The organism is Devosia sp., assembly GCF_028290435.1.
Classification (GTDB): domain Bacteria; phylum Pseudomonadota; class Alphaproteobacteria; order Rhizobiales; family Devosiaceae; genus Devosia.
In genome coordinates this window covers 1-50,398 of sequence record NZ_JAQGJV010000091.1, presented here as the reverse complement: position 1 = coordinate 50,398, position 50,398 = coordinate 1, and the positions used below count along the sequence as shown (strand labels likewise).

The following is a 50,398-nucleotide window of genomic DNA, read 5'->3' as shown; positions in this document are numbered from 1 at the left end:
ACCTCTGAACCCACGCGCTATACCATCGCTCCACAAAGTGGCGACGCCGACACGTCCGGACTTCTGCAACTCCAGCTCACCCTGCCCGCAGGCACCGCCGCGACACAGTTCTTCTCGGCCAATTGGACCTGTTCCACCGCGACCCTGATCTGCACCAGCGTAACCCCGATCCCTGCCGACACGGATAGCAGCGAAATCCTGGTTGATGTCACCATGACCGGTGTTACCGCCACCAGCATTACGCCCAGCGTCACACTGTCGGGCGGTGGCGCCATTGCTCCCATCACGGCGACCGATCCCACCGATGTGGTGCAAGTTGTGATGAATTCCATCCCCACCTTGGTTGTCGGCTTGCCCGCCCGGTTCACCCCATTGGCCGGGTCCGGTGGCAGCCCGCCATACTTTTACGCCTTCTACGGCCTCGGCCTGGGCTATAACACGGCATTGGGAGAGTTTAGCGGCACGCCCACTCAGGCTGGCATATTTACCGTGACCGGCTCCGTCGCGGACCGCACGCTCGGCAGCCGAAAATCCTCCACAGACTTTCTGGTCACCATTATCAACCCGCCGGCCATCACCGGGCTCGATATCGCTGCCGGACGACCGGCTGGCGGCACGTCCGTGGTGATTTCCGGTACCGATTTCGATCCGGTCGCCGCCAATAATACCGTCAGCTTCGGCGGCAGTCAGGCAACCGTCACCAATGCCTCAACCACCAGCCTGACGGTGACCACGCCCGCCCATGCGGCAGGCATCGTCGACGTCACCGTGAGTGTCGGCCCCGCCACCAGTGCGACCAGCGCCGCCAGCAAATTCGAGTATCGCGACGCGCCCGTGTTGACCTTCGCGACGCCCGGCAGCGCCAGCGTACTGTTCGGCGGGACGCTGACCAATGCGGCCACTTCGACCATCGCGGTGCCGGGTGCCGGCGCCATCAGCTATGCCAGTTCCGATCCTGGCGTTGCCGCCGTCGATGCCGCCGGCGCCATCACCACCATCAGTGCCGGCACCGCTACCATCACCGCCACCCAGGCCGCCGCAGCCGGGATCAACGAACTGGCAACGGCAACTTACGCACTGACGGTAACGTCGCCGACGCTGGGCCTCCTCTCGTCCGCATCAAGCGGCAACACGGTCGGTATCGCCTTCAGTCAGCTCAACTCCGCTTCGGGCGGGCAGGCAACTTATGTCTATACATTGGCCTCGGGTGTCTTGCCCCCAGGCACTGGTATCGACACCTCGACCGGTACGGTGGCCGGAACGCCAACCGCCGGTGGTCCATTCAGCTACAGCGTCAGCGTCACCGATGATCTCGGCGCCTCCATGGCGAACGCGGTCTCGGGCACCATCGCTGCCGCGGCCATCGTCTTCAACACAGCCACCTTGCCCGATGCCCATCCGGGACAGGCCTATGGGGCTATATCGCTCCCGGCGCCCACTGGCGGCACGGCGCCCTATAGCTTTGCCGACGGCGGCGGGTTGCCAGCCGGTATCAGCCTGAGTCCGCTCGGCGTATTGTCCGGCACTCCGAGCGCCGCCGGTCCTTACAGTTTCACAGTGTCCGTTGCCGACAGCAGCACTGGCACCGGGCCTTACAGCGCCGTTCAATCGTTCCAGATCGTGGTCCAGCCGCCAGCGCAGCAGCCGCCCGTGGCGACGGGCGATGCTTACCAGATCAACCAGGACAGCGTCCTGACCGTGGCCGCGCCTGGTCTGCTCGGCAACGACACCGATGCGAATGGCGACAGCCTGACGGCGATCCTGGTGACCGGTTCGGCAGGCGGCGCGCTGATACTCAATGCGAATGGGGCGTTCGTTTTCACGCCCAATGCGGGGTTCAGTGGCTCGACCAGTTTCACCTACAAGGCCAATGACGGCAATGCCGACTCCAATGTGGTGACAGTGAATATCGATGTCGGGGCGGTGGCGCCCGTCGCTGGGCCGGCCGCTCTCACCGTGCCGTTCGGTAGTGCAAGCGCGCAGGTGACGCTGACCCTGATGGGGCCCGTGACCGGCGTCGGCATCGTCACGCCTCCGGCCAATGGCGTCGCCACGGTGAACGGGTTGACCATCAGCTATCAGCCGGACGCGAACTTTGCCGGTGCCGACAGCTTTACCTACGAGGCCGTCAATGGGGTGCTGGCCTCCGCTCCGGCGACGGTTACCATCACCGTCGCGCCTCCGGCGTCGGTGGTCCTGCCGGCGACTGTCTTGCCAGCGGCAGTTGCCGGCACTGCCTATTCCGCCACGGTCGACCCAGCCTCGGGCGGCAATGGCAATTTCAGCTATCAGGTCATCGGCGCGCTGCCGGGCTGGCTGAGCTTTGACCCGGCGCTGCGCCAGTTCAACGGCGTGCCGCCGACAGCCGGTGCCTTCGATGTCGTGCTGCGTGCGGTCGATGGCAGCACCGGTCTCGGGCCGTTCAGCGCCGACCAGACCTACCACCTGAGCGTTGTCGGCAGCCAGGGCAGCATCGCCATCGCGGTCAGCACGGACGGTACCGACGGGCAGTTCGGCTTTTCCTCGGCGACATTGGCGCTTAATCTGGTCGTGGCTACATCAGGCGGCTTGGGACAGAGTCCCGCGGTGGACTTGCCGGCAGCGCGCTACAGCATCCGGGCGCAGGATATGCGGCAGGCGGGTCTGGCCCTGACCGACATTGCCTGTACCGATCCGGGCGTTGCGGTGGACGTATCGCGGGGCCAGGTCGATGTCGATCTGAGGGCTGGCCAGAGCGTGCTCTGTACCTTTCAGACCACCGCCGCGCGCGAACACACCACGGCGCTGATCGACGACTTCATCGCCAATCGCGCCAACTTGATCATGACCAACCAGCCCGACGGGCAGCGCCGCATCGACCGACTGAATGGTGTGTTGCCGGCTGGCGGTAATCCGGTTTCGGCGCTGATGGGCTATCTGCCCGGGATCATCGAAAGCCAGCCGCTGGCTGCGGCGATCAGCCTTGCGGCAATCGATCAGATGACCGGCAACCAGGCGACCAATCCGCTCGATATCTGGATGGAGAGTACGTTTGCGCTGTTGGATCGATCCGATAGCGCCGCCAAATCGGCGCTTGTAGCTATCGGCGCGGACTATCTGGCCAATCCCAATCTGCTCATCGGTGGCTTCGTACAGGGCGATTTCATGACCCAGTCCTCCCGCGTGGATGCTGGATGGATCGAGGGCAAGGGCTGGCTCGCAGGTCCCTACGTCACGGCAAGATTGTCGGACCATCTCTATCTCGACCTGCTGGCTGCCGCCGGGCGCTCCAGCAACGAAATCAGCCCTTATGGCAGCTATACCGACAGTTTCGGCGCCACCCGCTGGCTCGCCAGCGCGGCACTGCAGGGGCAGTGGGACTATGGCGATTTCACCTTCAGTCCGGCCGCGCGGCTAAGCTATTTCGAGGAAACCAGCGACGCCTATATCGATAGCCTCGGCGTGCCGATCCCCTCGGTCACCAGCGGCACCGGCCAGCTCGCCATCGGCCCCGGCATCTCCTGGCATCTGCAGACCGACTCTCAGGTGATGGTGGACACCCACTTCAAATTCGAGGGCATTCTGGCCATCGCCAATTCCACCGCTGGCCTGCAATGGCAGGACCCACGCGGCCGCATCGAGGCGGGCATCGACCTGCGTCTGCCTGGCGCCGCCAATATCGGGCTGACGCTGGGCTATGACGGTATCGGCACGCCAGACAGCACAGGCACAAATGCAAAGGTGCAACTCAGCGCGCCGCTATAGTTGGAAGGAACCCGGAACCTAGGGGCGCCGGCTAGATAGTATTTGGCGAGCCGCTCGGTGAATCTGGATACGCATATACGCGGTTCGGAACGCGTCGCTTTTACGCGCCCGCGGAGGTAATCAGTGACGCTCCATCACCGACAAAACCAACGGATCGGTGGGGCCAAAAATAGCCCTGTTGGAGCGAAAGCTCAGTTGTGCGCGGAAACTCTGGTCCTGACCATCTGCCATGGTCGCCTCTTGGCCAAAGGCAGATAAACCGCTGCCGGCTCCGATACTGCCGGCCGTCGACGTCTGCTTTCCCGACCTCGTAGCTGAAAGCGGACAGGCCGTTTTCCACCCGTTTCGGCCATCGTTGACCGACTCATTGGCGCCGCTTGGCGAGTAATCGCGATAATGGAGAGGACTGGGTGCAACGCGGTTGCATCACAGCTGCCCGGTCACTTCAGGGCATACCCTGCCGCTGCGTCACTATCTCGATGCCAGCGCGATGACATCAGGGGCAAACGGCGGGAGAAGTCACACCAACGCACTGGCCCTAAAACCTGACGTGACAGCATCCGCCTAACTCGTACCCGCGGCCTTTGACCTCAGAGTTTTGCGACGGCCCGCAAATGCAGTCAGGCTCGTGCTGGCTGGTGACCGCTTCCGACCCCATTTCGGTCATTCTGGGCTGCTGCGCGCAGCCTCAAAAGCCGCCATTCATCTTCGCTTCAAACGGCGGCAACGCGACCGTCATCCAGAGCGATAGCTTGGCTATCGGCCGTATTAGATCAGGTCGCGAGCGGAAGTAGCCGCAATCTGATTGGCCGCGCGCAGTGGTTCCGCGATCATTGCATCACTATCGATACCATAGGTCATGTCGGGCTTTGGATGGGGCCGCGAGAACAGGAAGCCCTGAAGATCGGTGCATCCTGCCGCTGTGAGGAAGTCGCGCTGGCCTGGCGTTTCAACACCCTCGGCAGTGGTGGCAAGACCGAGGCTCTGGCTCAAGGCAACAATCGCCGAGACGATTGCGGCGCCGTCGGCCCTCGTGCCGAGAAGGCGTACGAACGATCGATCGATCTTGAGCCGGTCGATCCCGAACTGGATGAGATGGCTCAGCGAAGAATATCCCGTTCCGAAGTCGTCGAGAGCGATCTGGACCCCGCGCTCACGCAGCTGCGCAAGCGCAGTCTTGACGATCGCCTCATCGCCGCCCATCAGCGCAGTCTCCGTGACCTCAAGTTCGAGGCGCGATGGCGGAAGGCCGCTGCGCTGGAGAATCTGAACCACCTCACCCGCGAAGCCGGGTATGCGTAATTGCGTCGGTGAGACGTTGACGGATAACAGAGCGCCGTTGAGCCAGGAAGCCGCGGCGGTACATGCCTTCATCAGAACGAATATACCCAATCGATGGATGAGGCCGCTGTCCTCGGCGAGCGAAATGAATTTGTCGGGTGTCAGCAATCCCATTGTCTCGTGCCGCCACCGGACAAGGGCTTCAGCGCCTGAAATCCGGTCGGCGTCGTCGGCGCGATGAATCGTTTGATAGAACACTTCGAGACCAAAGGCAGGGATTACGGCCGGCCGGTTGGGGGACTCAACCTCGATTGTGTCGACACCATCAAGGAAGTCCCGGAGGTCGCGTTTCAGCCCTTCGCGAAGCTTTGCGCTTGCATCCATGTTATCGGCATATTCGACACAGCGGCCTCGCCCAGATGACTTGGCCTCGTAGAGTGCGACATCCGCTGCATGCAAGACCCCGCTTGCCGTCTGGGATGACGCCGAAATGATGGTGATGCCGATCGAGCAGCCGATATGTGCACTGGCGCGCCCGCCCTGCAGCGAAAATGGTTGGCTGATTTCGTCCACGATCCGATTGCACAGCTCAAGATAGGACGCGTTTCTTTCGGGCATATGGGGGAGCAGCAATGCGAATTCGTCGCCGCCAAGACGGGCCAGCGTGTCTACCCCGCCCACTAGAATACTTATTCGGCTCGCAACCGACTTGATCAGTTCATCTCCGGCTGCATGCCCAAGAGTGTCATTAACAGCCTTGAACTTGTCCAGATCAATCAGCGCCACGATGGCAGGAGGAGCGCCGGTATCATGTTGAGAGATTGTGTCCTCTAGCCGCTGGGCGAACAATGCCCGATTGGGCAGATCGGTCAGGATGTCGTGCAGTGACTGGTGCCGTGCCTTTTGTTCGCTGTCCTGCAGCTCGGCCAGCGTCTTGCGCAGTAAGAAGACCAGCCCACCGAGCAGGATCGAAATGATCAGCGCCGAGATCGTCAGCGCCGGCATCATGCTGACGACGACCTTGGATCCGGGGAGCTCAGGCGTCCAGATGATAAAACCGATCGGCTCATTGGTCGCTGTTGCTTCGATCTGAAACGTGACTTCGTTGGCTTCCGGATCAGAGCTTCGAGCGAAGCGGACGCCGTTGAGCCCTTGATCGCGGCTCAGCGCATCCAATGCGGACCCATCGAGATAGCGGTAGGCGATCAGGAAAAGAGGCCGCCCTCGCACTGACTGGCCGACATTGTGGATCGGTACTATTCCGGCGATCGATGGCCGCCCCTGCAGTCGCATGAGTTCGACGGAGTCCGATGTTTTGGTACTGCCATCTTTTGGAGTTGCCAAAGCCTCGGCTTGAACCGAGCGCTGCAACATTGGCATGAGCAGTGGCTTGATCCATTCGTAGCGGTTCGCGGTTTCACTATCGCTCTTGATCGCTATTTCGCCATCGGACCAGACGACGAACGCCTCGTCGTACTTGAAAACCGAGGTCATGATGTCTCCGAACGCCATGCTATCGAAAGCGTCGAGGTCTCCCGAGCTGGACACGCCATTGATAGTGATTGCATACCCGTTGGCCATCAGCCCGAGTTCGTAGGCGACACTTTGAATCTGGCTGTCCAAACGACCATTGACCAACTGCCGCTGACGATCTAGCGCTGCCAGGTCGCTCTCTCGGCTTGCCCACACCGCTGACGCCAGCACGAGGCCAATCGTGATCAAGCCACCTACGGCGATGAGGGACGTTAGTGTGCCGGAAGAGGTCCAAATAGACTTGTGGCGGGGCAATGGGGTAATTGGCCATGGGCAGGATGTGGCAGCAACGATCCACTAAAACAATTACCAATCCATTGTTACAAAGAGGCGCAAGTTAACCGGCCGCGTAAGGGCAAAATTCTGCTTTTCGTGTTTCCCTACATCGTTGCAGCCAGTGTCTGCAGTCGGACTACTCGGTCATGGGAGATGCAATTGACAGGCCCTCGTTTTCTTATCACGGTCATGCTAACTATTGCCACGGCTACGATCGGCTTCGGGGCGCAGGATGCACAAGCCGAAGGTCGAACTATTAAGATTGCGGTCGAAGGCAAGTTCCCGCCGTTCAACTACCTGGACTCCAACGGTGAACTGCAGGGCTTCGACGTGGAGATTGCAAGGGCATTGTGCGATGCCATGCACTCGCCCTGCGAATTGGTCGTCCACGCTTGGGACGATATGATCCCCGGCCTGCTCAACAGCCAATACGACGCGATAGTCTCCTCGATGTCCATGAGCGCCGAGCGCCGCGAAAAGGTGGCCTTCACTGCGAGGTACTATGAAAGTCCCACCATATTCATCACAGGCAAGACTTCGCCTATCCAGGCGTTCGCCCCACAGGACCTAAGCGGCCAACGCTTGGGCGTGACCCTGGCGACCGCGCAGGAAGCCTTTGCGCAGCACTTTTACGGCGATGCTTCCATCGTGGTTTTCGGCTCGTCACCCGAACTCTATCAAGGCCTTGCCGACGGGAAGGTCGACGTCATTCTTGAAGACAAGCTTGCGGCGTATGACTGGCTGACCAATACGAAAGCCGGTGATTGCTGCGAGTTCCGGGGAGCCGATATCAAGGACCCCACCTATTTCGGAGACGGCGCCGGCATCGCCTTGAGGAAAGACGATGTCATCTTACTAGGCGAGTTCAATGGCGCATTGGACGTAATTGGCCAAGACGGCACATATAACATGATCAATGCAAAGTACTTTCCGTTCCCCATTCGCTAACAGAATATACTCAGCGGCGAGACTCGGTTTGAACACTGTTCGGCACTGCTGCATGCCTCCGAGTGTGGCCCTACCTGGCGGGGGTACCCGTAGCTTGCCCTTCATCGAGCGTGCTCCTACTACCGGCGCTGACCCTGCTTCCATGTGCCGAGCTAGCAATCAACCCCATGATCTTCGACGTGGAGGCCGTCGTCGTGCTCGAATCGAGGGTTGGGGGTCTAATCGCTGAACATGCAAGTTAGAGAAAAGGTTGGGCGGCGGCTTCTGGCGAAACCACGCCCGAAAGCCCGCCCTTCCGCTTCCCGCCCCGTTTCCGCCATTGCAGATTTGATCGCCAACGACAGGGTAGGGGCCGTTAGCCGAATGACAGTTATAGAGGAGCGCTGCCAATAGCGGACGTTCGGGCCCGCGAGGCGGCAATGGACGGTGTGGGGTCAGAAGCGGCAAGGCCACTTTCGGGTGGTGGGTTCAACCGCTCACTGTAACACCTTATGCAGCCTATCGGCCGGCGCTTCGAAGTCCAGGGTTTTTCGCGGTCTCTGGTTGAGCCGCAAAGCGACATCGTCGAGTTGGGCCTGGGAGACCTGGGAGAAATTTGTTGCGCTCGGGAAATACTACCTGAGCAGGCCGTTGGTGTTTTCGTTGGTGCCGCGTTGCCAGGGACTGCGCGGATCGCAGAAGTAGACCTGCAGGTCGGTTGCGATGGTGAAGCTCCTATGGCGAGCCATCTCCTTACCTTGGTCCCATTTCAACGAGCGCGGCAACTCTTCGGGGAATGTGCCGATCCTCTCGGCGAGAGCGGCCACCACGGTCGCCGAGTCCCTTCTCGCCAGCTTCACAAGCATCGTGAACCGGCAGTGTCGCTCGACAAAGGTGACGATGTTGGTGTCGTTGGCACCGGCGAGCAGATCACCTTCCCAATGGCCTGGAATGGCGCGATCCTCTGCCTCGGCGGGTCGCTCGCGGATGGAGATCATATCAAGAATTTGTCCTAGCCCGGTTCGGCTCCACGCCTCCTTGGCGAGACGCATTTGCCGTCTGGTGCAGATGGCCTGTCAGTTCCTTCCTGAGCACACCGCGCGACTGGATGAACAGACTGCGATAGATCGCTTCATGAGATATCCGCGTGCATGGATCGCCTGGGTATTCTCGCCTCAGCCAGCCCGCTACCTGCTCCGGCGACCATTGCAGCGCCAGCTTTTGCGCCACCAGCCATCGCAGCCGCCCAGAGCATGCCAGGCGACATCGCTTCGGCCGCCGCGCGCGCTCCCAAGCCTGCTTGTCATCACGAGTTGCACGATACGCCTGTGCACCGCCGTTGCGCGCGATCTCCCAAAATATCGTCGATTGGGATCGCCCGAGATTTCGAGCAATTGCGCGGGATGGCAAGACCTGCCGCAATCCCGCGAGAGATCTCCTCGCGCTCCCCAACTCGAGCGTCCAAGCCGCTCTAAGCCTGGCTGACGGAGCAATGCCGCCATGGACAGATACGATCCGCTGAACACCGCCTTTGGTCCTGCGCTCCAGCGCTTGCGAGATCGACGAAATGCTCTGACCCTGCTTCCATCGCTTCCATCGCTTCCATCGCTTCCATCGCTCAGCCTCTGTTCGGCGGTAAACAGACCCGTGACGTGACCATCCGGAACCTCTCATCCTCTCAAATTAAAGGTGTTGCGACGATCGGTTGAACCCACCGAGTCATTGCTGCAAGAGCTGCCCCTCGGTGGTTACGTGTTATTCTTCGAGGGCTTGGCGATGAAGGATGAGGGCAAGCGGTCGTTCTATTACGACGGCGGTTTGGGCTCGATACGGAGGTCGGCGTAGATTGCGTTGCGTACAGCTTTTGGGAATGGTCCGCTGCAACATTCGTTGGCGGTGTTGCTCATCATGACCACGGACAATTTGTTGATGGGATCCACGAACCAGCGGTGGCCATAGATGCCGCCCCATTCATAGGTGCCTGGCGGTTGCGGGGTATCGGCCGCTTTCGGATCGGTGACGAGCGCCGCGACAAAGCAGAAGGCGCTGCCGGGTTCGCGCACCACGGAGCCGATCTGGTTTTGGGTGGCCATCGCCATGGTCGCTGGCGACAGGATGCTGCCACCGCCCGTGCGCAGGGTTTCGAGGAAAGCCATGAAGTCGGCGGCAGTGCCCACACCGCCGGACCCGCCGGATTGGAACGATCGCGGATTGAAGACGCGGTCGGGGAAAAACGTCACGCCGCCGCTGCCGCCGCGGCCGGGTACGAAGGTCGAGCCCGTCATGCGCGTCGGTGCGCCGCCCGGGTTGTCGGCGTAGGCCGGGCCAAGGCGGCTCGCATCGGATACGAAAAACCCGGTATCCGACAGACCAAGCGGGCCCGTTACATAATGGCAGACGGCGTCGTCGAGCGAACCGCCATGGATGGAGGCCAGCACACCACCCATCACGTCCATGCCCTTGCCGTAGACCCATCCTTCACCGGGGGTGTGTACGAGCGGCACGGTCGCGAGGCGGCGCAAGTTGTCGTGGAGGGAAAGGTCGGTATCGCTCATGCCGCCTGAGACGCCGGCCTTGTCGAAGGCCGGGCCGCCCGCGCCGATCCCGCCGGTATGGGTCAATAGATGCGCCATGGTGATCATCGGCCGTGATCCGTCCGTCAGCGCCGGCGTGAAATAGTCCAGGACATCAGTGACCGGCTGATCCAGGCGCAACAGGCCTTTCTCGATCATCGCCAGGGCAGTGGCGGCAACCAGGGGTTTGGTGAATGAGGCAAGGCGAAAAATTGCGTCGTCCCGCATTGCGATACCCGCCTCGCGGTCATGCAATCCGGCTGTGTTGGCGTAGACGAGCTGCCCATCCTTGCAGATACGGATGACGCTGCCGACGATGCGGTGTTCGGCAATCGCCATTGCGACGACGCCATCCAGTCCTGTCCAGTCCGCCATGGCGCCTGTCTCCCGATACGGTGCCTACCAGGGCACCACCTGGCAATCGTAGCCGTAATGCAGCCCGCTCGTGGTTGGCGTCAGGCTGGCGATCACTTCGCGCATGCCGCTCACCGACTGTTCCGGCGTCAGGTCTCCGGCAAACCCGCTCATGCGCGTCTGAACGCGCCCCGGCCGCAGGGCAACCGTCATGCAGCCCCAGTCGCGCCAGTCGATCGAAAGATTGCGCAGCACCTGGTTGAGGGCGGCCTTGGAGGCACGATAGGCGAATTGCCGCGGCAGCTTGTACAAGGTCGCCGAAGCCGCGAGGCTTGATATGGCGGCGAGCACCTTGCCGTCGCCCGCACGCAGATTGGGCTCGAGCAGGCTCGCCAGGTGAAGCGGCGCAAAGGTGTTGGTCAGCATGATCTTTTGCCAATGCTCGGGCGTGATCGCCTCGGGCGGCAAATCCTCGTCAGGGCTGATGCCGGCATTGATGATGACCACATCGATCGGCCGTCCACCGAGCCGGCCAGCCATGGCGGCAGCGCTCTTGTCATCCATGGCGTCATAGCGGAACTCGACGATATCGTAGCCCAGGCTGGCAAAGTCCTTCGGCGCGAAGGGTGTGCGGTTGGCGGCGATGACCTGCCAGCCGGCGGCGGTATATTGGCGGGCAAACTCCAGCCCGATACCCCGATTGGCGCCGGTAATCAAAACACTTGGCATCTTGGATCCCCTAAACCGTCACCACGGCACATCGGTGCCGTCATAGCCAATGATGCGGCCCGCATCGGCCGGCGTCAGCTGCTCGACCACGCCCTTCATCCCGGCAACGCTGTCGCGGACGTCGATACCTTTGAAATCGGTCATCTGCGTCGCGACCATGCCGGGCCGCAGCAATGCGCAGGTGATGCCCAGCGGCGCCCATTCCAGCGCCAACGCCGACCACACCGCGTTCAGCCCGGTCTTGGAAGCGCGGTACGTGTATTGCGTGGCCCAATCATTGGCGCTGATGGAGCTCATCAGGCTCGACATCGCCGTGGCAATCCGCATCTGTCCGGCCAGCAGGTTGGGTTTGATCGCGGCAGCCAGCGCCAGCGGCGCGAAGGTATTGGTCGCGACAACCTTGAGGAAGTCTGCCCGCGTCACCTCCGCCGGCTTGGCAGCCAGATTGATGGCAATCCCTGCATTGGCGATCAGCACGTCAATGGGTTCGTTCGCAAGAGTCTGGGCAAGCGCGTCAATCGATGTCTGCTCGGTCACTTGCAGCGGCAGCACCGAGGCGCCGAGCGCCTTGAGGTCGCCGGCTCCGTCGGGGTCACGCGCTGTGCCCAACACTTTCCAGCCGTCCGCAGCGAACTGCCGCGCCAGCTCCAGACCGATGCCGCGATTGGCGCCCGAGATCAAAATTGTTGGCATTGGCGAGAAATCCGAGTGCGTTGCCAGGATCGGTGTATCGTTGGTATACCGTTGACCGTAAGGCATGCAAGCTGTTCCAGATCAGTTTTTAGGAAATCTGCTCAAGTTCTGCTTTTACTCGCGAACGATGCAAACGCCTTGGCAAGTTCGGTCTACATTTGGTATACCAAAAAAGATGCTCCACTCGTGGAGCGTATCAGTTCAAGTCGATACGAGGCGCCATCCAATGCTCGCAGTTCCCGAAATGCCGAACGCTGCGCTTGCCGCCACCGCATCAGCAGCGGAGCAGAAGCCGCTGATCGAACTGGCCCATGTCGGCGTGACTTTCCAAACAAAGCGTGGTGACCCAGTGGTCGCGGTTGACGACTTCAACCTGACTATCAACAAGGAAGAAATCTTCTCCCTGTGCGGGCCGTCCGGCTGCGGCAAGTCGACCGTAGTGCGCATGCTGGCCGGATTGCTCAAGCCCACAAGCGGCGACATCTGGATCGGTGGCGGTGCCAGGGCGCGCGGGTTTTCCGAGGTGGCGATCGTATTCCAGCGCCCGACGCTGCTGCCGTGGTCGAGCGTAATCAACAATGTTCTCTATCCCGTAAGGGTGCTGCGTCGAGTGACGGCCGCCGACCGGACCCGCGCCATGGAACTGCTTGACCTCGTCGGTCTGGCCGACATGGCTGAAAGCATGCCCAATGAATTGTCGGGCGGCATGCAGCAGCGCGCCGCTATCGCCCGCAGCCTCATTCTCGATCCCAAGATATTGCTGATGGACGAACCGTTTGGAGCGCTCGACGCGTTGACGCGAGAGGATTTGCAGCTTGACCTGCTCGATATTCATGCCAGCACCAGAAAAACCATCCTGCTGGTCACCCATTCGATCAGCGAGGCCGTGCTGCTGTCAGATCGGGTAGCGGTCATGTCGGCCCGCCCGGGTCGATTGCAGGACTTGATCGATATCGACATTGCCAAGCCACGCTCACACGAAACCGCCGCGGTGCCTGCGTTCCTCGACTATTCCAAGCGTATCCGCGACGACATCTTTGGACCCCGCGCCAAAAGGGAGATCACCCGATGACCGCCACGCAGCGCCGCATCGTCCTGCCCCTCGTCGCTTTCATCCTGTTCCTGGCGCTGTGGCAGATCGCGAGCTGGGTCTTCGCCATCCCCGTCTATCTGATGCCCTCGCCCCTCGAGATCGTCAGAGGCGGCGCTCGGCTCGGTCCGGCCCTGTTCTCCAATACGCTGGAAACGCTGACCACGATCCTGATCGGCTTCGCCCTGTCCTGCCTTGTCGGCATTCCGCTTGGCGTCCTAGTTTCGGTCAATCGTTTGACGTCGGAAGCAATCTATCCGTTGATCGTGTTCCTCAACGCCATTCCCATCGTGGCCATTGCCCCAATTCTCGTCGTGGTCTTCGGGACCGACATGACCGCACGGCTAATCATCGTCACGTTGATCGCGTTCTTCCCGATCATGGTGGCGACCGCCACCGGTATCCTCGATACACCCGAGGAAATGCTGGACCTAGCCCGCGTCGCCGGCGCTTCGCCGCTGGCCGAGATCATCACCGTGCGGCTGCCCCACGCCGTGACCTTTATTTTCGGCGGGCTGCGCATCGGCGTTACGGTGGCGGTTGTCGGCGCCGTGGTGGCCGAGTTCGTCAATGCCAATAAGGGCCTCGGCTTCCTCGTCACCTCATCGACGGCCCAATTCGCCATTCCCACTGCCATGGCCTGCGTGGTCATGCTCGCCATCATCAGCGTGCTGCTCTATGAGGGCATCAACCTACTGCATCGTATGGTTTTTCCCTGGTCCATCCGGCGGGTCGCCGGTCACTGACCCGCGCGGCAAACAAAAAAAGGCGGGTCGCTGGACCCGCTTTTTTCGTCTGATGGGTTTTGTCGTCAGGCCGGCTGGTTGAGTTCCTCGTTGACGATCGAGATCCAGTAGGCCGACCCAAAGGGGATGGCTTCGTCATTGAAATCGTAGCCGGGCATGTGGTTGTTTTTCCACTGCGGTCCGTCGCCATTGCCCATCATCACATTGCAGCCGGGGCGCTCGCGCAACATGTAGGCAAAGTCGTCGGCAGCGTTGATCGGCGGATTGTCGCCGTCGACATTCTCGATGCCCACGACTGCGGCGGCAGCGGCGATCGCCTTGTCGGTCTCGGCCCGCGTGTTGATCAGCGGCGGGTAGCCGCGCTGGTAGTCGATCACGACGGTGCAGTGGCTCATCGCGGCGGCACCCTGGGCAATTTCGGTGAGGCGCTTTTCCAGCAGGTCGCGAATTTCCGGCTTGTGGCAGCGCGTAGTGCCGGTGACGACGATCTCGCTCGGCATGACGTTAAAGCTGAGCCCGCCATGGACCGTGCCGATGCTGAGCACCGCCGATTCGAGCGCGGGCACGTTGCGCGCGATAATGGTCTGGATGCCTAGGATGAACTGCGCCAAGGGGATCGTTGTATCGGTCGACTTTTCCGGCGCGCCGCCATGCCCGCCCGTGCCCTGGAACGTCACGGTCCAGCTATCGGCGCAGGCCAGTTGAGGGCCTGAACGGGTGACGAACTTGCCAACGGGGATGCCTGGCTTGTTGTGTAGCGAATAGACGCTGTCGCAGGGGAAGCGCTGGAACAGACCTTCTTCGATCATGCGCAGCCCGCCAGCGCCGCCTTCCTCGGCCGGTTGGAAAAAGCAGTTCACCGTGCCGGCAAAATCGGGGTTGTTCTTGAGATAGCGGGCCGCGCCCAGCAGCATGGTGGTGTGCCCGTCATGGCCGCAGCCATGCATCTTGTTCGGGTAGGTCGACCGGTGCGCGAAGGTATTGGACTCAACCATGTTGAGCGCGTCCATATCGGCTCGCAGTCCAATAGCGCGGTTGCCGGGACGACTGCCTCGGATCACCGCGACGATACCGGTGCCGGCAATGCCGGTGGTGGCTTCGATGCCCCATTCGTTCAGTTTTTCCAGTACCTTGGCTGCAGTGCGGTGCTCCTCGTAACAGGTCTCAGGGTGCATGTGCAGATCATGGCGGAAGGCCACCATCTCGGGCCCATGCCGACGCAGTGCAGCCAGAATTTTTTCCATCTCCATTGGCGGTTCCTTTTCTTACTTGGCCCATCTGAGGAATAAACGGGCGATAATGCGGCTCGCCCATACGATAGGCGCTGGACGACACACCCACGGTATTCTATTGGTATGCCACTTGCAAACAAGCAATGTTGGACAGGAAGGGAACTACCATGATGGCGAAGCCGCTGGGCGCGCTTGCCGCGCTGGCTCTGGTTCTGCAGGCTGGGACCGCCTTTGCCGCAGATGATGTTGCGTTTCAGCTGGACTGGACGCCGGGCGGCACTTCGGCGGCCTATTATTATGGGGTCGAGAAGGGATGCTTCACCGACCAGGACATCAACGTCACCATTTCGCGCGGCTATGGCGCGGCCGACGCCGTCACCAAGGTTTCCAGCGGCGCGGCCGACTTCTCGGTGACAGATCTTGGCGTCATCATCGGCGCGATCGCCGAGAGCCAGGCGCCGATCAAGGCCATCGTGCCGATCGTTGCGGTTTCTCCCATGGCCCTGGCAGTGCTCGACGACAGCCCGATCAAGACCCTTAAGGATCTCGTAGGCCATTCGGTCGGCTCGTCCGTGGGGAACTCCGCCATGCAGTTCCTGCCGCTGGGCGTGGAACTGGACGGCGGCGACTATTCCAAGGTCGAACAGATCACCGCGGAAGGCTCGGCGCTGAACGGGCTGTTACTGCAGCACCAGATCGATTCCCTGGCCAGCACAATCACGTCTGCGGTCCAGCTCAACTCCATCGCCAGCGCTGCCGGCATGTCGGTTCGCTCGATCCTTTATGGCGACAAACTCGACATCTACAACGCCTCGGTGTTCACTTCGGACGCGATGATCGCCAAGAACCCGGGGCTCGTCGCGCGCTTCGCCAAGGCCGTCGAGTGCTCATACGACGCCGCGCGGGCCAATCCCGAAGCCACCATCGACGCCATCACCGACCAGGTCGAAGGCATGGTGCGAGATACCCAGGTGGCAGCGGTTCCGTTCGCCATGGATTTCGCCTTCAACAACGACGTGTTCAAGAAAAACGGCTACGTCTGGGATATGGCGCGCGTCGACCACAACATCGAAATCGTCAACAAGTCCAATGGCAAGACCAACGACCTGAAGGCTGCAGACATCGTCTACGTTCCCGCGGCCCAGTAACACATTTCGGCGCCGCCGGTTTTTTCCTGCGGCGGCGCCCTCCTTTTGATTCATCGGATTTGCCATGCCCCTTATCACCGCCGACAGCGATGGCGTCTTCGTCATCGCAGTGACCCCTTTCACCGAAACCGGCGCCATCGACACGGCCAGCATCGACAGCGTCACCGATTTCTATTTCGAGAGCGGCGCCGACGGCCTGACCATTCTGGGCATGATGGGTGAAGCGCCCAAGCTGACCCAGGCGGAAGCCATGGAGGTGACGCGTCTGACCCTGAAACGCGCTGGCGACAGACCTGTCGTCGTTGGTGTTTCTGCGGTGGGGCTGGCCGCCATTGGCGAGCTGAGCAACGCCGCTATGGACATGGGCGCCGCCGGCGTCATGGTGGCGCCGCCGCCGACGCTGCGCACCAACGAGCAGATCATCACCTATTATGCCCAGGTCGTCACCACGATCGGCGCCGACGTGCCGATCGTGCTACAGGATTTTCCGCTATCGACCGGCGTGCAGATCAGCACCGTCGCATTGGGCCAGACCATCGAAGCCAATCCCAGCATTGTCATGCTCAAGCACGAAGATTGGCCGGGGCTGGCCAAGATCAGCGCACTGCGGGAGGCCGAGGCCAAGGGTCGCCGTCGGATTTCCATCCTCTGCGGCAACGGTGGCATTTTCCTGCCCGAGGAGATGGCGCGTGGCGCCGATGGGGCGATGACGGGCTTCGGCTACCCCGAGATGATGGTGGATGTCTGCCGGCTGATGGCATCAGGCGAGCATGACCGGGCCCAGGATATCTTCGAGGCCTATCTGCCGCTGGTGCGGTACGAGCAGCAGCCCGGCATTGGCCTGGCTGTGCGCAAGCACGTGCTGGTCAAGCGCGGAGCCATCAAAAGCGCCACCCAGCGAATGCCTGGGCTCATTCTTGCGCCGACAGCCATTGCCGAAGTCGAACGCATGATCTCTCGCCAGCGAAAGCGGCTGGCCGAACTAGCGTGATCAGCCCTTTTTCACGTAGCCTTCGAGGGCGCGCGATGGCAGGCAGGACAGTGCCAATCCGCAGATGCTGAGCAGTCCGGCCGCGACAACCGATATTGTCCACATTGGGGCCCGCGATCGGTCCAAACACGCTAGCCACCGCATAAATGGTGGAAATGTAGGCGCTGTAGCTCGCCCGGCGGTACATTGGCACGCGGTCGGAAATCACGACGAAGGACAGGGTGGTCAAGCCGCCCGCGCCAGCGCCCTGCACCAGACGCGCAGCCACCAGCATGGTGAGGTTTGTGGGCCAGCGTCGAGCCCATCAGGAACAGCCCCACGCGGATCAGCAGCGCCGTCTTGCGGCCGCGCAGATCGGCGATGGCGCCAAGAATCGGGGACGAAGCCGTCGCGGCCAGCAGGTATGCTGTGGGGACCAGGCCAGCATCTCGCCGCCGCCAAGTGCCCCGGAGATATCCCCATGGCCGGCCCGACGATGGTCTCCTCCAGGGCCGCCATGAATAGCGCCAGCAATACCGAGTAGATTACCAGCTTTTCGTTGCGTGCATCGAGTGACGCCGTATCAGCGGAGCCCATTGTGGTCATGTTGGGCCTCGCGATCAAGAGCGGCGTCGGCCCAGAATGAAATCGATGATGGCGTCGCGCACGTGATCGAGATGCTCGCCCATGAGGCGTCGCGACAGTTCGGGATCGCTTCCCGCGACAGCGTTCAGAAGGTCCATGTGTTCGGACGCACCAGACAGCAGCCGATGGGGAATGCGCGATGTGTTGAACAAGTGGGTACGGCGCCGCAAGTCGCGGATGGTTGCAACCACCAAGGGATTTCCGGCCGCCTCGGCGATGGTGCCATGCACCATTTCATCGACCGCCCAGTGATGGGCCGCCGTGATCTCGCTGACATGCACCAGATCATCGATGGCCTTCATGACTGCCTGCGCCGTGTCGGCCGAAAGCCGGCCCGTGGCGCGGGCTGCGGCCTCTACCTCGAGAATGCGTCTCATATCGAGCAGGTTGACATAACTTTCGACACTGACGTCGGCGACCACAAGCATGCGGCCATGTCGGCGAGAGACCAGCGACTCGGCTTCCAGGCGGCCGAGCGCTTCACGCACCGGGGTTCGCGAGATCGAAAGCATCTCCGCCAGCTTGCGCTCCTGCAGCACCGCGCCGGCCTGTAACCGCCCCGAGAGCAGAAGCTCGAGAATTTGCTTGTAGGCAAAGTCACTGAGGCTGACATCGCCAGTAACGCTTATCGCGCGGTCCGGGACCACGACTTCCATTGTGACGTTCAAGACCTTGGTCCTCGCTTCCTCCTGCCGGTAGACCATCGATATACCAAATGTCAACAGCGCAGCGATATAATATGATTATTATAATCATATTTATTAGCCATAATGACCAGCTTGACCGTCGCGTGCCATTGGTATTCCATTGGAACACCAATTATTGCAATCGCCCACTTAGCGGAGACCGACATGGCCATCACCCCCTGGCGCGCCACATGCATCCAGATCGACAGCAAAGTGGCGAGCAACGCCACGACCAAGGCCGAGACATGGGCGATCATCGAGGCCAACCTGGTCAATGCCATCGCCAAGATCGATGAGGCCTGCTCTGGCCCGACGCCACCAAAGCTGGTTGTCCTGCCTGAATTTGCTTTCCAGGGTCCGCCCCGCGCCGCCCCGGTCAGCGAATGGATCGAGCGTGCCTGCGCCAGCATTCCCGGTCCGATCACCGATCGGCTGGCCAACATCGCGCGGAAATTCAAAATCTATATCGCGGGCAACCACTTCGAGGTCGATCCGAAGTGGCCGGACCGGTATTTCAACTCGTCCTTCCTGCTCGGCCCGAAAGGCGAGGTGATCCTGCGCTACCGCCGTATCAACACCGCGAGCTGGACCTCTCCTCATGATATCCTCGACCAATACCGCGAGGCTTATGGCGAGGACGGCATTTTCCCGGTGGTCGATACCGAGCTGGGCCGCATGGCGATCTTCCCCTGCGGCGAAGTGGCGGTACCGGAACTGTCGCGTGTGTTCATGCTCCGCGGCGCTGAAATTCTGCTCCACCCGTCCAACGAGCCCGCCAATGCTCGTGCTGACGCTGCCAAGATTTGCCGTGCCGCTGAAAACATGTGCTACCTGATCAGCACAAATATTTCCGGCAGCATCGGCTTCTCGGACACCGAGCGCGGCGGCCATTCCCAGATCGTGGACTACAACGGCAATTACGTAGCATTTGAGCACGGCGACAAGGAAAGCATTGCCTGCAGCGCCGTAATCGACGTGGACGCCCTGCAGCGGGCGCGTCGCGATACCGGCATGGGCAATGGCCTGCTGCGAACACGCATGGCGATGTACAAATCGTACTTCGAGGCGGCGGAACTCTACCCCGCCAACGCCCTTGCCGACCAGCCGATCGAAACCGCTGCCGACCTGGTGCCGGTCCATAACCAGGCGCTTGCCAACGCCACCAAGGCCGGCATCCTGCGCCCGCAATGATCGCTTCAGGGGCATTGGGGACGCCCGCCGGGCGATCCCTCGTCCGCGGTCGCCACCTGCTGCTGCGGGCGATCGACGACGACAGTGTCGAAACCCTGAACGACGGCGCCATCCTGCAAGTGGATGGCCGGATTGCCGAGATCGGCCCCTTTGCTGAACTCTCGGCGCGCCATGGCGATGTCGAGGTTGTCGGTTCGCCCGACAGCCTGGTCATTCCGGGGCTGGTCGACGGTCACCATCATATCGGCATGACGCCGATCCAGATGGGTAGTCCGGATTTGCCCCTGGAACTCTGGCTGACCCACCAGATGCGCCATCGCACCGTCGATCCCTACCTCGATACGCTGTATTCGGCGTTCGAGCACATCGCCTCGGGCGTAACGGCGGTCCAGCATCTGGGTCGCATGCGTCCCGCGCCCGTAAGCGCCTGGCCCGACGAAGCACGTGCAGTGCTCGCCGCCTATCGCGATATCGGCCTGCGCGTCAGCTACGCATTCTGCAATCGCGACCAGCACCGGCTGGTCTATGCAGAAGACGATATCTTCATTGCCACGCTGCCGCCAGACCTCGCAGCCGACGCGCGGGCGGCCATGGCGCGGCATCATTTTCGTCTGGAAGATTTCGAAACCGACTACCTGGTGCCCATGCTCGAGCAATTCGGCGGCAAAGCCGATCCGCTGGTGCGCCTATGGCTCGCGCCGATCAACCTGGAGCGTGCATCGGACCGCTTGCTGACGCTCACCAGCGAGTGGGCCAACAAATATGGCATGGGCGTCCACTTGCACCTGTCGGAGACGCTATACCAGAAGGAGTTCTCGCGCCGGCGCTTCGGCAAGTCATCGGTGGCCCATCTGGCCGATATCGGCTTTCTCGGGTCGCACCTGACCCTGGGGCACGGCACTTGGGTCAGCGAGGGCGACCTCGACCTGATCCACCGCCACGGCGTTTGCATCTGCCACAATGCCAGCTCCAATTTGCGTTTGCGCAGCGGCATCGCGCCGGTCACGGAATTTGTCCGGCGCGGCATTCCGGTGTCGCTGGGGATCGACGAAGCCGGTCTCAATGATGACCGCGACATGCTGCAGGAAATGCGACTGGTCAAGCATCTGCACGCGGTGCCCGGGCTGTACGAAAAGCCGCTGACGCCAGCGCAGATCTTCCGCATGGCCACGGAGAACGGCGCGCGATCGATCGGCTTCGGCGACGAAATCGGCAGCCTCGCAGTCGGCAAGCGAGCCGATCTCGTCGTTCTGGATTACCGCAAGATGACGGCGCCCTTTACTTCCACTGACACCTCGCCTTTGCAGGTCCTGATTCACCGGGCCAAGAGCGAGCACGTAACGGCCACCATGATCGATGGGCGTATCGTCTATCGCGAAGGCAAGTTCACCTTTGTCGACCGCGACGAGACCATGGCCAGGCTCGCCGCCGACCTCAACCGGCCAGCGCGTCCGGACGAGTTGGCTCGTGCCAGTTTGTCGCGCCGCCTACTGCCGCATCTAGAAAACTTTTACCGCGACTGGACGCTTGAGCCGACGGAGCCCTGGTACAAACTGAACGGGCGATAACTGCGACAAATTTGTTAGTCAGCAATTTCAAAGGGTTATAAAATACGTCACCGTGATGCCCTTGCCATTGTGCCCATTTTTTGACCACCATTTTTGACATGCCCAGCAATACGACAAGTCAATTGACTTCTGATATTCCCTTGGCATACCGTCAGAATGCCAGACAAGAAATGGCCATTACGGGGAAACAAATGAAACACAGTTTGATGCGCGCTTTTGTGCCGCTCTTGAGTGTCGCGCTGCTCAGCGCAACGAGCCTGTCGCAAGCTGCCGCACAGAATCTCGAAAAGGTTAGCCTGCGCCTTGCCTGGATCGCTGGTGGCGTCGACGTGCCCCTGTTCGTTGCGGCGTCCAAGGGGTATTTCAAGGATGCGGGGCTCGACGTCGAGATCGTCGACGGCAATGGCTCGACGGGTACGATCTCTGCAATCGGTTCTGGCGACTTCCAGATCGGCATTGCGGGACTCGGGGCTTTGGCCCAGGCCCAGCAGGCGGCGGGCGCCGACACCATCATTGCCGTTGCGGGCTTGCTGCAGAAAGACCCCAGCTCGATCATTGCGCTCGAGACTTCAGGCATCAAGGCGCCCAAGGATATCGAAGGCAAGCGCCTCGGCATCGACGCCGGCGGGTTCGAAGACTCGATGATCAAGGCCTTTGCGGAAGCCACGGACGTGGACCTGAGTAAGGTCGAAATCATCACCATTGGCGGCGGCGGCGATCGGGTTGCATTGCTCAAGGGCGACGTCGACTTCATTAGCGGCTGGGCCAATCCGGATGGCGACAAGATCGCTGCGATGGCGCCGATCAATCCGCCAATCGTGTTTGCCGACTATGGCGTGAACGTGCTGGGTTCGAGCGTCATTCTGCGTAAGGATTACTTGGCCAGCCACGAAGCGCAGGTGAAGGGTTTCCTCGCGGCGCTTGAAAAAGGCAAGGCTGATACCGCGGCCGATCCGGCCGGTGCGCTGGCGATCTTCATGGAAGCGCGTCCCGACTCCAGTGAAGACGGCATCAAGGCCGAGATGGCCGTGATGCCCAAATACGAGCACACCGCCGCTTCAGAGGGTAAGCCCTATGGCTGGGTTGCACCCGCCGACGTGGCGCTAACCATCTCGCTGCTGGAAAAGTACAGTGGCATGAAGCCGGGCCTGACGCCAGACTCGATCTACAACGGCAGCTATCTGCCAACCGAGTAAGTCCAAATGGGTCGGGTGGTGCCGGCCGGCACCACCCGACCGTCTTTCAGCCTATTTAGGAACGACCAATGGATTTGGGACTAGCCGACAAGCATGCATTGGTTCTGGGCGCCAGCCAGGGGCTGGGTCTCGCCACCGCCCGCGCCCTGCTTGCCGAGGGCGCATGCGTGACGCTGAGCGCCCGCTCGCCGGAGCGGTTGAGCGCGGCTCGCGACGCCCTGCCGGCTGAGCACCGCATCCGTTGCTTTCTGGCGCCGGCCGATCTGGCCGATGCCGATGCGCCGCGCCGGATCATCGATGCGGCGCTGCTCAATGGTCCGGTCGATATCCTGGTCAATAATACCGGCGGCCCGCCGCCCGGCCTGCCCTCCGTCACCAGCGCTGACGATGTCGCCATTCAGTTCGACCGCATGGTCAAGCCGGTGCTGGCGCTGACGATCGAGCTGGTCAAGGGCATGCGCGAGCGCCAGTGGGGCCGTATCCTGACCATCGCGTCCAGCGGCGTGGTCCAACCCATTCCCCATCTGCCTGTGTCCAATGCCCTGCGTTCGACGCTGGTCGGGTTCATGAAGACGCTGGCTGGTGAAGTCGCGCCGGATGGCGTCACTGTCAATGTGCTGTTGCCCGGGCGGATCGCCACTGCGCGCACCGAGACTCTCGATGCCGCGGCAGCACAGCGCAGCGGGCGAAGTGTTGCGGACATCGGCCGTGAATCAGCGGCGACAATCCCGGCCGGCCGCTATGGCACGGTGGAGGAATTTGGCGCGGTTGCGGCCTTCTTGGCCGGGGTGCCGGCCGGCTATGTCACGGGCAGCCTTGTGCGTGTCGACGGCGGCGCCATCCGTTCGGTCTGAGCGGCATTACATTTGCCTTCGGGCACCAGGGAGATGAGCCGAAAGGCACTCAGCAGCACATGAACGTTATGGCAGCACCAGAGACCATCAGAAGCGCCTCGCGACCTCACATTTCCATTTCGGGCGTGTCCAAGACATTTCAGGGTCGCCAAGGCCCGGTCCAGGCCTTGCAGGATATCAACCTGAGCATCGAGAAGGGCGAGTTCGTCTCGATCCTGGGGCCGAGCGGTTGTGGCAAGAGCACGCTGCTGATGCTGCTGTCGGGCCTTTTGCCCGTCACCAAGGGCCGCATCGACGTCGACAAGAAGCACATCGATGGCCCCAATGCCGATGCCGGCATCGTCTTCCAGCAGGATGTGCTGCTCGAGTGGCGCAGCGCCCTGCAGAACATCATGATCCAGGCGGAAATCCGCAAATCCAACATTCCCGAAGCCCGCGAGCGCGCCCGCCAATTGCTCAAGATGGTGTCGCTCACCGATTTCGAGAATTCCTATCCCAAGGAGCTGTCCGGTGGCATGCGCCAGCGCGTCTCGATCTGCCGCGCCTTGCTGCACAGGCCACCATTGCTGCTGATGGACGAGCCCTTTGGCGCGCTGGACGCCATGACGCGCGATCAGTTGCAGATCGACCTGCTGCGGCTGTGCTCGGATAATGACATGACGGTGTTCTTCATCACCCACTCGATCACCGAGGCGATCTTCCTCAGCGATCGCGTCGTGGTCATGTCGCCGCGCCCCGGCCGCATCGAGCGGATCATCGATATCGACCTGCCCCGGCCGCGCCGCCTGTCGATGCGCGAGGATGCCAAGTTCATCGACTACACCCGCGAACTGACCGGCATCTTCAAGAGCCTCGGCGTCTTCCGTGAGGAGTATTGAGCCATGACCACGACCATCGCTGAAACCACCGACGATACCGTGATCGTGCCCAAGCCCAATATGCTGCTGCGCGCACTGATGGCCGTGCCACCGGCACTCTGGACCTTGCTCGTGCTGATCTCGATCTGGGAATTGTCGGTGCAAATCGGCAAGGTGCCAGCCTATATACTGCCCGCGCCGAGCGCCATTGGCGCCGTCTTCTTCAACTATTGGCATCGGCTGCTCCCCAATGCCCTGGTGACGCTGAGCGAAGTGCTGATCGGCTTTATCGGAGCTGTCGTTGTCGGCGTGCCGCTGGCGGTGATGATCGTTTATTCGCGCGCCATGGAGAAAGCCGTCTATCCGCTGATCGTGGCCAGCCAGACTGTTCCCAAGGTGGCGATCGCGCCGTTGCTGCTGACCTGGTTCGGCTATGGCATGACGCCAAAGATCGTCATCGTCATCCTCCTGGCTTTCTTTCCGATCGTGATCAATTCGGTGATGGGCCTCAAATCCTCGTCGCGCGAGATGATCTATCTGGCGCGCTCGATGGGGGCTTCGGGGCTGCAGACATTCTGGAAGTTCCGCCTGCCGCAGGCACTGCCGAGCATTTTCGCGGGGCTGAAGCTGGCCACCGTGCTGTCGGTCATCGGTGCCGTGGTTGCCGAGTTCATCGGCGCCGACAAGGGGCTTGGCTATCTGATCCTGATCGCGGGCGCCAATTTCGACATTACCCGCCAGTTCGCCTCCATCATCCTGATCACGCTGATCGGCGTTCTGTTTTTTGTGACGCTGGAGCAGATGGAGCGGTTCTTTATCCCCTGGAAGGCACGCAGCAATATTGCCGGGGAGGGCTAACCGCCCTCACACACACGCTGACAAAAGGCTCCGGACCAAGGTCCGGGGCCTTTTTGTTTGACGGCAATATAGGCAAAAATAACCCGACGCTTGAGGCGCCGGGTTGAGGTCAGGCGACACTGATGGGGCGTGCTAGAGGTCGAGCACCAGCTTGTCGGTTTTGGCGCCCGAGCAGCAGATCATGATCAATTCGTTGGACGCACGCTCGCGCGAGGAGAGCACATTATCCTTGTGATCGGGCACGCCGGCGAGCACCCGCGTCTCGCAGGTGCCGCAGACGCCTTCGCGGCAGGAATGGGCGACGGGGATGTGGTTGTCCATCAGCACCTGCATGATGCTTTCGCCGGCCGGCACATGGAAGGTCAGGCCGCGCCGCTTCAGCTCGACGTCGAACGCTGTGGTTGGGCGCGCGTTGGTGCCGGCGAAATGCTCGACATGCACGTTCTCGTCCGGACGCCAGCCCGCCGAGGCCTTGAACACCTCGATCATCTTGGATGGGCCGCAGCAATAGATATGCGCAATCTTGGGAATGCCGGCGGCCAGCTTGAGCAGCGGCATAACCTTGCCCGCCTCGGCATCGAAATGCAGGTGCACGCGCCCCGGCGTGATCGCCTCGAGCGCTTCCAGCTCGTCGACAAAGGCGGCGCTGGTGCGATTGCGGGCGGCGTAAAACAGTTTCCACGGCCGGCCCAAAGCTTCGAGCTGCCGGATCATCGCCAGGATCGGGGTAATGCCAATGCCGCCCGCGAAGAAGGCGCTGAGTTCGGCGTCCTCGACAAGCGGGAAGGTGTTGTGCGGCGGATCAACCAGCAGCTCTTCGCCCACAGCCAGCTTGTCCACCACATAGGCCGAGCCACCCCGGCTGGCGAGGTCGCGGTTGACCGCAATGGTATAACGATCCCGCGTTTGCGGGCCGTTGGTCAGCGAATAGGAGCGGCTGAGATCGCCGGGTAATTTGAGATTGATGTGCGCGCCGGCCGTAAAACCGGGCAGGGCCTTGCCGTCGGCCGCGACCAGTTCCACCGCGCGGATCGTCTCGGCGACCTGGTGGATTGCGGCCACGCGCACGGCCAGGGGCCGCGCCTCGGCCGGGGTCGGATGGGTGGCGGCAAATGCTGCCGTACCAGTGTCTTCGGTCTGGGCCAGGGGGGCCGACACTTGCGTGCCGGTCCCCATGCACGTCGCTTCGCTCATTCGGCCGCGGAGAGCTTGGGCTTGTGACCCTTGATCTCGGCCATTTTTTCCTCGTAGCCCTCGAGCCAGTCGGTCCCATAGGGGACCACGATATCTCCGCCACGGGCGTCCTTGGCCAGTTCGGGGTGATCGACGATCTCCGGCAGTTTGCCAGTGGCGGCGAATTCCTTGGCCGCATCGAGCATGACGCGGCGCGTCAGGATGACCATGCGATCCGAGGCCGCCAGGTGTTCCATTTCGCGATCCACCACATAGCCCATGGATTCCTGGATCATCTGGTCCTGCAACGGCACGCCGACGACGCCCGTATAGCTATCGCCATTGCGCTGCCATTCGCGGTCGATGCCGTAGTCATTGGATCGATCCTTGACCGGGCGCCAGCGGCCCTTCCAGTCGGTGGTATTGGGCAGGTATTCGAGCGCCCGGGCGAGGCCGCCGACGGGGGTGCCGTCCTTGTACTTGAGGTTCTTCTTGCGACCCTTGGCGCGACCCAAATCGATGTTGAAGATCATGGTCGAGGTGTCATCGATCGGTACCCAGGCATTGGCCGTGACATTGCCTTCGATCTCGCCCGACGGATAGGTGACCCAGAACGGGAACACGTAGCTGGCGAAGCGATGATGCTCGGTGCCCTCATAAGCATTGCGCTGGGCCGAATACATGGTGCCGAACGGCATGACCGACACGTTGATCTTGGGTGCCTTCTCGGTGACCGTGAACACTTCGGGATCGCTCATGTCGAGCTTGTCGCCATCGACGCCACCCACATGCAGAAAACCCAGATGGGAAGTATCGATGTCACCTTCCAACGCCTGCATGTAATTGCAGTCGCGGTGGGTGAGCGCGATATTGCGGTCGTCGGGCTCGCCCAGGATGGCTTCGAGCTGCGGCAATTCCGGAGGATTTTCTTGCCGTTCGCCCATATAGGCAAACACCACGCCACCGGATTCCTTGACACGATAGGCGATGGCCGGGGTGCCGGCCGGATACTTGGACTTGTCTTCCAGATTGGGTTGGTCCAGGCACTTGCCAGTCACATCGAACTTCCAGCCGTGATAGGCGCAGCGAATGCCGCCCAACTCGTTGCGACCGAAAAACAACGATGCGCAGCGATGCGGGCAGCGGTGATCGAACACGCCGACGGCGCCATTGCTGTCGCGGAAGGCGACGAGCTTTTCGCCCAGGATCATCAGGCGAACCGGATCTCCATCGGCCTTGAGTTCGGAGCCCAGACACACCGGCATCCAGAACTGACGAAAGAAATTGCCCATCAGCGTGCCCTTGCCGACCTGGCTGAGCTCCCGGTTTTCTTCTGCTGTGATCATCTTGGTCTCCTAATGAGCGGACTGGGCCACGGGCTCGGAAGCGCCGGCTGGCAAAGGGATGAGAATATGTGCCCGTTCCATGTTCTGGCGCGCGATGGCCAGCGCGGCGCGAACTTCGGCGGTGTCGGTCATCGGTGCATCGCGGAAATGATCGGGCGGATAGAAGTGGGCGCCGCTGTAATAGGGCACGTACATCTCGTAACGCGCCCGCAGCAGCGGGTTGGACAGGCCGGTATCGATCCGGCGGTCGCAGCGCAGTGCCTCGATGTCGATGATGGCACTGACAGCAACGCTCTCGCCGGCATCGTCCTGAAATGCCAGCGTGTTGCCATGGTGATCGATGATGTGGGAGCGCCCGCCGAAGATCGAATTGTCCGGCGAAAAGCCGATCGGGCCGGCCACGTTGGCGCTGACCAGATAGACCATGTTCTCGGCAACGCGCGTCAACTTGGCTGCTTCTTGGGCATCGGTGCGCTTGGAATTGGTCGGGTGCAGTATGACTTCGGCGCCTTGCATCATCATCACGCGCGATACTTCAGGCACGCTGATCTCGCCGCAAGGCACCAAGCAAAGCCGGCCCAGCGCCGTATCGACCACTGGGAACACCTTGTCCTGCGGCGTCGCGGCCATGTAGTCGCTCATGAAATCATGCACCGATGGGAACGCCGCCGTATTGACGCGGCGGTAGTTGAGAACGATCTCCCCGCTTGGGTCGATCAGGAACGAGGAATTGAAGTAGCGTCCCGGCCATTCCGGCGGCGCTTCGAACAGGTTGCCGGCGATGAAAATCTTCTCGCGCTTGGCCAGGTCCTGCAGGGGTTCGGTCAGTGGACCGGGAATGCTGGAACAAGCGCGCTTGATCCAGTCCTGCACGCCCATATGCAGGGGCGGACCCTGCATCGCAAATTCTGGAAACACCACGAGGGCCGGCTTTTCGTCCGAGGCGCACGCCTGTTCGATCAGTCCGATCAGGCGATCCACGTTGCGCTGGATGACCACTGTGGCCTCGGCGTCGCTGGCGGCCTGCGAGGCGCGCTCGCTGCGCATCTGAATGCTGGTTGCACGCCACGGTGGGATCGGCATATGGCCTCCTAAGCTTGGCGGGCCAATTGCACGCCAATGGTATACCATAGGTTTAACGTAGGGATTTCTCATTGCCAAGCCCTATCCGGGCCCTGGGCGCTAGAATTTCCGCAGCCTCAAAATCATGCCTATTTCGGCGTCATGTCGACGATTGATCTGTGCATGGCATACCGGGGTCATCCCAAAAGTCTTCCAACGCGGTAGGGATTGGGGTTATCAGTGCGGTGACTGGGGAACGCCATGCAAGAAACCAATGTGTCAGCACTCAATACCAAGCTTCTGCAAGCCGATGGGCCGACGCTGACCGAACAAGTCTACGAACAGCTGATCGATATCCTGATTCGCGGCGAACTGCGTCCAGGCGATGTCATCGTCGAGCGCCGCATGGCCGAACGCCTCAACGCATCGCGCACCCCGGTACGCGAAGCTCTGGGGCGCCTCGAGGCTGAGGGACTGGTCTACAAGCAGCCCAGCCGCGGCGTGACGGTCAGCCCGTTCTCCACCGAAGCATTCGTCGAATTGCTCAACGTGCGCCAGTTGCTTGAATCCGAGGCCGCGCGGCTTGCGGCCGGACGCATCGATAAGGGCAGGGTAGAGGCCATTCGTGCGGCGTTGATCGAATTGGGCACAAGAAGCAACCCGACGCTGAGCGAAATCTGGGATGTCGATGACATCCTGCATGGCGAGATCGCCAATGCGGCCGGCAATTCGTTGCTCACCGGCATGATCCGCGACCTGCGCCGGCGCACCCATGTTTTCAACGCCTACCGGAACCCGGCAACCCACAAGTTCGGCGTCGATGAAAACCTCGCGTTGCTCGATGCTGTTGTGAGCGGCGACCAGGAACGGGCCCGCGGCGCCATGGCCGAGCATATCGAAAGCGTCAAAGTGGCCATCATCGACCGGCTGTCCGGATCAAAGCGCTGACCGGACGCATCAGCCTCGGGCCACGAACTTGCCGTGACCCGGCAAGGCCGCGACGATTGATCCGTCCCAAACCGCCACGCCCCTGACAAACGTGGCGCTGGGCGCTACCGCAAATGTCTGCCCGTCATAGGCACTCCAACCCGGGCCACTCGGGTTGCGCTTTGAGTCATAGACCATCGGTTCGGGAGCCAGCACGGCAATGTCGGCGTCATAGCCAGGGGCCAGGCGGCCCTTTTTGCTGAGCCCGAAAAACCGCGAGGGTGCATCGCTGAGCAGTTCGGCCGTCATGAGCGCTGCCCGGTCGGCTCCAAAACGCTTTTGGGCGGCGGTAAAGAAGGCCGGCAGCAGCGCTTCCAGCCCCGGCATCCCGGCCGCGACGTCGAAAATCGAGGCGTTCTGCTTACGCTCCAGCGGCCAGGCGCTGTGATCGGACGAAACGAACGTGCAGCCGCCATTTTCCAGCACGGTCCAAAGGGCTTCGGTCTGCCCGGGCCGGATGGGCGGATTTACCTTGAGCAGCCCGCCCAGACGCTTCATGTCTTGCTCGGCGTCGAACAGCAGGTAGTGCACGCACATTTCCGCTGTGGCCTTGGCGCCGCGCGTGCGATACGCCGCCACCAGGTCAAACCCCTCGGCGATCGAGATATGCACGATATGGGCATGCGCGCTGGTCGAAGCGCCCAGCTCAAGGAAGTTGGCAGTCGCCGTCAGTTCGGCCACGGGCGGCCGGCTGTCGCTATGGTGTTCCGGACCCGTCTTGCCGGCAGCGGCAAATTCCCTGGTCAGTTTGGCGACGATTTCCTGATCTTCGTTATGCAGCCCCAACGGCAGGCCTGAACCGTCAAGTGCCTGCAGCAGCTGCAGGGTCGCCGCGTTGCCGATGCGCGGAAACCGGTCGGGATGCGCCTCGAACGAGGAAATCTTGAACGCGCAAACGCCGCCGTCGATCAACCCTTGTACATCGGCCAGATTGGGCGATGTCGGCACCGTCCCATAGAGCGCGACATCACAGATCGACAGGCTCTCGATCGCGGCGATCTTGTCGGCGAGCACCGCTGCGGTGGTCACTGGCGTGGGATGGTCGTAAGGCATGTCGACAATAGTGGTCACGCCACCCATCACCGCGGCGTGGCTGGTCGGCCCCATACCGGCAAAGCCGATCTGACTGCCGGCGTGGGTTTGCCCGTCAACCGCGCCCGGGAGAATCCAGGAAGCCCCAAAATACCGCGTGTCGCGCGCTTCAGGCAGCGCCCCGGTGCCGATCGCCACGATCGTTCCCGCATTGATCGCCAGCCAGCCGCGGTCCAGGATTTCAGTGGGGGTGACCACGCGCCCTGCCACAACAAGATCATACATGCGCTCATCTCATCGTTGAATGTAGCACTCCAAAATTTTGGCGTGCACTTGGCATTCTGATGGTGTACCAATTTTAAGCGCATTTGGAAAGCCATCCGAAACCGCTTAATCAGGACCCTTGATGCTGTACGATTTGACCATCCTGTCATTGCTCCCCAACACTCTGGGTGCGGTGCTCCCCCTGCTGCCGCAGACCTACAAATCTTTCTCCAGCACCGGGCAGACCATTGGCTGCTTTTCCTGCGAATTTGGCGTTCTCAACCGCTTCGCCTTCCTGACCACCTATGAGAATGCCGAGGCAATCGCCGAGGACCGCGCCCGGCGGCTGCAGTCGGAAGACCCCTATGGCATTGCGCCCTATCTGGGCGGCGTCGACAGCCGAGCATTTTCGCCGCTGTTTTTTGCCAAGCCGGTCGTGCCCGGGAGTTACGGTCCGTTCTACGAGTTCCGCACCTACACCGTGGCTCCCGGCGGCCTGCCTGAAACGGCCGAAGCCTGGAGCAAGGTGATGGACCGCCGCAACGAGATGTCGCCGCTGCTGACCATCATGGGCTCGCTTGAAGGTGCGCCGCTACGCATGGTCCATATCTGGCCTTATCATTCCATAGAAGACCGCGTCAAAGCGCGCGGCCAAGCGAGCAAGGAAGGGATCTGGCCGCCTCCGGGCGGCTCTCACAAGCTGACCTCGCTGCAATCCGAACTGTTCCTCGCCACTGCCTTCTCCGATCTGAAATAGGATCGAACATGTCGGTGACCGCTGCCCGCCTGCAAGCCCTTGGCATCGTCCTTCCAGTGGCGCCAGCACCGATTGCTCGCTTCGTGCCGGTGGTGCGGGCGGGCGACCTCCTGTTCCTGTCCGGCCTTGCGCCGCTGGGGCCAGACGGCAAGCCTTTCATTGGCAAGGTGGGCGTCGACTACACCGCCGAAGAGGCCCAGCAGTTCGCTCGCATTGTGGGTCTCAACCTGCTGGCAGTCATGCACGACGTGCTCGGGGACCTTGACCGCATCGTGCGCATCGTCAAGGTTCTGGGCCTGGTCAATGCGGTTCCCGATTTCACCCGGCATCCTTTCGTCATCGACGGCTGCTCAGACCTGTTTGCCGATGTCTTCCCCGACATGCCGGGCCATGCCCGCACCTCGATGGGGGCGGGCTCCCTGCCCAACGGCATCCCGGTCGAAATCGAAGCCGTGGTGCAAGTCCGCGATGGTCACAACGCCGACTTCACCGCTTCATTGCTGCCCTATGCCGGTATTCAGTAGCGCGCTGCCGCCACAGCTCGTGCAGCGGAGGCTATTGCCACCACAACCGTGCACCGGGCCTCTGGATGAAGCCTTAATTACGGCATGGCCTGTTCGCTGTTTCCATCGCGCCCATCTAAGCCAAGGTCTTGGTGATCCCAAACGATAGAGACGCAGCCAACGCTTCACCTGCCGACCAGCATTCCAGGCAGCCCTTCCCCGGTGGCGGGTCGCGACCCCATTGCGGTCGTTCGGAGTTGCGGGCCGTTTTTCCTTAACTGCCGGTACGGCAAATATGATCAATTCCCATGATGCCCGGTCACTGCCAGGCGCATACCTTCGCTCGATCGTTCAGCCAGCATGCGCCGTCTCTGCGGAGCTCGCCGAGGTCATCATGGGCATGGGTGGCGCCTTCGCCCCCGTTCCAAAAGCCATGCGGTGGGTCACCGTCTTGCGCCACGAAGATATAAGCAAATGTCTGAGGCTGGGCCTTTTCGATGACCTCGAAGCTTGCTTCACCCTCATCTAAGGGTTCGAAGTCACATGGTCCATCTGCCCAGGTCGTGCCGTCCACCTCGATCCAGCATCGACTGATGTCCCGCGCCGACGTAGCGTAGGTAGTGGCCAGCAGTGCTAGAACGATAATCAATGGTCGCATCGTGCTCGCCCTCTTATGACGCCGCCATGGCATACGCCATGAATATGGGTAGAGCATTTTGAATGTGCTGGGGGAAGCCTGCAACAAGAGGGGCCACACGGACCTGTAGGATGCCAGCCTGGTCCAGTTGCTGATGGACTTCGGCATTGACTCCATGTCCATCCATGCGATCGACCCGTCGCGACGGCAGCTGCCTAAGCGTGTTGTCGCGGCGATTGATGCAATCGCCGCAGCGCTCACCGCAGCGATTTTCCGATATCCAAGTGATGATCCAGGAGCGAGGGCGTGCACCGTCATGCTGGGAGTTGGGACTGTCAGCTTTCGCGATGCAGTTAACCAAAAGCAGACAGACTGCATTCCACCCCTTTTCGGCCATAACCTGCGCATTTGGTGGAAAGCATTGGCACTACCACAACGCCGGAACTGGGCTCAAAGCAGCCAGTACATGTGAAGTACCTGCAGCCCCAAATGACAGATCAACGAGGCTCGCTTCCTCGATTTGAATATCTGCCACGAAGTTTGAGATCGTCCACCCGACATGCGCGATAGGGTTTTGTGGCATGGCGGATGGATGACCGGTGGGCTTCAGAAGCTGAGATAGGAGATGGGACGTGGATCGTGAGCCATACCCCGTTATCCGCCTTCCAAAACGAGAGACCATCTGAGTGCATGCGCCCGGCTGCAACACGCAGCACCACGCGCGTACCGTGACGGCCGCCGACCCGGATTGCAGTTTCTTGGCTGAGCGACAGGTGTACGTGCCGCCGTCTGCCTGCCAGAAGCCCCTTGGCGAATATCTCATCGAGATTGTGACGCGCGGTGCCATGGAACAAGACTTCCGGAGGCTCGCTCGGCGGCAGACCGAGATCGATGGCGATTGAATGGCCCTGCGCGGCCCGAATGCGCTGGCCATCGGCGGAAAAGGTAAAGCGCTGCTTGTCGTTCTGGGCGACAACCAATTCCAGAACAGCTCGGTCGATTTTGAATCCGGCTTTTCGAACTCCTGCAATCAACGGCTCGACCTGCGTCCAGCCATTTTCGTCGATTGTGATGCCCAGCCGCTCCGGCGCGTGTCGGAGCACATGGCTCAACAGCTTGCCGAGCTCCTTTATCCCTGGACTGCGGTTTGACGTTTCAGTCACGGCTATGGGCCTTGGTTTTAAAATCTTTACTATCTGTGGACCTAAAGAACGGTCCATTCTATCCCGCCCGGCGGCATCCTCAACATGGGCTCACGGTTCCAGGCGCGAGAACCTGGCCATCCCCAATTGGCCCCGCCCGTGCCAAATGCGCGTTCATGCATCGGGAAACCGTCTGCCACGCGCCGCTCCGAGCGATCACTAATGCAACACGCGCACCGTTTGCCTAGGTGATGCAATCATCGGTCCTCTGGTCATTGTTGCTGCCATCTTTTCTAGCTCAGGCGTGCGATCCAGCAAGATTGCCGAGGCTCGGGTGATCGCCATATCCAATCGACGACGCACGCTGCCGACGAGCGACCTTGGGAGGACGGTCCGCAGGACAGGATCATCGAGATCAACTAACCCCGCCTCCCCAAGGCCGGACCTGGCCTCGATTTGCCGTGCCAACGCGGTCGCCATGGCTAGATCGGAATCGGCAGAACCCACGCCCAACACAGACCCGCTACCGAGTAGAACCTCTTCGGCCGCTCGCCCTCCCATAAGAACGGCAATAGCGTCATCATAATGCTGCTCAGTCGGAATTTGGCCCTCATCCAGCGCGCGCACGAGAATTTGGCTGAAGTCCATGCCATCGACTGCGGCAATGTCCAATATGCGCAAGGCTTGAGCCACAAGGGCTTGGCCAGCGCGATAGGTGGCGATCCGCCGCCGGACCTCTGGCGGCAGTTTTTCGAAAATCCCGGAGACTTGCTCGTGCAAATCCGAAATCGAGAATGAGTGCCCTGCCCTGCGTGCAGTCGCTTTCGCAGCGCGCACCAGCTTTTCGATGTCGGCTCCTGTCTTTCCCTGCAGCCTGGGGGCCAGTGCCCGCAGTTCCTTTTTGGCGATGCTCGAACCAGCATAGTGAGCCAGGATCGCGGCGATCTCATCAGAGCTTGGGAGTTTCATCACGATAGTATGGTCGAGCCGGCCGGACCGCGTCAGGGCAGGATCGATCCGCTCGACATAATTTGTGGCACCAACCAGCACGAGACCTTCCGTATTCTTGGCTTGTGTCACAAGCTCCAGCATTAGATTGACGATCTGGGTCCAGTACTCGGCGTACCGGCCAGAGATGTTTTGCCGGCTCGATATGCCGTCCAATTCATCGATTAACAAAACGCACGGCGCCTTCTCCATGGCCTCATTGAACACCGCGCGCATCCTTTTGAGTGTGCCCGAAAGAAAGTCTTGGGCGTTCCATTCGGCGACGCTCGAGGCGATTAGGGGAACATCCAGCGTACCTGCTAGCAGACCGGCGAAAGTCGTCTTGCCCGTGCCAGGGGGACCCGCCAGCAGCACGGAGCGGTGATCAACTTCCTCCCAGGATAGCCTACCTCGACGCCAGAGCTCGAAGTCTTGAGCGAGCTCCAGACCCCAAACTTGCGCCTCCCCATAGCCATGCTGATCCTGCAATCTGGCGCGATCGACCTGCTTTACCGGCTCCTTCGGCATCAATGCCTTGAGACTATCGACGCAGGCCTCTGGCGAGCGCCCGCGTCGGAAATGCAGGGCCAGGTCACTTGCTGCCAGCTTGGCTGGAGTACCCAGGTCGGAAATATTGGCGGGCATCCGGCCAAAAAATTCAAGGAAGGCGGCGGCCAGCATGTCCCGTGTCATCGTGGACGCATCGACGATGATATCCGCGATTGTGGTGAACTGGGAAGGCGCGCTTGCCTCAGGATCATAGAGCCAGACCACCGGCAGGCAACGTCTCCCGGCATCAGCAGCCATTCGCAGGCGTTCGTCAATCTTGGATCCAGAACCAACGAAAATTGGGAATTTGTCATCGGCGCGCAGTCGATATTGGGGCTCGATGATAGCACCTGCGTCTGGCAGGGCAGCTTTGAATAAGTTGGCCATCAGCCAAGCATCTTCCGTCGTGCGCGCCGTAATCGCGATGAAGTCGGTTGTTGCTGCGAGGTCACCCAGCGTTTGGAAATGCGGTGCTAAGCCAGCGCCAAGCAAATGCGCGGTCAGAACGTACTCGGCACCATACCTCTGAGGATCGACCGGTTCCGCCGGATCATCGATACGTGGCGAAGGCTTAGGGGAAACATCGGCGCGAAGCCTCTGTAGGATGAGTTCGGTTAGCGGAATTGATCCAGCATTGGACAGAGAAATAGCCACGATATGCTCCTGACTGCGGCGCGAGGGCTGCGGGTGTGTCAAGGAGTGCGGCTCAGGGATACTGTCTGCAGGCGCTCCGCCCAATGGGCATTTGCCCAAAAGAACAGAACAGGAACCATGTCAACACCGGATTACGGCGCGGCAGCACGTCTGGACTGGTTCCTACAATCAATTTCCGAGCACACCGTCGACAGAGGACACTAGGATGCCGCGTTCACACCAACGAGCCTGGTCAAGTTGGCATCTCGATCAAGTTGGCAGGTCTATTTGTTGACTCATGCCGGACGCTGATCGGAGATTTCGCACAGAATTGGCGCCTCGAACCGAGCACCAAAAACGCCCAACGACTGGAGCGCCGCACAAAGCAGCAGATTTTTTGTGTGTGTAATCAATGACCTGAGCGATCTTCCTAAAGCCGGCCCGGTCTGTCTTAACTGACAATCTGGTCGCTCTTAACTGACGCCGATATAGTCAACTATACCGGGGACCTCAGCAACGGCCAATGGCGCTTTTAACGGCGCGTTAGGGTTAATGTTTTATTGCTGGGACGTCGGCGCGAGCTTGCCGAGTGGAGTGCGTCACCGTGTTGCCTGCCCCCGGTTTTGCCAGATCCGTACGCATCATGCTGCTTGCCGGCATTACCGCCGTGGCGATGGCGGGCTGCGCGATGAACAGCACGGTTTCACCCGATTATTCCGGCCAGCCGCGCGCGCAAAGCCAGCAGAGCCTGGCGGAACTGAGCGCCCGCTACAAATCCAATCCCAACGACCGCAACATCGCCATCAATTTTGCCGCCGCCTTGCGCGCGCAGGGCCAAAGCGGCCAAGCCGTCGCGGTGCTCCAGGTGAGCATGGCGCGCTATCCCAACGATGTGGAAATCAGCGTCGCCTATGCCAAGGCCCTGACGGCCGAGGGGCAGTTCGAGCAGGCATTGGCAGTGATGGACCGCTCGATCCGGCCCGACGCGCCGGACTGGAATGCACTCTCGGTCAAAGGCGCCATTCTCGACCAGATGGGCCGCAGCCCCGAAGCGCGGCAACTCTACGGCCAGGCCTTGGCGCTCGCCCCCGGTGAGGCGTCGGTCGAAGCCAATTTTGGCCTCAGCTTCGCCATGACCAATGACTTGACCTCGGCCGAGCAGCATCTGCGCCGCGCCGTGAGCATGCGCGGCGCGACGAGCCAGATCCGGCAGAACCTTGCCCTGGTGCTGGGCCTGCAGGGGCGGTTCGACGAGTGCCGGGCGATCTATGCGGCCGAACTGCCGCCCGACCAGGTCGAGGCCAACATGGCCTATGTGCGCTCGCTGCTGACCCAGCAGAACCGCTGGGACGCCATCCCCAAAAGCTAATCGTCAGGCGAGGCAACGGCCCCGATGGTCACGGCCGAGCCGGTGGTGAAGCTGGATACCGGCCCGCCAGATCGGCCACGAAGCTGGTCGCCTCATATCCTTGCCCATGCAGCCCAGTGACATCAGCCACCGTTTCGGCCGCTGCGCGCGCACCGCTTCGGCATCGCCGCTATTGGCGAAGGCAATGCGGCCAGACTGATGTCAGGAACTAACCTATCGGATTGCCCTGAATCGCGAACACCTTGATCAGGGCGGGTGCGATGATGACGATGAACAGGACCGGCAGGAAGAACAGGATCAGCGGCACGGTCATCTTGGGCGGCAACGAGGCGGCCTTCTTTTCGGCCTCCATCATGCGCGCTTCCCGGCTTTCCTCAGCCATGACGCGCAGCGCCTGGCCGACCGAGGTGCCGTAGCGATCGGCCTGGATCAGCGCCGACATCACCGCGCGCACACTGTCCAGCCCGGTGCGGCGCCCAAGGTTTTCATAGGCGCGACTGCGATCTTCGAGGAACGACAGCTCGGCATTGGTCAGTGTGAGTTCTTCGGCCAGTTCGGCGCTTTGACCGCCGATCTCCTTGGCCACCCGCTTGATGGCGTGTTCCACCGACATGCCGGACTCCACGCAAAGCAGCATCAGATCGAGGCAATCGGGCCAGGCGCGCTTGATCGACTTCTGCCGCTTGACCGTCGAATTCTTCAGCAGGACGACGGGCAGATAGGAGCCAAGCAGGCCTGCGCCAAAGCCGTAGACCACGTTGAGGTAGGCCGGGCGGCCGCCGGGCGCCAGGAACAGATAGCCCGTCACCAGCACGAAGATGATCAGCGGGGTGACGAAGCGCAGGAACAGGAACGTGGTCAGGTGGCCCTGCCCGCGAAAGCCGGACATGGCCAGCTTGTCGACGGTGGCGTGGTCCTGGAACGCCTTTTTCAGGTCGAAGCGCTCGACGATATTCTTCATATAGGTCTTGGTTTCGGCCGGCCGGCGCATGGTGCCGCGGGCATCGGCCGCGCCGCCGCCGCGCAGGCGGGCCATTTCCTCGGCGCGCAGCTTGTCGCGTTCCAGTGCCACGCGCTTGATGCGGGTGCGCATTTCGGTCTTGGTCAGGAACGAGGTGCCGAAGGTGAACACCACGGCGCCCGCCGAGATGGCGGCCAGCACCGAGATCAGAAAATCCCGCGAGGTCAGCAGATCGATGTAGTTCATGACGGTCTCGCGCTTGGCCGGCTAAAAGTCGAATTGAACCATCTTGGTCATCACGAAAATACCGAGGCAGAGCATGAAAGCGCCGACACCGGCCCAGATCATGCCGAGCTGGGTGGTCCAGAACGGCTGCAGATAGAGCGGCGAGGTCGCCGACACCAGGCCTCCGACGACGAAGGGCAGCGAGCCGATAATCATCGCCGAAGCCTTGGCTTCGGACGACATGGCCTTGATCTTCATTTTCATCTTCTTGCGGTCGCGCAGCACACGGGCGAGGTTCCCCAAGGCTTCGCTGAGATTGCCGCCGGCCTGCTGCTGCACGGTGATGACGACGACGAAAAAGTTAACCTCGGGCAGCGGCACGCGGTCGAGCAACACCGAGACGGCCTCGGTCATCGACATGCCGAAGGCCTGCTGGTCGAGGATGCGGGCAAACTCGGATTTCACCGGTTCCTTGGCATCCTTGGCCACCGCGCGAATGGAATCGTTGAGCGGCAGGCCGGTCTTGACGCCGCGCACGATGGCTTCGACCGCATTGGGCAGCTCGTCGAGGAACTGGTTCTGATACTTCTTGCGCTTGCGATTGATCCACATGCGCGGCAGCAGGTAAGCGCCGGCCACCGCGAAGATGGCGGCGAAATAGATCGGCACCTGCACGATGAACAGGATGACGAACAGCACGACGCCAAAAATAACGCTGTTGCGGATGAACTTGGCCGGGGTCAGCGTCATGTTGGCCTGAAACAGCAGCGCCGGCAGCGGCACGCGCTTTTTGGCATTGAGGGCGTCAGTCTGGGACTTCAGCGCCTGCTGCACGTTTTTACGGCGGGATTCGCGGGTCTTGGCGGCGTCCATTTCGCGCCGATTGACCTGGATATCGCCCTGAAACGCCTTGCGGCGCTTGTCGGCGCGGCTGCCGCCCAGCAGGTTGGGAACGAGCGCAAAGCCGGCGGCGCCGATGGCGATCATGGCCAGGAGGGCGAGGAGAAGAGGGCTCATGGTCTCACGAATCCAGCAGTTCGCGGTGTTCGGTATTGGACTTTTCCAATGCCTCGACCAGGTTGGCTTCTTCGTTGAAATATTTGGCGCGCTCGGTGAATTGCGGCTTGGTGATGCCGGTGGAGCGGTGGCGGCCCATCAGCATGCCGGAACTGTCTTCGCCCATGATGTCATAGAGGAAGACGTCCTGGGTCACGATCACGTCGCCTTCCATGCCGAGCACTTCGGTGATGTGGGTGATGCGGCGCGAGCCGTCGCGCAGACGGGCGGCCTGGACCACGACGTCGATGGACGAGCAGATCATTTCGCGAATGGTGCGGCTGGGCAGCGCATAGCCGCCCATGGTGATCATGGATTCAAGGCGGCTGAGGGCTTCACGCGGGCTGTTGGCGTGCAGCGTGCCCAACGAGCCGTCATGGCCGGTGTTCATGGCCTGGAGCAGATCGAAGCTCTCGGGTCCGCGCACTTCGCCCACGATGATGCGTTCGGGGCGCATACGCAGGCAGTTCTTGATCAAGTCGCGCATGGTGATTTCGCCTTCGCCCTCAAGATTGGGCGGGCGGGTTTCGAGGCGCACCACGTGCGGCTGCTGCAATTGGAGTTCGGCGGAGTCTTCGCAGGTGATAACGCGCTCGTCTTTTTCGATGAAGGCGGTCATGCAGTTGAGCAGCGTGGTCTTGCCCGAACCGGTACCGCCGGAGATCAGCACATTGGCGCGCACGCGGCCCAGGATACGCAGCACCTCGGCCCCTTCGGGCGAGATGGAGCCGTATTTGACCAGTTGCTGCAGCGTCAGCTTGTCCTTCTTGAACTTACGGATGGTGAGCGCAGCGCCATCGATCGCCAGCGGCGGCGCGATGACGTTGACGCGCGAGCCGTCGGGCAGACGGGCGTCACAAATGGGGGAGCTTTCATCGACGCGGCGGCCGACCTGGGACACGATGCGCTGGCACACATTCATCAGGTGGGCGTCGTCGCGGAAGCGCACATTGGTGAGCTTCACCCGGCCGGCGACTTCGATATAGCACTTCTGGCTGCCGTTCACCATGATGTCGGAGATGTCGTCACGGGCGAGCAGCGGCTCCAGCGGGCCATAGCCGAGCACGTCGTTGCAGATGTCCTCCAGCAGGTCTTCCTGCTCGGAGATCGACATGATGATGGATTTGAGCGCGATGATTTCGGCGACGATGTCGCGGATTTCCTCGCGCGCCGCATCCTGGTCCATAGTGGCGAGCTGGCTCAGATCGATGGAGTCGATCAGCGCGTTGAAAATCGCCGACTTGGTGGCGAAATAGTCCTTGTCGCGCTGTGCATCGACGGGCGAGCGGACGTCGACCACTTCGTCATTGTTGCGTAGGCGCGCGGCGGCGCTGTCGCTGTCGCTGGCGCGGCGGACGGGTTCAGCGGGACGCGCGGGACTGGCGATCGGACGCGCGACCTCCGCGACCCCGGGGGTATTGCCGCCAAATGATGTGCGCTTGCCAAACATGAGTTCTACCGTTTCAACGTGCCGGGGTCAGAAAGTCCGATCAGGCCCGTTTCTTGAATAAGGATGACATCTTGAGGGATGAGCCCCTGCCCGCCGATTGCACCGCCTGGCGACCCGTCACATGCAGGCCCACCGCGCGGTAAATGTCGTTGATCTTGTTGTTGGCCGAGACCTCGGCGATCATCTGGCCGTTATTGGCGGCCGTGCCGAACAGCGCCGCGTCGAACGGAATGGTGCCGAGCAGGCGGCATTCGATCGATGACGCGAATTCGTTGGCGCTGATTTCAGGACGGCGCGGCAGGCCGAACTTGTTGATGATGAGGTTTGGTGCCGTCTCGGCCGGGCGCAGCGCCTTGATGGTGTCGGCAAGGTTCTTGGCATTGCGCAAGTTGGCCAGGTCCGGCTCGGCCACGATCACCACTTCGTCGATGGTCGCCAGGGTATGGCGAATCCAGGAGTTCCACGCATGCGGAATATCCAGCACCACGACCGGGATGGCGGTCTGGCTCAGCTCGACGATCTGCTCGAAATCGCGCTCTTCGAAATCGTAGGTGCGGTCCAGCGTGACCGGCGCGGTCAGCAGGTTGATATGGTTGGCGGCCTTGCTCATCAGGCGATCGAGCATGGTCTGGTCGAGCTTCTGGTTGACGTTCAGCGCGTCGGCGAGGCCATGCGGCGGGTCCTGGTTGAAATTCAGCCCGGCGGTGCCGAACGCCAAGTCCATGTCGAGGATCAGTGCATCCTGGCGCAGCGACTGCGAGATGGCCCAGGCCACATTGTGCGCGACGGTGGACGAGCCGGCGCCGCCCTTGGCCGACACGAAGCCGACAGTGCGCCCGATGGGAGCCGCATTTTCGGAGGCGAACAGCTCGGTGATGGCGGTGACGATCGACTGCGCCGAAGCCGGCAGCACGATATATTCGGAGACGCCGCCGCGGATCAGCTCGCGATACAGCATCACGTCATTGACGTGGCCGAGCAGGATCAGGCGGGTCGAGGCGTCGCAGACCTCGGCCAGCCGGCTCAAAGCCGCGGGAATTTCGCCGGGTGGCAGGGTGGTTTCCACCATGATGAGATTGGGCGTCGGGTTGGACTTGTAGGTTTCGATGGCCCCATCGAGGCCGCCATTATGCGTGGTCAGGGCAACCTTGGACATGCGGCGGTCGTGGATGGCGCTTTCCACCAGTTGGGCGGTCTGGGAATGCTCGCAAAAGGCCTGGATGGTGATGCGCGGGATCAGCCGGGCGCCGCCAGCGATTTCCGCCGCCGGCTCTTCGACCGTTTTGGGCTCGGGGTTGAGAAAACTCATGACAACCTATTCTCCTTGATACCGGTTGCCCGGAGCATTGCGTCCATTGCCGTCCGCGCGCGGATCAATCGAGCACGAAGCCGACCGAGCCCTTGAAGCCACCGCGCATGCCGGGCTGGCCGCCCACGCCATATTGAGTTTCCATCCGCCCGAGGAAGATCGCTTCGGCATCCGAGGCGGTGACGCTGCGATCGGTGGGCAGTTCAGGCGGCTGACGGGTTGCGCTCACCAGATAGGGGGTGACCATGATCACCAATTCGGTCTGCGAGCTGATATATTCGCGCGAGCGGAACAATGCGCCCAGGATCGGGATATCGCCCAGGCCGGGCAATTGCTGTACGCGCTGGCGCACGTTTTCCTGCAGCAGGCCGCCGATTGACAGGGTCGAGCCCGGTGGCAGCTCGACCGAAGTCTTGGTGCTGCGATCGGTCAGGGCATTGTTGGCCTGCAGTTCGGAGACGCCGGTGTCCACGAGCAGGCCGATCTGGCCGTTGGACTTTACCGTCGGCGTGAAGTTTAGCGTGACGCCATAGTCCTTGTAGGTGACGTTCTGGCCGCCGTTGCCATCGGAGGTATAAATCGGGAACTGGCCGCCGGCCTTGAATTCGGCCGGCTGGCCGGAGACCGCCGTCAGCGTCGGCTGGGCCAGGATGCGCAGGGCGCCTCGGTCTTCCAACGCCTGGATCGAAGCGTTGATATCGACACTGCCGAGCGGGAAGGCGCCAGCCACCGAATTGTTGGCCATGCTGCCGGGCGACGAGACGTCAGCCATGGCGTTGTTGAAGCCGAAGCTCGAGCCACCGATGGTCATCGTGCCGGACAGGTTGATGCCGAGCTGCTTGGCAACATCGCGGCGGATTTCCGAGACGGTGACCTGCAACATGACCTGCTGGCCGCCGCCGACGTCGAGCACGCTGGCGACGTTCTTGGGATCGCCGGCATACTGGACGGCAATCGCCATGGCCCGATCGAGGTCTTCGCTCGACTGCACCATGCCCGACAGCACGACACGGTTGGTATCGTCACCCAAGGTAACGGAATCGACCTGGATATGGGAGCCGGGCAGGATGCGCGCCAATGCGCCTTCCAGCGCCTCGCCGACTTGGGATGGCTCCTTGGCGACGCGCAGGTCGAGGACCGCGATGGCCTGGCCCTGTGCGTTGAGGAACAGGATATTGGTATTGCCACCCAACACGCCCTGGATGATGGCGCGGCGCGAGGTGCGCATGATGGCTCCGGCCACCGATGGCTGGGAGACGATGACTTCGGACACATCGGCCGGCAGGTCGAGGATCATCGACTTGTTGGTCTCGAGCGCTACGCTGCGGGTGCGGCCGAAATCGGCAATGGTCATCTGCGCCTGCTGCTGGGCATAGGCACTGGAGGTGCCCAGCGCGGAGCCCGCGAGCAAGGCGCCGAGCAGCACGGCGGCAAGGCCGGCGCGGCGCAGGGTGGAGCGAGGATAGCTTGAAACGGTGAACATGATGATCTCCTCGCGCCTACTGGACCGTGACCTGGGGCTGGGCCGGTGGCGGCAATATCACCCGCGGCGCGGCGGGCGCGGCATAGGCGGCAGGCTCCACGGCAGCGGGCTGTTCGCCCTCCGGCTGGCGGGACACGCCGGACATGACGCTTTGTTCCTGCCCGAACCGGATGAGGCGGACCGACGTCGTGGTGGCGTCCCGCGAGGCGATCGTGGCATCGTCGAAATCGGTGACCGAACGCAGCGACAGCGACAGGGTGCCGCGCGACACGGCGTTGACCAGAGTTTCGGCCTGGCCGGGGGTGAGTTCGAGCGTGGCGATGGAATTGTCGACGAAAACCTGCGCCTGGGGCCCGGCTTCCGCATCGGCATCCGCGGCGCCGCCCGAGGCCCCCACTTCGCCGAGGCGATTGCCAATGGCCAGCACGCGCACATTGGACAGCACGACTTCGGACACCTGGCCCTGCTCAGTCGCATGCGAGAGCAGGACATCGACATGATCGTTGGGCACGATATAGCCGCCGGCGCTGGAGGAGGCAACGACCGGCACCGAGACGCCGCGCATGCCCTTGCTCAGCACTGCCGACAGGTAGCCCTGTTCGCTGCGGACCAGCTTCTGCTCGCGGATCGGCTCGCCGGGGAAAAATTCAAAGCGCGCCACCGCGCCGGTCAGCACCGTGGGGGCATCGGGCATGGCGGTGATGGTCACATATTCGGGGCGGATCGCGCCTTCGGGCCAGTCCTGCCACGCCACGGTATCGGCGCTGAGCCGTTCGCCCATGCCGATCTGGCCCTTGGCCACCAGGATCTGGGTTTTGGCTTCCTGCTGGATCACTTCGTTGGTGACGATCTGCGTGGTGGGCGCAGAGCCCCCCCGGGTCACCAGGAATGCCGCCAGCCCGCCAGCGACGATCGCCACGAGCAACAGGATAATACGCGCCGGTTTCATTACTCACTCCGGTTCTGTGGCGCACCGCGCCCAACCCACCGGGGGAACTCTCTACTTAAAGGGTCAAAGTTTGGTTAACCGGAGCTTTGCAGTTGCGGTTACCGATCTGTAAATATTTGCATTTTGCAAACAAGACCCGGAATACTGAGCTCCAGACCGATACTGATCGTCAAAACCAGATGCAAGAAACAACCGTCCCGCAGCAAATGCTCAAGCAGTAAGTTGCTGAAAGATTACCGAGTTGGAATAGACAATCATGCCCGCCGCCGCCATGGCAATGCCATAGGGGACGCCTGACTTCGGATTGTGCAGCCGTTCGAGCCACGTGTACCGCGCCAGGAACGGCGTCAGCGGGAAGCGGCGCAGAGCCAGGATCGACAGGGTCAGAACGCCCCCCAGCATGCCGGCGTAGACCACGAACATCGGCGTCAGGCCGAAGCCCAGCCACAGCGTGGTCGCGGCCGCCAGCTTGGCGTCGCCGCCACCGATCCAGCGCAAGGCAAACAGGGTGAAGCCGACGACCAGCACCAGCATTGCGCACATCACATGCAGCGCCAATTGCTGCAGCGGCAGGTTGATGGCGATGGCCACCACGAAGAAGCCGGCGACCAGCAGTAGCACCAGCTTGTTGGAAATTTTCATGGTCAGCAGGTCGGACGACGCCGCCAGCGCCATGCCAAAAGGGAAAAACAGCATTGCGATGGTCGACATAATCCCAGATCCCCGGTGCCGCGATTCCGTCCGAACGGAGGGCCCCAAGCAGATTGCTCTCGTGAGATTAAGGAAGCGCAAAAGCCACTTGGTGCGGAAAAAATTGGGGGAGCGTTGTTGCTCCCCCAAGCGTAGCCCACAAAGTATGGAACGGCGGGGATCGACCTGCCGAACCGTCGCGCCAATTAGGTGGTCGGCACGGTGTTGGAGCTGGCAAGCTTGGTGCTGATCGTGTTGAACAGCGTGCTGAGGTTACCGCCAACGGCAGTGGCAGCGACAATCAAAGCCACGGAAATCAGTGCGGCGATCAGGCCGTATTCGATAGCGGTTGCACCGGACTCGTCCTGCGCAAATTGTGCAAAAATCTTCTTCATAGTGGCTCCTTGCTCACGTCATCCAGTGACGCCATGGTTCGACACGTCACACATCGAACTTGAGGCAACGTTATTCGCCAGTTCTTGAAATTGCGTTAATCGCCGCGAGCTTACCGACCATCGAATTCGCATTTTATTATTATTTTCAAAGACTTAACAAAATTCGTCGCCTTTTAACAAAACCATGGCTTCGTGAGCTATAGTACTTACAAGCCCAGTAATACTGCCGAAATCCTGCAAAATAGTGGACCACTGGACCAGTGGCGGCAGCGAGCAAAGCATAACCAAAGATACTCCGCCAACGATGACTACGACGCTTTGTTTGCCAATTATTCACCATTCCAAGCGAAAATGGCAAGTCGTAGCGTATCCGTTTCCGGAAGAGTTCCATGGCCAAGTTCACCGCTCTCGTGCTGCTGCTTTCCCTGGCACTGGCGGCGAGCCCCGTTTCGGCATGGGCGGAGGACGATGCACCGATCACCGTCAATGTGAACATGGCTCGGGTGCTGCGCATCAACTCCCCCGCGGCGACTGTGATCGTCGGCAATCCCGGCATTGCCGATGTGACTATCCAGGACCCGCAGACCCTGGTGCTGACCGGCAAGAGCTTTGGCCAGACCAACCTGATCGTGCTCGACGGCAATGGTAATCCGGTCGCCGACACGCTGATCGACGTCGTGCAACTGCAGGCCGGAACGATGACGGTCTATCAGGGCGCCGCGCGCACGAGCCTGGCCTGTGCGCCGGTCTGCCAGCCCACCATCATGCTGGGCGATGAGAATACCTTCACCAGCACGCAGGTCGATTCCGCCAATATGATCAAGAGCACCGCCGGGCAATAACGGTCGCAACTACGGGGTTCGCCTTAACCCGCGGTTAACCGGGTCGTCGCTTTTAGCGGATCGCCGCGGCCATTGCTAACCACCGATTAGCCATAGCGCCCTAACGTCCAAGCGTTAGAAACCGGCGCGTCCCAATGACCCATTCGCTTGCATCGCTGATCGGCCGCTCGCTCGCGGCCCCATTGGCCCGCTTCTGGCGCGACGACAGCGGCGTCACCGCGATCGAGTTCGGCATTCTGGCGACGCCCTTTTTTGCCATTGTGGGGGCGATCCTGGAGACCTCCGTGGTGTTCCTGTCCAGCGCCATCCTGGACAGCGCTGTGCTCGATGCCAGCCGGCAAATCCGCACCGGTCAATTGCAGGCGCAGAACTTCACCGTGGCCAAGTTCGAGGATTTGATCTGCAACCGGCTCTATGGGCTGTTCCAGGACTGTCACGCACTGCAAGTGCGTGTGTCGACCGTCAGCAACTTCACGTCGGCGACAATCACACCACCGCTTTCCACAACCTGCACGACGACCTGCCCCTGGGTGCTGACCGAGGACTTCAACGGGGGCCAGGGCTCGAGCACGGTGATCGTGCAGGTTTATTACAAATGGCCCATCATCCTGCGCATGGGGGCATTCGCCTCCAACGACCAGCCCGATGGCACGCGCCTGCTGGGCGCCGTGCAGGTATTCCGCAACGAGCCCTTCTCGTCATGAGCCCATTGCAGCGCCTGCGCAGGATCATCGGGCAGTTTCGCGACGATGCCACAGGCGTCGCGGCGGTGGAATTCGCGCTGGTCGTGCCCGTCATGCTGCTGCTCTATGTGGGCAGCGTCGAGGCCAGCTCGATGATTTCGGTGGATCGGCGGGTGCAGACCGTGGCCGGCTCCATGGGCGACCTGGTGTCGCGCTCCAATGTCAAAATTGCCGGCTGCGATATCAAGGACTTTTTTCAGGCCTCCGCGGGGATCATGGCCCCCTATTCCAGCACGCCGCTGCAACAGGTGGTCAGCTCGATTTTCGTCAAGGCGGATGGCACGACCGAAGTCCAATGGTCCAAAAGCGCTGGCGGCGCGACGGCGCTGAAGAAAGGCGACCCCTATCCCCTACCCGTCGCGATGACCAATATCTCGGCAAATGCCTATGTGATCGTGGCCACGGCGTCCTACGCCTATACGCCGATTACCAGCATCGTCTACAATCAGCCGGTCCAGCTCCGCCGCGAGAATTTCTACCTGCCCCGCTTCGGCGGCAGCATCATCGTCGACCCCGACAACACCACCGGCTGCTAGCGTCGGCCATCCCATCCAGCCGAAAAATTGACCGCTCCATCGGGGACGGCATTTGCGCCTGTTCGCCGCTTGCACGGCCGCATGGCCCATGCCACAAGCCGGGTAGTTTCCCCTCTCGCGATGGTCAAGAAAATGGACGATACGCTTATTCCCGTGTTCGATCTGGGCGGCGTCTTCGTCGACTGGAACCCGATGTATCTGTTCCGCAAGCTCTTCGAAACCGAAGAGGATGCGCAGTGGTTCAAGGACAATATCTGCACGCTGGACTGGAACCTGGAATTCGACGCCGGCGAGATCTATTCCGAAGGCGTCGCCAAGCTGATCACGCGCTTCCCCAAATACTGGCGCGAAATCCAGGCGTTCGACCTGCGCTGGAAGGAAACCCTGGGCGAGTTCATCCAGGGCACGATCGATATCCATGACGAATTGATCGCCGAGGAAATCCCCACCTTCGCCATCACCAATTTCTCCTGGGAGAAGTGGGTCAGCTGCCTGCCCGAATGGCCGTTCCTCGAAAAGTTCGACGGCGTGATCGTCTCGGGCCTCGAGGGCTTGGTGAAACCCGATCCGCGTCTCTACCGGGTGTTCTGCGAGCGCTACGGCATCGCGGCCGAGAACTGCGTCTTCATCGACGACAGCGAGCCCAATATCGTTTCGGCCCGCAAGTTCGGCATGAAGGGCATCCACTTCACCGATCCCAAGAGCCTGCGCAGGGAACTGATCGCTCTGGGGCTGCCGCTCAAGGGATGATAGGGTCGGCCCATTGCCGATTTGGAGATGGGCCGATGACTTTGCTTTCCACCCTGCGCGCCGCAACCTTGGGCCTCATGCTCGTTGCAGGCTTAGGTCAAGCCGCAATCGCGCAGGACACAGTCGTGGAAGCGCTGGGCGTTCCCGGCCCCATCGACTTCCTGGGCGACAGCTATGCGCTGTCCTGGACCTCGCACCCGACGCCCGATTACTTCAAACAGGAATACCTGCCGCAAGGACAGCAGTCGGACAGCTATACCGCCATGTTCATGGTGGATGCATCGACCAGCCAGGCGACACCGCAGGGCGCCGCCAATACGCAGATCGCCGGGCTCGAGGGGCGCAAGCCCACCGACCCAATGGTCAACTACAACCAGATCAGCAATCCGAACACCGGCGAGGTCATCCTCGATTTCCTGCTGAGCGACGACAGCGGCCCGAAGCCGATCCTGGAATGGAACGCCTATCGCTACACCAAGCTCGGCGACGGCATTGCGCTTTTCGCCATCAGCCGCCGCGCCTATGGGGACGATGTCGAGGCGTTCCTTGGCCAGTTGAGCCAGATGCGGCAGGACAATATCAGCGCGCTGGCCGAGTTGGACCTGCCGCCGGTCACGCCAGCCGAATAACTATTTGGTGCCGTACATGCGGTCGCCGGCATCGCCGAGGCCGGGGATGATATAGCCCTTCTCATTGAGATGGCTGTCGATGGCGGCGGTGAAAATCGGCACGTCGGGCTGGGCCTCGGTGAAGTTCTTGATGCCCTCCGGCGCCGCCAGCAGGCAGAGGAAGCGGATGTCGTTGGCGCCGCGTTCCTTGAGCTTTTCAATCGCCGCAGTCGCCGAATTGCCGGTTGCCAACATCGGATCGACCACGATGATCAGCCGGTTGGCCAAGTCGGCCGGCGCCTTGAAGTAATATTCCACCGGCTCCAGCGTTTCGTGATCGCGATAAAGCCCGATATGAGCGACGCGCGCTGCCGGCACCAGGTCGAGCATGCCATCGAGCAGGCCATTGCCGGCACGCAGGATCGAGGCGAATACCAGCTTCTTTCCCTTGATCGAGGGGCTGTCCATCAGCGCCATCGGCGTCTCGATGGGGATCATCTCCAGCTCCAGATCGCGCGTCACCTCGTAGCACATCAGATGGGCGATCTCGCGCAGCAGCCGACGAAACCCCGCAATCGAGGTCTCCTTATTGCGCATGATGGTCAGCTTGTGCTGGATCAGCGGGTGATCGATGACGGTCACGTTTGGGCGGCTGACATCATTCATCGGTTGATCCAATCGGTTAAAGGAAGCTGCGGCCGTGGCGGCCGGGCGCCAGGCCCAGCCAGTGCGCAATGCTTTCGCCAATATCGGCGAACGTAGAGCGAATGCCAATCTCGCCCCGCGCAAGGGCTGGGGAAAACATCAGG

General features: G+C 61.5%; 43 protein-coding genes and 3 pseudogenes. 21 read left to right on the top strand and 25 right to left on the bottom strand.

The window, feature by feature from the left end:
* Nucleotides 1-3,744 (top strand): Ig-like domain-containing protein (locus JWP26_RS20425; RefSeq protein WP_299732245.1); only part of this gene is annotated, 3,744 nt, incomplete at its 5' end.
* A gap of 768 nt (nucleotides 3,745-4,512) precedes the next feature.
* Here JWP26_RS20425 and JWP26_RS20420 read toward each other — a convergent pair.
* Nucleotides 4,513-6,747: an EAL domain-containing protein gene (locus JWP26_RS20420; protein ID WP_299732242.1), complete on the bottom strand. Its 2,235-nt coding sequence runs from the start codon at nucleotides 6,745-6,747 to the stop codon at nucleotides 4,513-4,515.
* A 276-nt stretch (nucleotides 6,748-7,023) separates the two neighbouring features.
* Between JWP26_RS20420 and JWP26_RS20415 the strand changes: the two genes are divergently transcribed.
* Nucleotides 7,024-7,782 (top strand): transporter substrate-binding domain-containing protein, encoded by a 759-nt coding sequence (locus JWP26_RS20415; RefSeq protein ID WP_299732248.1) that lies wholly within the window; start codon nucleotides 7,024-7,026, stop codon nucleotides 7,780-7,782.
* A 476-nt stretch (nucleotides 7,783-8,258) separates the two neighbouring features.
* Here JWP26_RS20415 and JWP26_RS20410 read toward each other — a convergent pair.
* The 4 genes and pseudogenes from JWP26_RS20410 to JWP26_RS20395 form a co-directional block, all read right to left on the bottom strand.
* Nucleotides 8,259-9,357 (bottom strand): annotated as a pseudogene (locus tag JWP26_RS20410) (IS30 family transposase); the annotation flags it as partial.
* A 209-nt stretch (nucleotides 9,358-9,566) separates the two neighbouring features.
* On the bottom strand, nucleotides 9,567-10,673 hold the full coding sequence (locus JWP26_RS20405; RefSeq protein WP_299732239.1) for a serine hydrolase: 1,107 nt from the start codon (nucleotides 10,671-10,673) through the stop codon (nucleotides 9,567-9,569).
* 60 nt (nucleotides 10,674-10,733) lie between these two features.
* Nucleotides 10,734-11,417, bottom strand: coding sequence for an SDR family NAD(P)-dependent oxidoreductase (locus JWP26_RS20400; protein ID WP_299732236.1), 684 nt, complete (start codon nucleotides 11,415-11,417; stop codon nucleotides 10,734-10,736).
* An 18-nt stretch (nucleotides 11,418-11,435) separates the two neighbouring features.
* Complete coding sequence (locus JWP26_RS20395) at nucleotides 11,436-12,110, bottom strand: SDR family oxidoreductase (protein WP_299732233.1); 675 nt, start codon at nucleotides 12,108-12,110, stop codon at nucleotides 11,436-11,438.
* Between the two features lie 226 nt (nucleotides 12,111-12,336).
* Here JWP26_RS20395 and JWP26_RS20390 point away from each other — a divergent pair, with 226 nt between their 5' ends.
* Both JWP26_RS20390 and JWP26_RS20385 read left to right on the top strand, forming a co-directional pair.
* Entirely contained in the window at nucleotides 12,337-13,182 is an 846-nt protein-coding gene (locus JWP26_RS20390) for an ABC transporter ATP-binding protein (RefSeq protein WP_299732230.1), read from the top strand.
* Entirely contained in the window at nucleotides 13,179-13,946 is a 768-nt protein-coding gene (locus tag JWP26_RS20385; protein ID WP_299732227.1) for an ABC transporter permease, read from the top strand. Before JWP26_RS20390 ends, JWP26_RS20385 begins: the two co-directional genes overlap by 4 nt.
* Nucleotides 13,947-14,011: 65 nt before the next feature.
* On the opposite strand, the gene JWP26_RS20380 is transcribed toward JWP26_RS20385, so the two are convergent.
* Nucleotides 14,012-15,196, bottom strand: a complete 1,185-nt coding sequence (locus tag JWP26_RS20380) for a M20 aminoacylase family protein (protein ID WP_299732224.1) — start codon at nucleotides 15,194-15,196, stop codon at nucleotides 14,012-14,014.
* 149 nt (nucleotides 15,197-15,345) lie between these two features.
* On the opposite strand from JWP26_RS20380, the gene JWP26_RS20375 reads away from it, so the two are divergent.
* Together JWP26_RS20375 and JWP26_RS20370 are read left to right on the top strand one after the other, a co-directional pair.
* A complete protein-coding gene (locus JWP26_RS20375; RefSeq protein ID WP_299732221.1) occupies nucleotides 15,346-16,326 on the top strand; it encodes an ABC transporter substrate-binding protein in 981 nt (326 codons plus the stop codon).
* A gap of 64 nt (nucleotides 16,327-16,390) precedes the next feature.
* Complete coding sequence (locus tag JWP26_RS20370; RefSeq protein ID WP_299732218.1) at nucleotides 16,391-17,317, top strand: dihydrodipicolinate synthase family protein; 927 nt, start codon at nucleotides 16,391-16,393, stop codon at nucleotides 17,315-17,317.
* Here JWP26_RS20370 and JWP26_RS22445 read toward each other — a convergent pair.
* Nucleotides 17,238-17,591: an MFS transporter gene (locus JWP26_RS22445; protein WP_367184186.1), complete on the bottom strand. Its 354-nt coding sequence runs from the start codon at nucleotides 17,589-17,591 to the stop codon at nucleotides 17,238-17,240. The genes JWP26_RS20370 and JWP26_RS22445 overlap by 80 nt on opposite strands.
* A 325-nt stretch (nucleotides 17,592-17,916) precedes the next feature.
* Nucleotides 17,917-18,609: a GntR family transcriptional regulator gene (locus JWP26_RS20365; RefSeq protein WP_299732215.1), complete on the bottom strand. Its 693-nt coding sequence runs from the start codon at nucleotides 18,607-18,609 to the stop codon at nucleotides 17,917-17,919.
* Nucleotides 18,610-18,792: 183 nt separating this feature from the next.
* On the opposite strand from JWP26_RS20365, the gene JWP26_RS20360 reads away from it, so the two are divergent.
* The 6 genes from JWP26_RS20360 (at nucleotide 18,793) to JWP26_RS20335 (ending at nucleotide 25,151) form a co-directional block, all read left to right on the top strand.
* On the top strand, nucleotides 18,793-19,818 hold the full coding sequence (locus JWP26_RS20360; RefSeq protein ID WP_299732212.1) for a nitrilase-related carbon-nitrogen hydrolase: 1,026 nt from the start codon (nucleotides 18,793-18,795) through the stop codon (nucleotides 19,816-19,818).
* Nucleotides 19,815-21,386, top strand: coding sequence for an amidohydrolase family protein (locus JWP26_RS20355; RefSeq protein ID WP_299732209.1), 1,572 nt, complete (start codon nucleotides 19,815-19,817; stop codon nucleotides 21,384-21,386). The genes JWP26_RS20360 and JWP26_RS20355 overlap by 4 nt, the downstream gene beginning before the upstream one ends.
* A 191-nt stretch (nucleotides 21,387-21,577) precedes the next feature.
* Entirely contained in the window at nucleotides 21,578-22,582 is a 1,005-nt protein-coding gene (locus JWP26_RS20350; RefSeq protein ID WP_299732206.1) for an ABC transporter substrate-binding protein, read from the top strand.
* 68 nt (nucleotides 22,583-22,650) lie between these two features.
* Entirely contained in the window at nucleotides 22,651-23,436 is a 786-nt protein-coding gene (locus JWP26_RS20345) for an SDR family NAD(P)-dependent oxidoreductase (RefSeq protein ID WP_299732203.1), read from the top strand.
* Nucleotides 23,437-23,561: 125 nt separating this feature from the next.
* Nucleotides 23,562-24,314 (top strand): ABC transporter ATP-binding protein, encoded by a 753-nt coding sequence (locus tag JWP26_RS20340; protein ID WP_367184185.1) that lies wholly within the window; start codon nucleotides 23,562-23,564, stop codon nucleotides 24,312-24,314.
* Nucleotides 24,315-24,317: 3 nt separating this feature from the next.
* Nucleotides 24,318-25,151 (top strand): ABC transporter permease, encoded by an 834-nt coding sequence (locus JWP26_RS20335; protein ID WP_299732197.1) that lies wholly within the window; start codon nucleotides 24,318-24,320, stop codon nucleotides 25,149-25,151.
* A gap of 132 nt (nucleotides 25,152-25,283) precedes the next feature.
* On the opposite strand, the gene JWP26_RS20330 is transcribed toward JWP26_RS20335, so the two are convergent.
* Genes JWP26_RS20330 through JWP26_RS20320 form a run of 3 tightly spaced genes read right to left on the bottom strand, consistent with a single transcriptional unit; the run spans nucleotide 25,284 to nucleotide 28,753 of the window.
* Entirely contained in the window at nucleotides 25,284-26,345 is a 1,062-nt protein-coding gene (locus tag JWP26_RS20330; RefSeq protein ID WP_299732194.1) for a PDR/VanB family oxidoreductase, read from the bottom strand.
* Nucleotides 26,342-27,670 (bottom strand): Rieske 2Fe-2S domain-containing protein, encoded by a 1,329-nt coding sequence (locus tag JWP26_RS20325; RefSeq protein WP_299732191.1) that lies wholly within the window; start codon nucleotides 27,668-27,670, stop codon nucleotides 26,342-26,344. Before JWP26_RS20325 ends, JWP26_RS20330 begins: the two co-directional genes overlap by 4 nt.
* 9 nt (nucleotides 27,671-27,679) lie before the next feature.
* Entirely contained in the window at nucleotides 27,680-28,753 is a 1,074-nt protein-coding gene (locus JWP26_RS20320; protein WP_299732188.1) for a nitrilase-related carbon-nitrogen hydrolase, read from the bottom strand.
* 240 nt (nucleotides 28,754-28,993) lie between these two features.
* Here JWP26_RS20320 and JWP26_RS20315 point away from each other — a divergent pair, with 240 nt between their 5' ends.
* Nucleotides 28,994-29,680 (top strand): GntR family transcriptional regulator, encoded by a 687-nt coding sequence (locus JWP26_RS20315; protein ID WP_299732185.1) that lies wholly within the window; start codon nucleotides 28,994-28,996, stop codon nucleotides 29,678-29,680.
* Nucleotides 29,681-29,689: 9 nt separating this feature from the next.
* Here the strand turns inward: JWP26_RS20315 and JWP26_RS20310 are convergent, their stop codons facing one another.
* On the bottom strand, nucleotides 29,690-31,036 hold the full coding sequence (locus JWP26_RS20310) for an amidohydrolase family protein (protein ID WP_299732182.1): 1,347 nt from the start codon (nucleotides 31,034-31,036) through the stop codon (nucleotides 29,690-29,692).
* A gap of 121 nt (nucleotides 31,037-31,157) precedes the next feature.
* Here JWP26_RS20310 and JWP26_RS20305 point away from each other — a divergent pair, with 121 nt between their 5' ends.
* Together JWP26_RS20305 and JWP26_RS20300 are read left to right on the top strand one after the other, a co-directional pair.
* Nucleotides 31,158-31,772 carry an NIPSNAP family protein gene (locus tag JWP26_RS20305; protein ID WP_299732179.1) on the top strand — a complete coding sequence of 205 codons (615 nt, stop codon included), beginning with the start codon at nucleotides 31,158-31,160 and terminating at the stop codon, nucleotides 31,770-31,772.
* A gap of 8 nt (nucleotides 31,773-31,780) precedes the next feature.
* A complete protein-coding gene (locus tag JWP26_RS20300; RefSeq protein WP_299732177.1) occupies nucleotides 31,781-32,296 on the top strand; it encodes a RidA family protein in 516 nt (171 codons plus the stop codon).
* A gap of 298 nt (nucleotides 32,297-32,594) precedes the next feature.
* Here the strand turns inward: JWP26_RS20300 and JWP26_RS20295 are convergent, their stop codons facing one another.
* The 3 genes and pseudogenes from JWP26_RS20295 to JWP26_RS20285 all read right to left on the bottom strand — a co-directional run bounded on the left by JWP26_RS20295 (nucleotide 32,595) and on the right by JWP26_RS20285 (nucleotide 36,244).
* The gene (locus JWP26_RS20295; RefSeq protein WP_299732175.1) at nucleotides 32,595-32,933 is read right to left on the bottom strand and encodes a hypothetical protein; all 339 of its coding nucleotides are present in this window, start codon (nucleotides 32,931-32,933) and stop codon (nucleotides 32,595-32,597) included.
* A 605-nt stretch (nucleotides 32,934-33,538) separates the two neighbouring features.
* Nucleotides 33,539-34,045, bottom strand: a pseudogene (locus tag JWP26_RS20290) (RNA 2'-phosphotransferase); the annotation flags it as partial.
* Nucleotides 34,046-34,273: 228 nt separating this feature from the next.
* Nucleotides 34,274-36,244, bottom strand: a complete 1,971-nt coding sequence (locus tag JWP26_RS20285) for an AAA family ATPase (RefSeq protein ID WP_299732170.1) — start codon at nucleotides 36,242-36,244, stop codon at nucleotides 34,274-34,276.
* Between the two features lie 583 nt (nucleotides 36,245-36,827).
* On the opposite strand from JWP26_RS20285, the gene JWP26_RS20280 reads away from it, so the two are divergent.
* Complete coding sequence (locus JWP26_RS20280; protein WP_299732167.1) at nucleotides 36,828-37,592, top strand: tetratricopeptide repeat protein; 765 nt, start codon at nucleotides 36,828-36,830, stop codon at nucleotides 37,590-37,592.
* A gap of 208 nt (nucleotides 37,593-37,800) precedes the next feature.
* Here JWP26_RS20280 and JWP26_RS20275 read toward each other — a convergent pair whose 3' ends face one another.
* From JWP26_RS20275 to JWP26_RS20240, 8 genes are all read right to left on the bottom strand, one after another.
* The gene (locus tag JWP26_RS20275) at nucleotides 37,801-38,799 is read right to left on the bottom strand and encodes a type II secretion system F family protein (RefSeq protein WP_299732164.1); all 999 of its coding nucleotides are present in this window, start codon (nucleotides 38,797-38,799) and stop codon (nucleotides 37,801-37,803) included.
* Between the two features lie 21 nt (nucleotides 38,800-38,820).
* Nucleotides 38,821-39,795, bottom strand: coding sequence for a type II secretion system F family protein (locus JWP26_RS20270; protein ID WP_299732161.1), 975 nt, complete (start codon nucleotides 39,793-39,795; stop codon nucleotides 38,821-38,823).
* A 4-nt stretch (nucleotides 39,796-39,799) separates the two neighbouring features.
* Nucleotides 39,800-41,284 (bottom strand): CpaF family protein, encoded by a 1,485-nt coding sequence (locus tag JWP26_RS20265; protein ID WP_299732158.1) that lies wholly within the window; start codon nucleotides 41,282-41,284, stop codon nucleotides 39,800-39,802.
* 40 nt (nucleotides 41,285-41,324) lie between these two features.
* Nucleotides 41,325-42,593, bottom strand: a complete 1,269-nt coding sequence (locus JWP26_RS20260) for an AAA family ATPase (RefSeq protein WP_299732155.1) — start codon at nucleotides 42,591-42,593, stop codon at nucleotides 41,325-41,327.
* A 64-nt stretch (nucleotides 42,594-42,657) separates the two neighbouring features.
* The gene (locus JWP26_RS20255; protein WP_299732153.1) at nucleotides 42,658-44,076 is read right to left on the bottom strand and encodes a type II and III secretion system protein family protein; all 1,419 of its coding nucleotides are present in this window, start codon (nucleotides 44,074-44,076) and stop codon (nucleotides 42,658-42,660) included.
* 16 nt (nucleotides 44,077-44,092) lie between these two features.
* Complete coding sequence (cpaB, locus tag JWP26_RS20250; protein WP_299732150.1) at nucleotides 44,093-45,025, bottom strand: Flp pilus assembly protein CpaB; 933 nt, start codon at nucleotides 45,023-45,025, stop codon at nucleotides 44,093-44,095.
* Nucleotides 45,026-45,235: 210 nt separating this feature from the next.
* Entirely contained in the window at nucleotides 45,236-45,736 is a 501-nt protein-coding gene (locus JWP26_RS20245; RefSeq protein WP_299732147.1) for a prepilin peptidase, read from the bottom strand.
* A 185-nt stretch (nucleotides 45,737-45,921) separates the two neighbouring features.
* On the bottom strand, nucleotides 45,922-46,110 hold the full coding sequence (locus JWP26_RS20240) for a Flp family type IVb pilin (RefSeq protein WP_299732145.1): 189 nt from the start codon (nucleotides 46,108-46,110) through the stop codon (nucleotides 45,922-45,924).
* Nucleotides 46,111-46,499: 389 nt separating this feature from the next.
* Here JWP26_RS20240 and JWP26_RS20235 point away from each other — a divergent pair, with 389 nt between their 5' ends.
* From JWP26_RS20235 to JWP26_RS20215, 5 genes are all read left to right on the top strand, one after another.
* The gene (locus JWP26_RS20235; protein ID WP_299732143.1) at nucleotides 46,500-46,952 is read left to right on the top strand and encodes a pilus assembly protein N-terminal domain-containing protein; all 453 of its coding nucleotides are present in this window, start codon (nucleotides 46,500-46,502) and stop codon (nucleotides 46,950-46,952) included.
* 134 nt (nucleotides 46,953-47,086) lie between these two features.
* Nucleotides 47,087-47,656 carry a TadE/TadG family type IV pilus assembly protein gene (locus JWP26_RS20230; protein WP_299732141.1) on the top strand — a complete coding sequence of 190 codons (570 nt, stop codon included), beginning with the start codon at nucleotides 47,087-47,089 and terminating at the stop codon, nucleotides 47,654-47,656.
* Nucleotides 47,653-48,231 (top strand): TadE/TadG family type IV pilus assembly protein, encoded by a 579-nt coding sequence (locus JWP26_RS20225; RefSeq protein ID WP_299732139.1) that lies wholly within the window; start codon nucleotides 47,653-47,655, stop codon nucleotides 48,229-48,231. The genes JWP26_RS20230 and JWP26_RS20225 overlap by 4 nt, the downstream gene beginning before the upstream one ends.
* 132 nt (nucleotides 48,232-48,363) lie before the next feature.
* A complete protein-coding gene (locus JWP26_RS20220; protein WP_299732137.1) occupies nucleotides 48,364-48,981 on the top strand; it encodes an HAD family phosphatase in 618 nt (205 codons plus the stop codon).
* 35 nt (nucleotides 48,982-49,016) lie between these two features.
* Nucleotides 49,017-49,610 carry a hypothetical protein gene (locus JWP26_RS20215; protein WP_299732135.1) on the top strand — a complete coding sequence of 198 codons (594 nt, stop codon included), beginning with the start codon at nucleotides 49,017-49,019 and terminating at the stop codon, nucleotides 49,608-49,610.
* On the opposite strand, the gene upp is transcribed toward JWP26_RS20215, so the two are convergent.
* Together upp and JWP26_RS20205 are read right to left on the bottom strand one after the other, a co-directional pair.
* Nucleotides 49,611-50,255, bottom strand: a complete 645-nt coding sequence (upp, locus tag JWP26_RS20210; protein WP_299732133.1) for a uracil phosphoribosyltransferase — start codon at nucleotides 50,253-50,255, stop codon at nucleotides 49,611-49,613.
* Nucleotides 50,256-50,271: 16 nt separating this feature from the next.
* Nucleotides 50,272-50,398, bottom strand: a pseudogene (locus tag JWP26_RS20205) (phosphopentomutase); the annotation flags it as partial.

Coding starts and splice junctions, on each gene's coding strand:
- JWP26_RS20360 (WP_299732212.1), top strand. CDS start 18,793: ATGGCCATCACCCCCTGGCGCGCCACATGCATCCAGATCGACAGCAAA.
- JWP26_RS20275 (WP_299732164.1), bottom strand. CDS start 38,799: ATGAACTACATCGATCTGCTGACCTCGCGGGATTTTCTGATCTCGGTG.
- JWP26_RS20375 (WP_299732221.1), top strand. CDS start 15,346: ATGATGGCGAAGCCGCTGGGCGCGCTTGCCGCGCTGGCTCTGGTTCTG.
- JWP26_RS20335 (WP_299732197.1), top strand. CDS start 24,318: ATGACCACGACCATCGCTGAAACCACCGACGATACCGTGATCGTGCCC.
- JWP26_RS20320 (WP_299732188.1), bottom strand. CDS start 28,753: ATGCCGATCCCACCGTGGCGTGCAACCAGCATTCAGATGCGCAGCGAG.
- JWP26_RS20265 (WP_299732158.1), bottom strand. CDS start 41,284: ATGTTTGGCAAGCGCACATCATTTGGCGGCAATACCCCCGGGGTCGCG.
- JWP26_RS20310 (WP_299732182.1), bottom strand. CDS start 31,036: ATGTATGATCTTGTTGTGGCAGGGCGCGTGGTCACCCCCACTGAAATC.
- JWP26_RS20355 (WP_299732209.1), top strand. CDS start 19,815: ATGATCGCTTCAGGGGCATTGGGGACGCCCGCCGGGCGATCCCTCGTC.
- JWP26_RS20415 (WP_299732248.1), top strand. CDS start 7,024: ATGCTAACTATTGCCACGGCTACGATCGGCTTCGGGGCGCAGGATGCA.
- JWP26_RS20260 (WP_299732155.1), bottom strand. CDS start 42,593: ATGAGTTTTCTCAACCCCGAGCCCAAAACGGTCGAAGAGCCGGCGGCG.
- JWP26_RS20230 (WP_299732141.1), top strand. CDS start 47,087: ATGACCCATTCGCTTGCATCGCTGATCGGCCGCTCGCTCGCGGCCCCA.
- JWP26_RS20315 (WP_299732185.1), top strand. CDS start 28,994: ATGCAAGAAACCAATGTGTCAGCACTCAATACCAAGCTTCTGCAAGCC.
- JWP26_RS20295 (WP_299732175.1), bottom strand. CDS start 32,933: ATGCGACCATTGATTATCGTTCTAGCACTGCTGGCCACTACCTACGCT.
- cpaB (WP_299732150.1), bottom strand. CDS start 45,025: ATGAAACCGGCGCGTATTATCCTGTTGCTCGTGGCGATCGTCGCTGGC.
- JWP26_RS20330 (WP_299732194.1), bottom strand. CDS start 26,345: ATGAGCGAAGCGACGTGCATGGGGACCGGCACGCAAGTGTCGGCCCCC.
- JWP26_RS20350 (WP_299732206.1), top strand. CDS start 21,578: ATGAAACACAGTTTGATGCGCGCTTTTGTGCCGCTCTTGAGTGTCGCG.
- JWP26_RS20240 (WP_299732145.1), bottom strand. CDS start 46,110: ATGAAGAAGATTTTTGCACAATTTGCGCAGGACGAGTCCGGTGCAACC.
- JWP26_RS20405 (WP_299732239.1), bottom strand. CDS start 10,673: ATGGCGATTGCCGAACACCGCATCGTCGGCAGCGTCATCCGTATCTGC.
- JWP26_RS20225 (WP_299732139.1), top strand. CDS start 47,653: ATGAGCCCATTGCAGCGCCTGCGCAGGATCATCGGGCAGTTTCGCGAC.
- JWP26_RS20380 (WP_299732224.1), bottom strand. CDS start 15,196: ATGGAGATGGAAAAAATTCTGGCTGCACTGCGTCGGCATGGGCCCGAG.
- JWP26_RS20345 (WP_299732203.1), top strand. CDS start 22,651: ATGGATTTGGGACTAGCCGACAAGCATGCATTGGTTCTGGGCGCCAGC.
- JWP26_RS20215 (WP_299732135.1), top strand. CDS start 49,017: ATGACTTTGCTTTCCACCCTGCGCGCCGCAACCTTGGGCCTCATGCTC.
- JWP26_RS20390 (WP_299732230.1), top strand. CDS start 12,337: ATGCTCGCAGTTCCCGAAATGCCGAACGCTGCGCTTGCCGCCACCGCA.
- JWP26_RS20385 (WP_299732227.1), top strand. CDS start 13,179: ATGACCGCCACGCAGCGCCGCATCGTCCTGCCCCTCGTCGCTTTCATC.
- JWP26_RS22445 (WP_367184186.1), bottom strand. CDS start 17,591: ATGCTGGTGGCTGCGCGTCTGGTGCAGGGCGCTGGCGCGGGCGGCTTG.
- JWP26_RS20220 (WP_299732137.1), top strand. CDS start 48,364: ATGGACGATACGCTTATTCCCGTGTTCGATCTGGGCGGCGTCTTCGTC.
- JWP26_RS20270 (WP_299732161.1), bottom strand. CDS start 39,795: ATGAGCCCTCTTCTCCTCGCCCTCCTGGCCATGATCGCCATCGGCGCC.
- JWP26_RS20245 (WP_299732147.1), bottom strand. CDS start 45,736: ATGTCGACCATCGCAATGCTGTTTTTCCCTTTTGGCATGGCGCTGGCG.
- JWP26_RS20400 (WP_299732236.1), bottom strand. CDS start 11,417: ATGCCAAGTGTTTTGATTACCGGCGCCAATCGGGGTATCGGGCTGGAG.
- JWP26_RS20235 (WP_299732143.1), top strand. CDS start 46,500: ATGGCCAAGTTCACCGCTCTCGTGCTGCTGCTTTCCCTGGCACTGGCG.
- JWP26_RS20370 (WP_299732218.1), top strand. CDS start 16,391: ATGCCCCTTATCACCGCCGACAGCGATGGCGTCTTCGTCATCGCAGTG.
- JWP26_RS20300 (WP_299732177.1), top strand. CDS start 31,781: ATGTCGGTGACCGCTGCCCGCCTGCAAGCCCTTGGCATCGTCCTTCCA.
- JWP26_RS20305 (WP_299732179.1), top strand. CDS start 31,158: ATGCTGTACGATTTGACCATCCTGTCATTGCTCCCCAACACTCTGGGT.
- JWP26_RS20325 (WP_299732191.1), bottom strand. CDS start 27,670: ATGATCACAGCAGAAGAAAACCGGGAGCTCAGCCAGGTCGGCAAGGGC.
- JWP26_RS20395 (WP_299732233.1), bottom strand. CDS start 12,110: ATGCCAACAATTTTGATCTCGGGCGCCAATCGCGGCATCGGTCTGGAG.
- JWP26_RS20255 (WP_299732153.1), bottom strand. CDS start 44,076: ATGTTCACCGTTTCAAGCTATCCTCGCTCCACCCTGCGCCGCGCCGGC.
- upp (WP_299732133.1), bottom strand. CDS start 50,255: ATGAATGATGTCAGCCGCCCAAACGTGACCGTCATCGATCACCCGCTG.